The 44,405-nt window shown below is 65.4% G+C and carries 35 protein-coding genes; 13 read left to right on the forward strand and 22 right to left on the reverse strand.

The window, feature by feature from the left end; all coding sequences use genetic code 11:
* Positions 1-1,214 (forward strand): tannase/feruloyl esterase family alpha/beta hydrolase (locus H926_RS0104135; RefSeq protein WP_022675188.1); only part of this gene is annotated, 1,214 nt, incomplete at its 5' end.
* On the opposite strand, the gene H926_RS25525 is transcribed toward H926_RS0104135, so the two are convergent.
* The 5 genes from H926_RS25525 to H926_RS25535 all read right to left on the reverse strand — a co-directional run bounded on the left by H926_RS25525 (position 1,172) and on the right by H926_RS25535 (position 11,192).
* Complete coding sequence (locus H926_RS25525; RefSeq protein ID WP_022675189.1) at positions 1,172-2,656, reverse strand: efflux transporter outer membrane subunit; 1,485 nt, start codon at positions 2,654-2,656, stop codon at positions 1,172-1,174. The two genes, H926_RS0104135 and H926_RS25525, sit on opposite strands and share 43 nt — an antisense overlap.
* Complete coding sequence (locus H926_RS0104145; RefSeq protein WP_022675190.1) at positions 2,656-5,847, reverse strand: efflux RND transporter permease subunit; 3,192 nt, start codon at positions 5,845-5,847, stop codon at positions 2,656-2,658. The genes H926_RS25525 and H926_RS0104145 overlap by 1 nt, the downstream gene beginning before the upstream one ends.
* Positions 5,844-9,008: an efflux RND transporter permease subunit gene (locus tag H926_RS0104150; protein WP_022675191.1), complete on the reverse strand. Its 3,165-nt coding sequence runs from the start codon at positions 9,006-9,008 to the stop codon at positions 5,844-5,846. The genes H926_RS0104145 and H926_RS0104150 overlap by 4 nt, the downstream gene beginning before the upstream one ends.
* Positions 9,005-10,282: an efflux RND transporter periplasmic adaptor subunit gene (locus tag H926_RS25530; protein WP_022675192.1), complete on the reverse strand. Its 1,278-nt coding sequence runs from the start codon at positions 10,280-10,282 to the stop codon at positions 9,005-9,007. Before H926_RS25530 ends, H926_RS0104150 begins: the two co-directional genes overlap by 4 nt.
* 106 nt (positions 10,283-10,388) lie before the next feature.
* Positions 10,389-11,192 carry a Crp/Fnr family transcriptional regulator gene (locus H926_RS25535; RefSeq protein ID WP_022675193.1) on the reverse strand — a complete coding sequence of 268 codons (804 nt, stop codon included), beginning with the start codon at positions 11,190-11,192 and terminating at the stop codon, positions 10,389-10,391.
* Positions 11,193-11,350: 158 nt separating this feature from the next.
* On the opposite strand from H926_RS25535, the gene H926_RS0104165 reads away from it, so the two are divergent.
* A complete protein-coding gene (locus H926_RS0104165; protein WP_022675194.1) occupies positions 11,351-11,617 on the forward strand; it encodes a hypothetical protein in 267 nt (88 codons plus the stop codon).
* An 88-nt stretch (positions 11,618-11,705) separates the two neighbouring features.
* Here H926_RS0104165 and H926_RS25540 read toward each other — a convergent pair whose 3' ends face one another.
* From H926_RS25540 to H926_RS31505, 4 genes are all read right to left on the reverse strand, one after another.
* Complete coding sequence (locus tag H926_RS25540) at positions 11,706-12,290, reverse strand: DUF4142 domain-containing protein (RefSeq protein WP_082208999.1); 585 nt, start codon at positions 12,288-12,290, stop codon at positions 11,706-11,708.
* A 39-nt stretch (positions 12,291-12,329) separates the two neighbouring features.
* A complete protein-coding gene (locus H926_RS32235) occupies positions 12,330-12,524 on the reverse strand; it encodes a hypothetical protein (RefSeq protein WP_148291631.1) in 195 nt (64 codons plus the stop codon).
* Positions 12,525-12,627: 103 nt separating this feature from the next.
* Positions 12,628-13,623 (reverse strand): sensor histidine kinase, encoded by a 996-nt coding sequence (locus H926_RS0104175; protein ID WP_022675196.1) that lies wholly within the window; start codon positions 13,621-13,623, stop codon positions 12,628-12,630.
* Positions 13,624-13,714: 91 nt separating this feature from the next.
* Positions 13,715-15,193 (reverse strand): hemerythrin domain-containing protein, encoded by a 1,479-nt coding sequence (locus tag H926_RS31505; protein WP_237740973.1) that lies wholly within the window; start codon positions 15,191-15,193, stop codon positions 13,715-13,717.
* Between the two features lie 306 nt (positions 15,194-15,499).
* Between H926_RS31505 and H926_RS0104190 the strand changes: the two genes are divergently transcribed.
* Positions 15,500-16,153: a Crp/Fnr family transcriptional regulator gene (locus H926_RS0104190; protein WP_158441934.1), complete on the forward strand. Its 654-nt coding sequence runs from the start codon at positions 15,500-15,502 to the stop codon at positions 16,151-16,153.
* Between the two features lie 68 nt (positions 16,154-16,221).
* On the opposite strand, the gene H926_RS25550 is transcribed toward H926_RS0104190, so the two are convergent.
* A complete protein-coding gene (locus H926_RS25550; protein ID WP_022675199.1) occupies positions 16,222-17,142 on the reverse strand; it encodes an SDR family oxidoreductase in 921 nt (306 codons plus the stop codon).
* Positions 17,143-17,435: 293 nt separating this feature from the next.
* On the opposite strand from H926_RS25550, the gene H926_RS25555 reads away from it, so the two are divergent.
* Positions 17,436-18,188, forward strand: a complete 753-nt coding sequence (locus H926_RS25555; RefSeq protein WP_148291632.1) for a Crp/Fnr family transcriptional regulator — start codon at positions 17,436-17,438, stop codon at positions 18,186-18,188.
* A 65-nt stretch (positions 18,189-18,253) separates the two neighbouring features.
* On the opposite strand, the gene H926_RS0104205 is transcribed toward H926_RS25555, so the two are convergent.
* The 8 genes from H926_RS0104205 to H926_RS0104240 all read right to left on the reverse strand — a co-directional run bounded on the left by H926_RS0104205 (position 18,254) and on the right by H926_RS0104240 (position 25,532).
* Complete coding sequence (locus H926_RS0104205; protein ID WP_051146244.1) at positions 18,254-18,622, reverse strand: PRC-barrel domain-containing protein; 369 nt, start codon at positions 18,620-18,622, stop codon at positions 18,254-18,256.
* Positions 18,623-18,837: 215 nt separating this feature from the next.
* The gene (locus tag H926_RS0104210; RefSeq protein WP_022675202.1) at positions 18,838-19,200 is read right to left on the reverse strand and encodes a hypothetical protein; all 363 of its coding nucleotides are present in this window, start codon (positions 19,198-19,200) and stop codon (positions 18,838-18,840) included.
* A gap of 255 nt (positions 19,201-19,455) precedes the next feature.
* On the reverse strand, positions 19,456-20,439 hold the full coding sequence (locus H926_RS0104215; RefSeq protein WP_028657566.1) for a fumarylacetoacetate hydrolase family protein: 984 nt from the start codon (positions 20,437-20,439) through the stop codon (positions 19,456-19,458).
* Between the two features lie 5 nt (positions 20,440-20,444).
* The gene (locus tag H926_RS0104220) at positions 20,445-21,224 is read right to left on the reverse strand and encodes a cyclase family protein (RefSeq protein ID WP_022675205.1); all 780 of its coding nucleotides are present in this window, start codon (positions 21,222-21,224) and stop codon (positions 20,445-20,447) included.
* An 83-nt stretch (positions 21,225-21,307) separates the two neighbouring features.
* Positions 21,308-22,465, reverse strand: a complete 1,158-nt coding sequence (locus H926_RS0104225; protein WP_022675206.1) for a S9 family peptidase — start codon at positions 22,463-22,465, stop codon at positions 21,308-21,310.
* Positions 22,466-22,470: 5 nt separating this feature from the next.
* Entirely contained in the window at positions 22,471-23,373 is a 903-nt protein-coding gene (locus tag H926_RS0104230) for a VOC family protein (protein ID WP_022675207.1), read from the reverse strand.
* Between the two features lie 34 nt (positions 23,374-23,407).
* Positions 23,408-24,523: an FAD-dependent oxidoreductase gene (locus H926_RS0104235; RefSeq protein WP_028657567.1), complete on the reverse strand. Its 1,116-nt coding sequence runs from the start codon at positions 24,521-24,523 to the stop codon at positions 23,408-23,410.
* Between the two features lie 100 nt (positions 24,524-24,623).
* Positions 24,624-25,532, reverse strand: a complete 909-nt coding sequence (locus H926_RS0104240) for a LysR family transcriptional regulator (protein ID WP_022675209.1) — start codon at positions 25,530-25,532, stop codon at positions 24,624-24,626.
* A 197-nt stretch (positions 25,533-25,729) separates the two neighbouring features.
* Here H926_RS0104240 and H926_RS30695 point away from each other — a divergent pair, with 197 nt between their 5' ends.
* The 4 genes from H926_RS30695 to H926_RS25565 are packed head-to-tail and all read left to right on the forward strand — an operon-like array spanning position 25,730 to position 29,386.
* Complete coding sequence (locus tag H926_RS30695) at positions 25,730-26,092, forward strand: cytochrome c (RefSeq protein WP_237740974.1); 363 nt, start codon at positions 25,730-25,732, stop codon at positions 26,090-26,092.
* Positions 26,089-27,714 (forward strand): FAD-binding oxidoreductase, encoded by a 1,626-nt coding sequence (locus H926_RS0104250; RefSeq protein ID WP_022675211.1) that lies wholly within the window; start codon positions 26,089-26,091, stop codon positions 27,712-27,714. The genes H926_RS30695 and H926_RS0104250 overlap by 4 nt, the downstream gene beginning before the upstream one ends.
* Entirely contained in the window at positions 27,714-28,463 is a 750-nt protein-coding gene (locus H926_RS0104255; protein WP_022675212.1) for an SDR family NAD(P)-dependent oxidoreductase, read from the forward strand. The genes H926_RS0104250 and H926_RS0104255 overlap by 1 nt, the downstream gene beginning before the upstream one ends.
* A 32-nt stretch (positions 28,464-28,495) precedes the next feature.
* Positions 28,496-29,386 carry an MBL fold metallo-hydrolase gene (locus tag H926_RS25565; protein ID WP_022675213.1) on the forward strand — a complete coding sequence of 297 codons (891 nt, stop codon included), beginning with the start codon at positions 28,496-28,498 and terminating at the stop codon, positions 29,384-29,386.
* A gap of 116 nt (positions 29,387-29,502) precedes the next feature.
* On the opposite strand, the gene H926_RS0104265 is transcribed toward H926_RS25565, so the two are convergent.
* The 4 genes from H926_RS0104265 to H926_RS25570 form a co-directional block, all read right to left on the reverse strand.
* A complete protein-coding gene (locus tag H926_RS0104265) occupies positions 29,503-31,353 on the reverse strand; it encodes a DUF885 family protein (RefSeq protein WP_022675214.1) in 1,851 nt (616 codons plus the stop codon).
* Positions 31,354-31,570: 217 nt separating this feature from the next.
* Positions 31,571-32,938 carry an amino acid permease gene (locus H926_RS0104270; RefSeq protein WP_043607777.1) on the reverse strand — a complete coding sequence of 456 codons (1,368 nt, stop codon included), beginning with the start codon at positions 32,936-32,938 and terminating at the stop codon, positions 31,571-31,573.
* Between the two features lie 2 nt (positions 32,939-32,940).
* Positions 32,941-35,145, reverse strand: coding sequence for a PQQ-dependent dehydrogenase, methanol/ethanol family (locus tag H926_RS0104275; protein WP_022675216.1), 2,205 nt, complete (start codon positions 35,143-35,145; stop codon positions 32,941-32,943).
* Between the two features lie 165 nt (positions 35,146-35,310).
* Positions 35,311-37,824 (reverse strand): TonB-dependent receptor, encoded by a 2,514-nt coding sequence (locus tag H926_RS25570; RefSeq protein WP_082209000.1) that lies wholly within the window; start codon positions 37,822-37,824, stop codon positions 35,311-35,313.
* Positions 37,825-38,275: 451 nt separating this feature from the next.
* On the opposite strand from H926_RS25570, the gene H926_RS0104285 reads away from it, so the two are divergent.
* From H926_RS0104285 to H926_RS0104305, 5 genes are all read left to right on the forward strand, one after another.
* On the forward strand, positions 38,276-40,783 hold the full coding sequence (locus H926_RS0104285; protein ID WP_022675218.1) for an FAD-dependent oxidoreductase: 2,508 nt from the start codon (positions 38,276-38,278) through the stop codon (positions 40,781-40,783).
* A gap of 5 nt (positions 40,784-40,788) precedes the next feature.
* Positions 40,789-42,024 carry an SRPBCC family protein gene (locus H926_RS0104290; protein ID WP_022675219.1) on the forward strand — a complete coding sequence of 412 codons (1,236 nt, stop codon included), beginning with the start codon at positions 40,789-40,791 and terminating at the stop codon, positions 42,022-42,024.
* A gap of 1 nt (position 42,025) precedes the next feature.
* The gene (locus tag H926_RS0104295; protein ID WP_022675220.1) at positions 42,026-43,279 is read left to right on the forward strand and encodes a sarcosine oxidase subunit beta family protein; all 1,254 of its coding nucleotides are present in this window, start codon (positions 42,026-42,028) and stop codon (positions 43,277-43,279) included.
* A 22-nt stretch (positions 43,280-43,301) separates the two neighbouring features.
* On the forward strand, positions 43,302-43,574 hold the full coding sequence (locus tag H926_RS0104300) for a sarcosine oxidase subunit delta (protein WP_022675221.1): 273 nt from the start codon (positions 43,302-43,304) through the stop codon (positions 43,572-43,574).
* On the forward strand, positions 43,571-44,405 hold an 835-nt coding region (locus H926_RS0104305), incomplete at its 3' end, for a 2Fe-2S iron-sulfur cluster-binding protein (RefSeq protein WP_028657571.1). The genes H926_RS0104300 and H926_RS0104305, both read left to right, overlap by 4 nt.

The following is a 44,405-nucleotide window of genomic DNA, read 5'->3' on the forward strand; positions in this document are numbered from 1 at the left end:
GCGGCGCTGCGGCAGGCGCGGGTCCGGCCCTGGCGCGGGGCTTTGCCGTTGCCAGCCACGATAGCGGGCACCAGGGCGCGGTGTTCGACGCCTCGTTTCGCACCGACCAGCGCGCGACGCTCGATTTTGCCCAGGCGGCGGTTCCGGCGGTTGCGCAATTGGGCAAGGCGATCGCCACGCGGTTCTATGGCCGGGCGCCGGCGCACAGCTATATGGCGGGCTGCTCCACCGGCGGGCGCGAGACGATGCTGGCGATGGAGCGCTATCCCGCGCTGTTCGACGGGCTGGTGATCGGCGCGCCGGCAATGCGCACCGGCTTTTCCAACCTGGGCACCACCTACGCCAAGGTCATGTTCAACCAGGCCGCGCCGCGCGATGGCCAAGGGCTGCCGCTGCCGGACAAGGCCTTTTCCGCCGCCGACCGCCAGACCATCCGCGCCGGTCTGCTGGCGCAGTGCGATGGCCTGGATGGCCGGGCGGATGGCATGATCATGGCCGTGGCGCAGTGCCATTTTCGCCCTGCCGCTTTGCAGTGCCACGCCGGCAAGCAGGATGGCTGCCTCAGCGCGCCGCAGGTGGAGGCGCTGGACCGCGCCTTTGCCGGCCCGCGCGATGCGGCCAGGCGCGCGCTCTATGCGCCGGTGCCCTACGATACCGGCGTGGTCGATACGTCAGGGCCAGTATCGGGCTATATCGCCGATGGTCGCACGGATATCCTCGGCCCGCCCAACCGCGATTTGTCCGTAGACCTGGATGCCCGTGCCGCCGCGATCCGCGCCGATTGGATGCAAGCGCTGACCGACACCGACGGCTGGACCGATCTCAGCTCGTTCCTTGGCCACCAGGGCAAAGTGCTGTTCTATCATGGGGTCAGCGATCCGTGGTTTTCTGCGCTCGACACGCTGGATTACTGGAAGCGCGCGGGCAAGACCAATGGCGGGGCCTGGGCGCAGTCCAGCCGGTTCTACATGGTGCCGGGCATGGCCCATTGCCAAGGCGGCGACGCGTTTGACCGCTTCGATCTGCTTGGCGCGGTGGTCGATTGGGTAGAGCGGGGCGAAGCGCCCGCAGCGGTGGTCGCCACGCGCAGCCGGGGCACCGCGGCCCGGCCGCTATGCCCTTGGCCGGGCTATGCCCGCTATAACGGCGGTGATCCCGATCGCGCCGAAAGCTATTCCTGCGCCGAAGCACCCGTGGCGGCAGCGGGGGGCTGATCGCTCCACCGCCCGCCCACGGCCTGGGCCAAGGCAATGGCGGCGGTCTGGCGATCGATCACCGACTGGATTTCGGTCTGTCGCGCCGACAGCGCTGCGGTTTGCGCGGTGATGACCGAGGTGTAATCGACGATGCCGTTGCGATACTGGTTGTTGGCAATGGTTTCGGCCTGGCTCGCCGAAACGGTCGCTTCTGCCCGCCGCTGCGCCACTTGCGCCAGCACGCGTGTTCCCGCCAGGTTGTCTTCCACTTGCTGGAACGCGGCCAGCACCGTCTGGCGATAGGTTGCCACCGTCTGATCATACTGCGCGCGCGCCTGGACCACGGCGCCATGCCGCGCCCCGAAATCCAGCAGTGTCATTGCCCCGCTCAAGCCCAGCGACCACAGGCTGGTGGCGGCCTGGAACAACTGGCCGATCACGCTGCTGTTGGTGCCCACGCTGCTCGACAGCGTGACTTGCGGGAAATAGGCCGCCTTCTGGATGCCGACATTGGCATTGGCCGCGGCCACGCGGCGTTCGGCGGCGGCGATATCGGGGCGGCGCTGCAGCAGGGCGGCGGGCACCTGGGCTGGGATTTCCGGCACGACCGGCTGCCAATCGACTGCCGGAAGGGCAAAGGTTGACGGGTTTTCGCCCACCAGCACGGCAATCGCGTGTTCCAGCACAGCGCGCTGACGATCGAGATCGGCGCGGGTGGCCTGCGCGTTGCTCAGCGTGGTCTGCGCCTCGAACACGTCGGCGTGGGAAACGGTACCGGCCTTGTACTTGTTGGTGGTGATGGCCAGGGCGCGGGTATAATCGGCCACGGTGCGATCAAGCAGCACGCGCTGCGCATCGATGCCACGCAACTGGACATAGTTGGTGGCGAGTTCCCCTTGCGCAGACAGCGTGGCATTGGCCAGATCGCCTTCGCTTGCCTGGGCGCTGGCCTTGGCCTGGTTCACCGTATTGCCCAGCCGGCCCCACAGATCAGGCTCCCAACTCGCACCGATCGAGAGGGAATAGCGCGAGACGGTAGCCCCGGTGGTGGTGGTCGAAACCCCCGTGCCACCGGTCACGTTCTGGCCGGCGAAATCCTGCGAGCGGGTGCCGCTGGCAGACGCGGTGAGCGAGGGGAACAGCGCCGAACGCTGCACCTGCACCAGCGCCCGTGCTGCCTGGTAGGCAGCGCGATAGCTGGCCACGTTCTGGTTGGTGACCGCTACTTTTTGTTCCAGGCTATCGAGCACGGGATCGCGGAACAGATCCCACCACGCCCCGCGCGCCACCGCATCCGAGGGCGTAGCCACGGCCCAGCCGGGCTCTTCCTTGAACTGTGGTGGGATCGCCACCGTGGCGGGCGGGCGATAGGCTGGCGCCATCGAGCAGCCGGCCAGGACCAGCGGCAGCGCCATGCCGGGAATGACGAGCGCGGAAAAGCGGGAGAGGGGCGCGCGCATCAGGCGGGTACTCCTTGGATCGGGGCCGGCGGGGGCGCGCGGCGGGGGCGGGGGGGGGGGAAGCGGTCGAGCGCGAGATAGACCACCGGCGTGGTCATCAAGGTCAGCACCTGGCTGGCGACCAGGCCGCCGAAAATGGCGATGCCGAGCGGGCGGCGCAGTTCGGCGCCATCACCAAAGCCGATGGCCAGCGGCAACGCGCCCAGCGCGGCGGCCATCGTGGTCATCAGGATCGGGCGGAAGCGCTTGAGGCAGGCCTCGCGCACGGCCTCTACCGGGGAAAGACCTTCGTTCCGCTCTGCCTCCAGCGCGAAATCGATGATCATGATCGCGTTCTTCTTCACGATACCGATCAGCAGGATGATGCCGATCAGGGCAATGATGTCGAACTGCCCGCCGCTGGCGATCAGGGCGATCATCGCGCCAACCCCGGCCGAGGGGATGGTGGACAGCGCGGTAAGGGGGTGGATCGCGCTTTCATAGAGGATGCCAAGCACGATATAGATCGCCACCAGCGCCGCCAGGATCAGCAGTGGCATGCTGGCGGTGGACTGGGCAAAGACCTTGGCCGTGCCACCGAATTCGCCGTGGACGGTGGCGGGCAGGGCCAGGCTCGCCTGAACCTGCGCGATGAGTTGCGAGGCCTGGCCCAGCGACACGCCCTGCGGCAGGTTGAACGAGATCGTAGCCGATGGCTCGCCATCAGAGTGGCTGACCTGCGCATCGGTCGATCCTGTGCTCCACCGCGCGATCGCCGAAAGCGGCGTCATCGTGCGGGCCGTGGTGCTGACCGCGCTGCCGCTGGCAACCAATGCGCCACCGGCGGCCGCGCCGCCCGATCCGGTGAGATTGGCCGCGGAACTGGCCGAACTGATCGCGCCGGCTACCGGCAGATAGATGTTGTTGAGCGCCTCGGGCGAGCCGTTGAACTGGCGATCGGCCTCCATCACCACGTGATACTGGTTGAGGCCGGAATAGATGTTGGCAACCTGGCGCTGGCCAAAGGCATCGTAGAGCGTGGCATCGACCGTCTGCATCGGGATGCCCAGCCGCGCGGCGGCATCGCGGTCCACCTCGACAAAGGCGTCGGCACCGGCATCCTGCTGGTCGATATCGACGTCGGTGATGAGGTCGGGATGCGTCTTGAGCGCATCGACCAGCTTTTGTCCGGCGGCCTGCAGCACGGCGGCGTGATCGGCCTTGAGCACGTATTGATAGGTGCTGTTGGTCTGCCGCCCGCCGGCCTGGAGATCCTGCACCGGGTTGAGGAACAGGCTGACCCCGCGCACGCGCGCCAGCTTGGGTCGGAGGCGCCCGATCACCTCGTTGACCGGCGGGCGTTGCGAGCGGTCTTTGAGCGTGGCGAACAGGAAGCCACCACCCGCGCGCGAACCGCCGGCAAACGAGACCACGGTATCGACCGCGGGATCGGATTTGACGATCCGGGTAATGCGCGTGAGCTTGTCCTGCAGGTCTGAGAACGAGATCGACTGGTCGGCGCGCACGCCGCCCATCAGGCCGCCGGTATCCTGCTGCGGGAAGAAGCCCTTGGGCGCGATGGCGATCAGCCAGACATTCAGCGCCACGGTCAGCACCAGGACCAGCATGACCAGCCCGCGATGCGCCAGCGCCCAATCGAGGTTGCGGGCATAGCGCGCTTCTGACCATTCGACCCAGCGCTTGGCCGTGCGCATCACCCGGCTGTCGCTTTCGCGGCCATCGAGCAGGCGCGCGGCCAGCATCGGCGTGGTGGTGAGCGACACGACCAGGCTGATCGCCACGGCAACCGACATGGTCAGCGCAAATTCGCGGAACAGGCGGCCGACCAGGCCACCCATGAAAATCAGCGGCACGAACACCGCCACCAGGCTGACCGAGATGGACAGCACGGTAAAGCCCACCTCGCGCGCGCCCTTGAGCGCGGCGGACAGCGGCGACATGCCGTGTTCCACATGGCGGCTGATGTTCTCCACCACCACGATGGCATCGTCGACCACGAAGCCTGTCGCCACGGTCAAGGCCATGAGCGAGAGATTGTCGAGCGAGAAGCCCGCCAGGTACATGACGCCCAGCGTGCCGAGCAGCGAGGCAATCACCGCCGCGGCCGGGATCAGCGTGGCGCGCCACGATTGCAGGAACAGGCCGACCACCAGCACCACCAGCAGCGTGGCGATCAGCAGCGTCACTTCCACCTCGTGCAGCGAGGCGCGGATCGTGCGGGTGCGATCCGATCCGATCGACAGGTGGATATCGGGCGGCAGTGCGGCCTGCAGCGCCGGCAGTTGAGCCTTGAGCGCATCGACCGTTTCCACGATGTTGGCGCCGGGCTGGCGGCTGATCAGGATCGGCACGGCGCGCTTGCCGTTGAACAGGCCGATGGTGCGAATGTCTTCCGGCCCATCGGTGACAGTGGCGATGTCCGACAGGCGCACGGCGGCGCCATTGCGCCAGGCGATCACGGTATCGCGGTAATCGGCGGCGTGGCGGCCGGCCTGGTTGGAATAGACCTGGAAACTGCCGTTGCCGGTATCGAGCACGCCGCGCGGACGGTTGGCGCTTTCCGATTGCAGCGCGGTGCGCACGTCTTCGAGCGCGATACCGGCGCGCGACAGGGCCAGCGGGTTTACCTCGATCCGCACCGAGGGCAGCGCCGCGCCGCCCAGTTCGACATTGCCGACGCCCTGCACCTGGAGCAGCTTTTGCTGCACCACGTTGGATACCGCATCATAGATTTCAGACGGGCTGCGGGTATCGGAAGTGAGCGCGAGGATCAGCACGGGCGCTTCGGCCGGGTTGGCCTTGCGATAGCTGGGATTGCTTTTGAGCGTGGCCGGCAGATCGGCGCGCGAGGCGTTGATCGCGGCCTGCACATCGCGCGCGGCGCCGTCGATATTGCGCGACAGATCAAACTGCAGGGTGATCTGGGTTGACCCCACGCCCGATCGCGAGGTCATTTCGCTGACCCCGGCAATGGTCCCCAGATGCCGCTCCAACGGGGCGGCGACGCTTGCCGCCATCGTCGAAGGGCTGGCGCCAGGCAGGTTGGCCTGGACCATGATCGTGGGGAAATCGACCGCCGGCAGCGGCGCCACCGGCAGGTTGAAGAACGCCGCCACGCCCGCCAGCATCAACCCGATGGTGAGCAGGAGGGTGCCGACCGGGCGCCGGATGAAAGGCGCGGAAACGTTCATGCGCGGCCCGGTTCCTGGGTGCTCGGTTCCTGGGACGGCGTTGCGGCCCCGCGCGCGGTTTCGCGCCGCTCGCGCCAGCGTTCAAGGCCCAGGAAAATCACCGGCGTGGTGAACAGCGTCAGCACCTGGCTGAAGATCAGGCCGCCGGCGATGGCGATGCCCAGCGGCTGGCGCAATTCGTGCCCCATGCCGCCGCCAAAGATCAGCGGCAATGCGGCAAACAGCGCGGCGAACGTGGTCATCATGATCGGGCGGAAGCGCAGCAGCGCGGCCTGGCGGATGGCGTGCGACGGATCGGCGCCTTCCTCGCGCATCGCCTCGAGCGCGAAGTCGATCATCATGATCGCGTTCTTCTTGACGATGCCGATCAGCAGCACGATGCCGATGATGCCGATCACGCCCAGCCCCGATCCAGTCAGCCACAGGCCGAGCAGCGCGCCGATCCCGGCCGATGGCAGCGTCGAAAGGATCGTGATCGGGTGGACGAAGCTTTCATAGAGCACGCCCAGCACGATGTAGACCACCACGATCGCGGCCAGGATCAGCCACAACTCGTTCGAGAGCGACGATTTGAAGGCCGAGGCAGCGCCGGCAAAATTGGTCGATACCGCGGCGGGCATGCCAATGGTCTGCTCGGCATGTTCGATCACCGAGACCGCCTTGCCCAGCGACACGCCCGGCGCCAGATCGAACCCGATCGTGGCCGAGGGGAACTGCGCCTCGCGCGAGACGACGAGCGCGGTGGGCCCGGTCGTGATCGTGGCGATGGTCGAAAGCGGCACGGTGGTGCCGCCCGGCAGCGGAATGCGCAGGTCACCCAGCGCCTGCGGGCTGGTGACCGAGCCAGGCTGCGCTTCCAGGATCACGCGGTTCTGGCTCGACTGGGTGTAGATGGTCGAAACGATGCGCTGGCCAAAGGCATCGTAGAGCGCGTTGTCGATCGTCAGCACCGAGAGGCCCAGACGCCCGGCGATATCGCGGTTGATATTCACCGTCACTGCCTGGCCGCCGCCCATCACGTTGGACGTGACGTTTTGCAGATGCGCGTCGTCCCTGAGCGCCGCCGCCAGCTTTTCGCCCCACTGGTTGACCACTGCTTCGTCCGCGCCTTGCAGCGAGAAGCGATAGGCATTGACCCCGGTGGAGGTGTCGATGGTGAGATCCTGCACCGGGCGGAAGTAGGTCTTGATCCCCACGATCCCACTGGTCGCCTGGGTCAGGCTGTCGATCACATGGGCAAGATTGCCGCGATCGCCCTCGCTCTTGAGGTTGACGACCATGCGCCCCTGCGAAAGCGTGGGGTTCTGCCCATCGACCCCGACCGAGGAACTGAGGCTGTCGACCGCCGGATCGGCCAGCAGCGCCTGCGCCACCTGGCTTTGCAACTGGGTCATGCGGGTATAGCCGATGTCCTGCCCGGCCACGGTCGTCACTGCGATCTGGCCGGTATCCTGTTCGGGAAAGAGGTCCTTGGGGATGATCCAGAACAGCAGCGCCGTCACCGCAAGCGTGCCGGCAAACACCGCCATGGTCAGCCCGCTGCGCGCCATGACCCAATCGAGCGCGGTCATGTAGCGGGCGGCGAGGCGGTCGAACCAGTTGCGGGTGGCCTGCGTCACGCGATACTGGCGCTCTTCATGCTCGGGCTTGAGCCAGCGCGCCGACAGCATCGGCACGAGCGTGAGCGCCACGAGTGCCGAGATCAGGATCGTCACCGCCAGCGTCACGGCAAATTCGCGGAACAGGCGACCAACCACGTCGCCCATGAACAGCAGCGGGATCAACACGGCGATCAGCGAGACGGTCAGCGAGATGATCGTAAAGCCGATCTCGCTGGCGCCTTTGAGCGCGGCCTCGAATGGGCGCATCCCATCTTCGATATGGCGTGCGATATTTTCCAGCACGACGATGGCATCGTCGACCACGAACCCCGAGGCGATGGTCAGCGACATCAGCGTGAGGTTGTTGATCGAGAAATCGAGGAAATACATCGCCGCAAACGAGCCGACCAGCGAAAGCGGCACGGCAATGCTGGCCACCACCGTGGCGCGCAGCGACCCCAGAAACAGGAAGATCACCAGCGTGACGAGCACCACGGCCAGGACAAGTTCCGTGCGCACATCGGACACCGAGGCGCGGATGCCAGCGGTGCGGTCGGTCAGCACGGTCACGTGCACGTCGGCCGGCAACTGGGCCTCAAGCTCGGGCAGGGATGCCTTGATCGCGTCGACCGTGCCGATCACGTTGGCGCCGGGCTGGCGCTGCACATCGAGCACGACCGCCGGCTGGCCATTCATCCACGAAGCGATGCGCGTGTTTTCCGTGGCCTGGACCACTTGCGCCACATCCGACAGCCGCACCGGCGCGCCATTGGCAAAGGCGACGACCAGGTTGCGATAGCTGGCGGCATCGCCCAACTGGTCGTTGGCGTCGATCGTCCAGCTTTTGGTCGGGCCGTCAAAGCTGCCCTTGGCGGCGTTGGCATTGGCATTGGCAATCGCGCTGCGGATCGATTCCAGCGACAGGCCGCGCGCGGCGAGCGCGGGCACATTGGCCTGGATGCGCACGGCGGGGCGCTGCCCGCCCGACATGGAGACCAGGCCCACACCCGAAACCTGAGCGATCTTGTTGCTGAACTGGCGCTCGACAATGCCTTGCACTTCGCCCAGCGGCCGGCTTTTCGAGGTGATGCCCAGCGTCAGGATCGGCGCATCGGCCGGGTTGACCTTGGCATAGATCGGCGGCGCGGGAAGATCGGTGGGCAGCAGCGTATTGGCGGCGTTGATCGCCGCCTGAACTTCCTGCTCGGCGATATCGAGCGACAGATCGAGGCGGAACTGCATGGTGATCACCGATGCCCCGGCCGAGGAGGCCGAAGTCATCCGCGTCAACCCCGGCATCTGCCCGAACTGGCGCTCCAGCGGTGACGTCACGGTCAGCGCCATGACATCGGGGCTGGCGCCGGGATAGAGCGTGGTGACCTGGATCGTCGGGTAGTCTACCTCGGGCAGGGCCGAGAGCGGCAGCATGCGATAGGCCACCAGGCCCGCCAGCAGGATTGCTACCATCAACAGCGTGGTCGCCACCGGGCGCAGGATGAACAGCCGGGATGGCCCGCCGGGTTGGGCAGGGGCCTGCTCAGGCAGATCGGACGTGCTCATCCCGCGTTTCCGGCATTGGCGCCGCGGCGGTGATGGCCATTGCCACCTTGGCCGCCTGCGCCGCCATTACCTTGGCCACCGCCGCGTTTGCCACCCTTGTTGATGCTGGCGCCGTCTTCCAGGCCATCGGCGCCCTCGATCACCACCTGGGTGCCGGCCGTCAGGCCCGAAAGGATCGCCAGCTTGTCACCCGAAGAGGGGCCGGTCTTGACCACGGTCAGCTTCACCGTGTTGTCGGGCTTTACCACGAAGACGAAATCGCCCTGGCTGCCGTGGCGCACCGCGCTGACCGGCACGGTCACCACGTCATGCAGCGTCTGTACCAGCATCGACACGTTGACGAACGCGCCGGGGAACAAAACATTGCCGGCATTGGCAAAGCGCGCCTTGGCCTTGACCGTGCCGGTGGTGGCATCGACCTGGTTGTCGAACGTCAGGAAGCGGCCGGTCGCCAGGCGATTGCCGTTGTTCTGGTCGTTGGCGTCAACGGGCAGGCCGCTGCCTGCGCCGGCGGTCTGCCCGATGGCGGAAAGCTGCGCCTGGGGCAGGGCAAAGCTCACGTCGATCGGATCAACCTGGGTGATGATCACCACACCGTTGGTGTCCGACGGCGTCAGGTAGTTGCCGATATCGACCTGGCGAATGCCGACGCGGCCCGAAATCGGCGCCTTGATCGCGGTATAGTCCAGGTTGAGCGCGGCCGTGCCGATGGCGGCGCGATCGGCTGCCACGGTGCCGACCAGCTGCCCCACCGTGGCGCGCTGGGTATCGACCTGCTGGCTGGCGATCGAATCCTGCTTGAGCAGGGTTTGATAGCGATTGAGATCGAGCCGTGCCGAGGTCAGCTGTGCCTCGTCACGCGCCAGATTGGCGCGGGCCTGTTCCAGCGCCAGGCGATAGGGGCGGGGATCAATCTGGGCGAGCACCTGGCCCTGGCGGACCATCTGCCCTTCCTGGAACATGATCTTGAACAGCACGCCTGACAGCTGCGTGCGCACCGTGGCGGTAACCAGCGGCTGCACCGTTCCCAGCGCGGCCACCGTCACCGGCATGTCGGCCTTGGTCGCCGGCGCGATGTTCACCGCTGCCGGCGGACGCCCGCCGCGCTTGTCTCCGCCGCTCTTGGCCACCCATCGAGCACCCAGGGCAACCACCACGAACACGGCAATGATCGCCAGGGCGATCAGAAGCGTGCGCTTGCGGCTGCTGCGGGGGGGATGTTCGGACGTTACGTGATCCGGAGAAACAGGTGTACTCGCTTCGTCAGCGTTCATCTAGCAAACCCTTGCATGCCCTGCGACTCGATAGTCCCGGATCGAGTTCTCGCGTTCTTCCGCCATGGCCCCGCGCGGTGCAAGCTGTCTTGTTTCCCAAGTTGTATCAGATTGCCCCGGCGATCTTACTTTCGGTTCTGGGCGGAACGCGCGGCGATTTCGCAGCCAAGTCGGGATCGCCCGCAAAGGTTCCCGGCGCAAAGCGATTCATGTGCAAATAACGCGGAGAAAAGCCGGAGAGCTGGGCCAGCCGATCCGGATCGGGCAGGGTGATATGGCGCCCGTGCCAATGCAGCAGGCCGCGCCCGCGCAGATCCTGCACCACGCGGTTGACGTGAACCGATGTCATGCCGGTGGCTTCGGCCAGGGTCACCTGGGTGAGCGGGGTGGCAAAGCGCCCGTCTGCTGCCAGGCCCAGGGCTGCCAGCCGATAGTGCAACTCGCATAGCAAGGCGCCGATCCGTGCCAGGGCCGGGCGCGCGGCAAGGTTGAGTGTCCATTCGCGCTGCATGCCCAGCATGGCGCAGGCATCAAACGCCATGGCCTGGCGCAGGCAGTGCGAGCGCAGGCAAGCGCGATCGAACACTTCGGGCGCAATCAGCGCGCAGTGCATGTCATTGAGCGCGCCGATCGAATGGTCCATCGCCTCGGCCGCCAAGGCATCGGGATTGCACAAGTCTCCCGGCAGCAGGAACGCCACGACCTGGCGCCGGCCATCCTCCAGCAGTTTGTAGCGACAGCCCCAGCCATCGATGACCAGCTTGACGAAATGGATCGGCTCGCCTTCGCGGATCAGGTCGGCTCCAGCCGGAACCAGCCGCCCTTCGCTGCGCAACAGGCCGTCGATCTGCGTCCGGGCCTGAAGGTCCAGTTCGACGTAGCGCGCAAATTTGGCCTGAAGGGGATTCATGCTGGCCTGTTCTGCAATCGGCCGGGGAACACCTTCCCCGATGCCTATCGCAACACCCCATCGCCCCAGTGGTTCCCCATCTCATCACAGGTTGTGATGCGTGCCCTATGGGCGTGCTGCGGGGTTTTAATGGCCTGCCCGCAAAAGGATATCTACCCATGGCCGATCGTTCTGCACCCCAGCCCGCCATCCCCCCGCGCACGGTGCGCGGCGCGCCCATTGCCCATTCCGATCAGCGTTCCGGCCAACAATCCTCGCATGAGGAAGAACGCGACAACCCCGGCCAGCTTACCGGCGGCACCGGCGGGGGGGGGGCGCCGCCGCCGACCGAGGTGCCGATCGATGAACCGGTGCCCGATCCCATCCCGCTGCCGCCGGGCAGCCATGGCAAGGAGGGAATCGACGGGCCGGAAAGCGCGGCATAGGCGTCTCTGCATCCGAAGCCGACGCGGCGGAAACGGCCCGGGGATAGGCTTCCCCAGGCCGCGTTCAACCGACGCTGATCGTTCGCGCTCAGCGCCCGCGTGAGGTGTCTGGCGCCTGGGCTTCCTGCCCGCCGATCTGGGCCAGCATGTCGGCATGGCGGGCTACCACCGGCGCGATGGCGTTGGCGGCCGCCCGCAAGGCCGGTTTGTTGCCCTTGTCGACATAGGCGCGATGCAGCGCCAGTGCCGCCGTGTGGGCATCGCGCTGCGCAGCCAGGTAAACGTTCTGCGCTGTCTCCCCCTGCGCCTGGCGCAACCCGTCGAGCGCGGCCGCCTGCGTAGAATCGAGCGCCGGTGCCGGCATGGCCAAGCCATCCTGGCGCGCCGCCTGGGTGAGCCGCGCAGTGGAGTGCGTATGGTCGGCAATCATCATCCGGGCAAAGCGTGCCACCTTGGCGCTGGGGGACTTGGCCAGGATCAGGCGGGAGGATTCGATCTCAAACCGGTCGCCCGCGGCGGCCTTGGCCAGGTAGGTCGGCGCGTCAAGCGGCGCCATGGTGTCGGCAGGCGATGGGGGTGCCGTCGGCTGGGTTGGGGCCAGGCCCTGCGCCGTAGCAAGCGAGGGCAGCAGCATGGCACAGGCAGCCACCGGCGCGAATGGAAATCTGGGCATAATACTCTCTCCTTTTGGGCAGTCTCGCTGATCCGGCCGTCAATGCCGGCTGGGCGAGGGCGGCACGCGAATGGCTTGCGGGCGGACGCTGCCGGGCAAAAGGCACGGCCGCAGATCCGGGTCGGGCAGCCGTTCATGCCAGGGATGCAGCGGCACGGGCGTGGTCGGGTGGTGCGTAGTCGGGCGGGGCAGGGCGGGCATGGCAACCGCGCAGGCGGGCTGGGGCTGGGTCATCTTGGAACTCCTGGCAGGATGTACCAACAAGCCCTGACCGTAATGGTATGTTGCTCGCCCCCAACATGGGTAAGTGCAATTGCTCCGCCGCCGGCGTCGCCGATTAGCGCCGCACTGTGGCGGGGGCGCGCAGCGCGATGCGGCACGTCAGGCCGCTGGGCGCGAAATCGCGTTCCAGTGTCCAGTGCTGCTGGCGCGCGAACATCCGCGTGCCCAGGCCCTGGCGACTGGGCGGCAGCACCGGTGGCCCGCCATTCTCGCGCCACAGCAGCACGCCATCGGCGCTCCAGCCGATGGTTACCCGCCCACGCGGATCAGACAGCGCGCCGTGCTTGAGCGCATTGGTGCACAATTCATGCAGTACCAGCAGCAGATGATACGCGGGCTCGCGCTCGATCAGGAAGGGCGGGCCTGCGATGTGGAACGCATCGTCCTTGTGAAACGGGGCGATCGCGGTGCGCACCAGTTGCGCCAGGTTCAGGCCCGCGCCATCGGCAGGTTGCCGCGCCTCGGTCACGCTGCGACGCTGGGCGCCGTTGGTGTTTCCCGGTGGACTGTCGAGCAGGCGGTTGGCATTGGCCAGCGCCTGCACCCGGGCCAAAAGATCCTGGCGGAACCGTTCGGTATCATCGCCGGCGTGCGATACGCGGATCAGCGCCTGGACCACGCCAAGCGCGTTCTGCACGCGATGATACATCTCGCGTGCGACGATATCCTGTTCGCGCGCCAGGGCATCGAGCTGGCGCACCGTGCGGCGGAGCGTGTCGCCCACGGCAATCAGCGCCAGGTTGGCCAGCGCGATCAGCAGCGCCAGCGTCAGGCGGTGGGGATCGAGCAGGGATGGGCTGCCGCCACGGAACACCCATTCCACCAGCAGCGTGGTGGTGATCGCCACGACCAGCGCGGCGCGCCAGCCCATGAACACCGCCGCCAGCAGCACGAACGGAAAGAACGGCGCAAACGGCACTGCCTCGCCTGCCTGCCCCAATGCCCAGCGCAAGGTAGCAGGCACGGCGATCGCCACGGCAATGCCTGACAGCCTTTGCCATGGGGTGAGATCGAGCAAAATGGTGCGGCGAACCGCTTCGATCCGCGTCACCGGCGCGCCTTGTCAGGAAAGCGGCCTCGCGCGATCGACAGGCACAAGACCGGCCCCGTGAAGGGGCCGGTCCGTCTGGAAGCAAGTGGCATCAGTGGCGGCCTTCCCACCCCCTGCGCGATGCTTCCGAATGGCCGCGCGAATCGCCGAACCAGCCGCCGTGGCCGCGATCGCGGTCATCATCATCATGGCTCATGCGGCGCGAGCGGCCCCGATCGTCGTCATGGTCGTCGCGGCCCCGGCTGCTGCGGCGCCCGTCGTCATCGTCGTGGCGGCCGCCGCGCGACGCGCTGCCGCGATCGTCCCAGCCCTTGCGCGACGCTTCGGAATGACCACGCGGATCGCCATACCAGCCGCTGCCTTCGTGGTCGGAATTTTCCCAGCCCCGGCGCGAGGCTTCGGAATGGCCACGGGAATCGCCATACCAGCCGCTGCCGTCATGTTCAGACCGTTCCCAGCCCCGGCGCGAAGCCTCCGAATGGCCCTGGGAGTCGCCGAACCAGCCGCCGTGTCCGCGCCCGCCGCGATCATTGGCCCGGTCATCGTCGCGGTCATCGCGGCCCCGGCTGCTGGCGCCCCGGCTGCGATAGTCGCGATCGTCATCGTCATGGCCCCGGCTCGAGCGGCCGCGATCATCGCTCATAAAGCGGCCTTCGTCGTCACGTGGGCGATCCTGGCTGCCGCGTCCGCCGCGACGGTCATCTTCTTCGCTGCGGCGGCCGCCCTGACCTGCGAACCGGCCACGCTCGTCTCGGCCACTCCGACCATAATCGCCGTTGTCGCGTCCTTGATAACTTGCCATGGTTCTCTCCTGGGTATTGTGGGCATTTGCCCTGGGAAAGGCGCCGAATGAAACCGGTGCCTGGGGCGGAAGCCGATCCTCGGCCTCCAGTTCGCTGCGCAGTTCTTTCAGCTGCGCTGCAAGTTCGGGAGTATCGACGCCGGATTCGCGCGCCTGGGCGAAAATGCCGTCGTCGCCTTCCTCTTCCTTGACATGATGCCGGATCTGCTCAGCCAGCACCGTGAACTTGGCGTCGCGGAACGGATCGCCGCGGGCGCTGCGTGCCAGGTCGGCGATCAGCACCTTGGCGCTGTCGTGTTCCACCTGTGCTTCGTCGAGATCGTCGTCTTCATCGGCTGCGGCGCGGCAGGCGGGATAGAAGACTTCCTCTTCCAGCATGGTGTGCAGGGTAAGCGCCTGGCACACCTCGGTAACGATCGCGTCCTTGCGGCTGCCGCTGGCGCTCTCGAACTCCTTGAACAGCTTTTCGACCTGGCGATGGTCTTTCTGGAGCATGCGGATCGCCTCGCCATCGGCCCTGCTCGAATTGGAGCCCTTGTCGGCGCTCTTGTCGGCATGGGCGGTCTTGCTGGTGGTCGCGGCGCTGCCCTGCGATGCGGCGCGCTGTCCGCGTCGTCCGCTTACCGCCTTGCCCCCTGCCTTTGCCGTATCGGTCTTGGCGGCGTGGGTCTTGTCTGCTTCGGACGATGATGCGGCAGCCTGGCCAGAGGTGGCCTGCCCGGTCTGCGCCGGCTGCGTTGCAGGGGAAGGGGTGCTGTTGCTGGCCATCGGGCCGATCTCCTTCGCGTGGGGTTGGGGCACTGCCGAAGGGCAAGCCCGGCAGGGCGGCTGGCGCCCGTTGCGGAAGGAGAAGCGTGCGAGCGGGGCACAATGTCCGCGCGGCTATCCCATGTGTGCAATTTGCAATCTGTCTCTTGGGCAAGATGCGGTTGGTCTGCCCGGTGCCACGGCTGGTCGATGGGAACGGCCAAAGCAAACTTATGTGAATTGTCCGGAATGGATGGAACCTAGATTTTCCGCTGATTCGCCAAAGGCATCACGCCGCAAATCAGGGGAAAGGATATGACGCAGGATATGACCCGCGCGCCAAGCCAGGTGTGCACATACCGTCGCCACGAATTTCTGGCCCGCGCGGACGAACGCAAGGATTACGTGCTGCGCATCGAGGAAGGCTGGGCGGCGCAATACCGCCTGTTGCCCGATGGCCGGCGCCAGATCATCACGCTGTTTCTTCCCGGCGACTATTGCGAGCCGCAATGGCTGTTGCAAGGCCGCGCCACCTTGCCGATCGTGGCGTTGACGCGGGTGCGTGCGCGCATGCTACCGCACAGCCGCATCCAGGCCCGCGCGCCGCACGAGGAAGACAGCATGATCCGCGTGCTCGACGCCATGCTGGCCTTGCTGCGCAACCGCGAAAAGTGGATTTTCAACCTGGGCCGGATGACCGCGACCGAGCGGCTGTGCAACCTGCTGTGCGAGCTGCACAGCCGGCTGGCCGCACGCAACCGCGTGGTGCAGGATCGCTGCGCCATGCCGCTGACCCAGTATGACTTTGCCGATATCGTCGGTATTTCCCCGGTCCACGTTAACCGCGTGTTGCAGACCCTGCGCGGCGAGGGGTTGGTCGATCTCAAGGGGCGGTGGATGCAGGTGCGCGATCTGGTTGCGCTCAAGCGACTGGGTGAAGTGCCGCTCGACCCTGAACCGCGCGTGCCCCGCGCGGCCTGAGGCCGGACGGCCTGGCTGGAACGGGGGCGCCGTTCCAGCCAGGCCACGCACATTGCCACGCTGGCTGGTCAGCCGTTGACCACGGTGCCGCCATTGGGGTGAAGCACCTGCCCGCTCATATAGCTGCCATCGGCACACGCGAGGAACAGGAACGCCGGCGCCACTTCGTTGGGTTCGCCCGGCCGGCCCATCGGCGTATCCTCGCCAAAGTGGCGCACCTTGTCCGGATCAGCGCCGCCCTGGGGGTTGAGCGGGGTCCAGATCGGGCCGGGTGCCACGGCATTCACGCGAATGCCCTTGTCCACCAGGTTCTGGCTGAGCGAGCGGGTAAACGCCGTGATCGCACCCTTGGTCGCGCTATAGTCCAGCAGTTGCGGCGCGCCCTTGTACATCGTCACGCTGGTGCAATTGATGATCGCACTGCCGGCGCCAAGGTGGCCCACTGCGGCCTGGACCATGTGGAACATGCCAAAGATATTGGTGCGGAACGTGGCATCGAGCTGTTCCGGGGTAATATCGCGAATGTCCGTTGCCGGGTGCTGCTCACCGGCATTGTTGACCAGCACGTCCAGCCGGCCAAAGCGATCGATGACCGCGTCCACCGCCTGCTGGCAGAATGCGGGATCGCCCACGTCTCCTTGCAGGGTGATCGCCCTTGCGCCTTCCTGGGCGACGATGGCGGCGGTGTCCTGCGCGTCCTTGCTGTCCTGGCGATAGACGATCGCCACGTTGGCCCCCTCGCGGGCAAACAGCGCGGCCACCGCGCGGCCAATGCCGCTGTCGCCACCGGTAACGATCGCCACCTTGCCAGCCAGGCGTCCCGAGCCGGGATAGACCGGCTGCCATTTCGGTTCGCGGTTCAGCGCCTGCTCCTGCCCCTGGCGATCGGGCGCGGCGGCGGTGCCGGCCTGGGCATCGGCGGCCTTGGCTTCGTGTTCGGGCGGGGTCTCGCCCAGCTTGCCCAGGCTGGCGGGGTGCGACGTGGTCATGAAAGATGGTCCTTGCAGGGGGATAAAGCGCACGCGAGGCGCACGCGGGATGCCTTAAAAACCCCGAAAACAAGAAAAGGTGGCAAGGCTTTACATATGTGAAGAAGGGCATGTGACAGTCATTTCATAAGGCTGCCGACGGCGCGGAAGGCGCGCCCCAGGTTTGAGGATGCGATGTTGCCGCGCCACTGCGATGCCCGTTCTGGCGTGTACCCCTGCTTCGCTTGCGCCATGTCTCTCGTGACTGCCGCCGTGACTGCTGCCGGAACGCGCATCACCGCCTTTGATCTGCCTTGAGCCTGCCTTCGATGCTGTTCAATGCCCTGGCCCGGCGCCTGTCATGCTGCTTCCCGCTGGACGAGAACGACGTGCGCGCGGTGGAACGGCTCTGCGCCGTCCCGCGTCGGCGCGTGGCAGCGCGGCGCGAGTTCCTGCGCGAGGGCGACCGGCCCGGCCACGTGCACGTGCTGCTGGAAGGGTGGGCGTGCCACCAGGTGATGCTGCCCGATGGCCGCCGCCAGATCACCGCATTCCATCTGCCCGGCGATATCCTGTGGCAACCGCTGGGTGAGGCGCGCATGGACTTTTCGATCCTGGCACTGACCCCGGCGATCATCGCACCAATCCCGACCAGCGCGTTGGAGGCGGTGGCCAAGGCCCACCCCGCCATTGCCACGGCGCTGGCCTTGCAAAACCGCGTGGCAGAGGCGGTTTTGCGGCGGGGGCTGGTCAACGTGGGGCAGCGCGCCGCGTTCGAGCGGATCGGCCACCTGTTCTGCGAATTGCATCACCGCCTGCATGCCATCGGTTTGGCCCAGGGCAACGGTTTTGCCTTTCCGGTCACGCAAGTGGAACTGGCCGAGGCGACCGGGTTGACCCCGGTGCACGTCAATCGCGTGTTGCGCGACATGCGGCGGCAAGGCCTGATCGATCTGGAAAACCGCGTGCTGCGCATCCTGCAATTGCGGGCCTTGGCACAGCATGCGCTGTTCGACCCTGCCTATCTTGAGCCGCACGGCCACCACAGCGCCGCGCCGAGCCCATGAAAAAGGCCGGCCTTGCCAAAGGGCAGGGCCGGCCTTCCCGCGCGAACCTGGGCGGTAGGACGCGATCAGTAGGGGTAGGACACGCCGTAGTGCGAATGGACCCGGCGGCCATAGTCCATGTCATGGACCGGTTCTTCGGTGGCGTGGTAATGCGGGGCGGATTCCAGGATTTCGCGGCTCAGGTTGACGACATAGCCGCCCTGGCCGCTGTCATAGTTCAGCGTGTTCCAGGGCAGCGGGTAATAATCGCTGCCAAAGCCCAGAATACCGCCGAATTGTAGCACGGCATACTCGACGGTGCCGGTGCGCTTGTTGACCATGAAGTTGTGGATCGAGCCGAGACGCTCGCCATCGGGGTTATAGACGGCCGTGCCGTCCACCTTGTTTGAGGCGATCAGGCGGGTGGTTTCATCGGTGGCAATGCTGCCAGACATGGCGCTCTCCTGCATAGAGGTTTACGCCATCAACTGCCCGGCCGATACGATGGGGCCGGTGCCAGGGGCAGGCCGTGCCCCCCTTGCGCCGGGCAGAGCGGCATACTGATCCATGCAAGGATGCAGCGTCAGGCGGCGCGGCAGGCGCGCAAAAAGAAGGGGCGGCCATCACCAAGGATGCCCGCCCATTATGGTTGAAAAGGGGGAAAGCGTGCTCAGACCGCGATGGCGGCCAGCAGCTTTTCGCCGTAGCGTTCGTCGGCCGGATCGAACCCGGCAAAGACCTTGGCCGGCTCGGACGTCAGGATCACATCGCGCAGGCCCGAGAGGCGGAACGTGCCGAGCTTTTCCTCGGCCGGGGCTACGCCATCGCGGTCATGCACGACGGCATCGATGTGCGGCGCGCCGTGGCGCTCGAACAGGGCATGCGGTGCCAGTGTCACGTTGCCGCGATTATAGACCGCGCGCACGCACAGCTTGTTGGCGATGGCAAAGCCCAGCATGTGCACCGACTGCTCGATATCGGGCGCGCTATCCGCCGTTTCGGGGGTTCCCGAGGAATTCTGATTCTGCTGCATCGCAACACACTAGGATAATCGCGGGTTCAGGGCAATCGTGTGAACGGTTGCGCACGGCGCGCCACAAATTCCAAATCGAAACAGGCGCAGGGCAACGCGCATATTTTGCTCTTGCAATTGATATCCATTATCAATAAACCGATCGGGCAACGGGCATGACCCTCTGCCCGCTTGCGGATGGCTGGCTGCCGTCCTGATCTCCCTGAACTTTTGGCGGGGCGCCGCACTTCGCCCCGCCAACTTTTCAGATATCGCTCAGCTTGCGGCGGGGAGGGAGGCTTGCACCACCTGCTGGTCAATCGCGCCAAAAGGCGTGCTGCCATCGGCGGCGCGCGCCTCCATCCGCACATGATCCCCAATCGCCATGAAGGCGGTGGCCGGCTTGCCATCGGCGATGATCTCGATCGCGCGGCGTTCGGAAATGCAGCTTGATCCCACCGTGGCATATTCGGGATTGGACACCGTGCCCGATCCGATCACGGTGCCGGCGACCAGATCGCGCGTCCGGGCGGCATGAGCCACCAGTTCGGCAAAACTGAAATCCATGGCGCGGCCATTGGCGTGACCGAACGGCGCGCCGTTCCAATCCACCACAAGGTCCAGCGCGACGCGATTGTCATGCCAGCCATCACCAAGCGCGGCCGGCGGCACGGCAAAGGGCGCCATGCTGCACGCCGGCTTGGCCTGGACCCAGCCGAACCCGGTCTTCATCTCGATCGGGGCCAGCGTGCGCAACGACCAGTCGTTGATCTGCACGACCAGCTTGATGTGTGCGGCGGCATCGCGCGCGCTGGTGCCCATCGGCACGGCGTCCACGATCACGCCAAATTCGCCTTCGAAATCGATGCCATGGGCAGGATCGGCAAAGGGCACCGGATCAGTCGGGCCATAGAAACGGTCCGACATGCCCTGGTACATCAGGGGCAGATCGGTTTCGATCGGCGGCATGTTGAAGGCCACCTGCATCAGGTCACCATGCGTGCCAAAGGCCGAACCATCGAGCCATTGCCAGGTGCGTGGCAGCGGCGCGGCGAGTTGCGCGGGATCGAGCGGCAGGCCGGCGCCATCGGCCAGCTCGCTGGCGAGCGCGGCCAGCGTGGTTTCCGCGCTGCTCCAGTTTTCGATTGCGGTCAGCAGGTTGGGCAGGGCAGGGCCGGCAGGCAGGTAGCGCGCCCCGGCGGCGCAGACCACCACCAGCTGGCCATCGGGGGTGCCATTGCGCAAGGTTGCCAGGCGCATCGCGGTCACTCCTCGATGATCGCGACGGCGCGGGTCCATCCGGCCGATGCGCCCTGGATCTTGTGCGGGAAACAGCTGACGATGAACCCGTGCGGCGGCAGGCTTTCCAGGTTGTGCAGCTTTTCCAGGTGGCAATAGCCGATGTCGCGGCCCGCCTTGTGGCCTTCCCAGATCAGCGAGGTATCGCCGGTTTCCTTGACCTTTTCCGCAGTATAGCTGAACGGCGCGTCCCAGCTCCAGGCGTCGGTGCCGGTCACCTTCACGCCGCGCGTGGTCAGGTACATCGTGGCTTCATAGCCCATGCCGCAGCCCACGTTGACGAAATCCGGGCGCCCCAAGGCGCCACCGGCGGCCGTGTTGACCAGCACGATGTCGAGCGGCCGCAGATCGTGGCCGATGCGGGCGAGTTCGTCTTCCACGTCTTGCGCGGTGACCACATAGCCATCGGGAAAGTGCCGGAAATCCAGCTTGACCCCGGGTTGGAAGCACCATTCGAGCGGCACTTCATCGATGGTGATGGCGCGCTTGCCGCCGTCCATGGTGGGGTGGAAATGCCACGGCGCATCAAGATGCGTGCCGTTGTGCGTGGTGAGCTTGACCCATTCCGCCGCGGCAAAGCCGGCGCCATCGATGGTGTCTTCCTGCGTCACGCCGGGAAAGAAATGGCCCAGCTCGCCCACGGTATCGGGGTGGGTCTGATAGGTGATCTCGGGGCGCATGAACGGCGGGTCGCTGACCACGTCGTTGCACAGGGTGATCGACAGGTCGATGAAACGGCGGGCCATCGGGGGGATCCTCTCTTGGTGATGCCGGCGGCAAGCACGAAGGTGCGCGCCGCCGGCATTCTGGTCTTGTCAGGCGTAGCGTATCAGGCGGTATGGCCGCCCAGGGTTTCGGCAAACCAATCGGCCAGCAGATCGCGGCCATACGACATGTTGTCGGCCCCGACATGCTCCACGCCACCTTCGCGCGGGGTGAAGATCACCTTTTCGCGGCGCGGCGAATTGACCAGCTGGTCATAGAGATCATCGGCATAGGCCACGCTGATCTGGCGATCGTTGGCCCCGTGGGTGACCAGGAACGGCACCTTGATGCGATCCATGTGGCCATTGAGGTTCATCGCTTCGGACTTGGCGAGGAAATCGTCCTGGTCCTTGGCGCCGAATGCCCAGTGCACGTGTGCCCAATAGTGTGGCACGGGGTTTTCGCCCTCGCGCGCCATGCGCTTGTCCTGCACTTCGCGCCAGTTGTGGTTGGCACCCCACACCGCGCCCGAGGCGAAGCGCGGTTCATAGGCGACGGCGCGGGGGGCAAAGTGCCCGCCCAGCGAAATGCCGGTCATGCCGATCGCCTTGGGATCGACTTCGGGCTGCTGCTCCAGCCAGTCCACCGCTCGCGAAGCCCAGCTTTCCGAATGCGGATCGACCGGCAGGTCTTGCAGGCGCAGCGTTTCGCCCGAGCCGGGCTGGTCGACGCACAGCGTGGAAATGCCGCGGCGTGCCAGTTCGGTCGGCAGGTTGGTCCAGTAGAGCAGTTCCTTGCAGCTATCGAGGCCGTTGCAGAACACCACCACCGGCTTTGCCCCTTCGCCCGGCGCGCGGGTAAACAGGGCCGGCATCGTGCCGTTTTCCAGCGGGATTTCCACGCGCTCGCGGTTGATCTTGCCCAACTGGGTCGACTTGTCGAACGCCGCGCGCGCCTTGGCGTAGGTTTCCTTGCGCCCCGGCGCGCCATGGCCCTGCATGCGCTCTGCGGTGAACAGATAGAGCGAAGCGCGCTCCAGCTTGTTCGATGCCGAGAGCATGCGACCCTTGGCTTCGTCCTCGCCAGCCAGTTCCAGCAGCTTGTCGCCCATGGCGACCCAGGCCTTCATGAACTGCGGCGTGCCGGCGTCGGCACCGTTGGCCGCCGCGTCCTTGATCGGCTGGCACATGTCGACGATTTCGCCGATGCGGCCACCCGATTCCATCGCGATGGCAACCGACAGGTTCCAGATGTAGTTCGGAAAGTATTCAAACAGCGCCATGACGATCAAACCCCGGCCGGCTGGAACAGGCGCGCATCGGGCGCCGGATGCGGCATGGTCTGCGGGCCGCCCACGCCAATGCCCCACTGGTCCATGATCGAGGGCGCCGGCACATGGACCTGGGCCTCGTGCGTTTCGAAATCGACCTGGTCCAGGTCTGCGGTGTATTCCACGGCAAAGCCGGCGGGCGTGGTGAAATAGCTGAAGGTGTTGTTGCCGGCGGTGTGGCGGCCCGGGCCCCAGCGCAGATCGGTGCCGCGCTTCTTGAGGCGGCTGGCGCCGCGCATCATGTCGTCCACCGAGAGCATGTCATAGGCGACGTGGTTAAGGCAGGGCGGCCCAGGCAGGATGGCAACGCGGTGGTGGGCTTCGTTGCAGCGCAGGAAGCACATGAAATCGCCCAGCCAGTCAGAGACCTTGAAGCCCAGCACATCGGTAAAGAACTTGACCATTGCCTGGTGATCGGGCGAGTGCATGACGATATGGCTGATCTTGACCGGCACGCCTTCCCAATGCGCGAGCGTGCGCTTGTCGCCACGGGCGACATCGGCCGAAATCTCGAACGGCAGGCCATCGGGCGAGAAGAAGCGGAAGCCATAGCCGCCACCCGGCGCATCCATCGTGGCAGGGGCATGGATCACCTTGCAGCCGGCAGCGATGATCTTGTCGTGCAGCGCGTCCACATCGGCCGGGGTGTCGGCGGCAAAGGCGATCACTTCGACGTGGTTCACCTCGGCCTTGTGCAGGCGCACGACGTGGTGTTCGTCATGGCCCTGGGCCTTGAACCACACCATGTCATCGGTGGCGGCCACTTCGTCCAGGCCCCAGTCATCGGCGTAAAAGGCGCGTTCGGCGTCATAGTTTTCGACGCCATATCCGACATAGCGGATTTCGGTCACTCGGCTCATCGCTTGGCAATCCTTGGCAAGAAGGCAAAAAATATCAGATCGGTTGGGCGACCATGGCAAACATCTCGGCCGTGGCCTTGTGGTTGTCGATCGGCGGGCCCTTGCCCAACTGGCCCATGCAGATGGCGAGCGAGCTTTCGACGATATAGCGGCAGCGTTCATAGCGCCGGGCGCGATAGGCGCTGAACGCCTCTTCCACGCTGTCGGCCGCGGTCAGTTCCTCGGCCAGCACCAGGGCATCCTCGATCGCCATGCCGGCACCCTGGCCCAGGTGCGGGGTCGTGGCGTGGACGGCATCGCCCAGCAGAACCACGTGGCCCTTGTGCCAGGGGCCATGGATCATCATGCCTTCCAGCGGGCGATAGACCACGCCGTCATCATCGGTGATCTGGCTGGCCAGGGCCTGGATCTGCGGCGCGGCGCCAACCAGCTTGCCGCGCATCGCAGCGGCCAGCCCCTCGCGCGGATAGCGCGGGTTGTCCGGCTCGGGCGTGGTGACGTACATGTAGATCGTGTCGGGCGATACCGGCACCAGGCCAATGCCGATGCGGCCGTTGTAGACGTGCAGCGCATCGAGATCAGCCGGGCGGGGGAAGTTGTAGCGCCACACCGCCTGGCCCGTGAACTGCGGCTTTTCCGCATCGGGCAGGATCATCTGGCGGGTCTGCGAATAGACGCCATCGGCGCCGATCACCACGGCATAGCGCGCGGTGCTGCCGTCGGACAGCGTCACGTCCACGCCATCATCGGCTTCGTCCAGCGCGGTGACCGTCAGGCCCAGGCGGATGTCGGCGCCCAGTTCGCGGGCGCTGTCGCCCAGCACCTTCTGCAGCGCGCGGCGGCCAATGCCCACGTTCGACGGGCGTCCTTCGACCAGCGACGGGGTGGGCACGCGCGCCACGCGGGTGCCATCGGGCACATAGATTTCCACCGCGTCAAATCCGCAGGCGGCATCGAGGAAGGCATCGAGCACGCCCAGCTGTTCCATCGCGCGCACCACGTTGGACTGCTGGATGATGCCCACGCCATAGACCGACCAGGTCGGGTCTTTTTCAATCACGGTGACACGGTGGCCGGCGCGGCGCAGCGCGATGGCGGCGGAAAGGCCGCCGATTCCGGCGCCCACCACAAGCACGGGCAAGTCTTGCACGTCAGGTCTCTCCCCAAGGGCTGGTTATGACCTGCATCCTAGGGGTGAATACGAATTTGGATACTAGATTGTTTTGATCATCATCCATCCATGGAATGGATCAACTGCGATAGGCCACTTCGCGCAGGCGGGCCATCAGCCAGCGCAGCCCCTCGTCGCTGCTGCGCGTGCGGTGATATTGCACCATTTCGCGCATCGGCTGAAACGCGAACGGCAGCGGCGCCATCGCCAGCGGAAAGGCCGCGACCAGGCGGCGGGCCAGCCGCTCCTGAATAACCGCCAGGCGCTGCGTGTCCATCAACACCCACGGGATCGTGCTGAACGAAGGCACCTCGATCTCGATCCTGCGTTCCAGTCCCATCTGGTTGAGCTGGCGATCGGCAAAGGCATGATCGCGCAAGGCGCCGATCCGCACCGAGACATGGCCGGCGGTCAGAAATGCCTCCAGGCTGGGGCCGCCATCGGCAAAGGCGGCGTTGTGGCTGGAGCCGATCACCACGTGGCGTTCCTCGCACAGCAATTCGCTGGGATGGTCCGACAGGATGAATTGCTCCGGTGCGATCAGCAGGTCGGCGCGTCCTTCGCGCAGTTCGGTATGGGCAGCGTCGCTGGGCAGCACCAGTTCGATGCGCAGGCCGGGCGCCAGGCGCGGCAAGGCCTGCAGCAGGGGGGCAAGCACGGCGGTCACGACATAGTCCGACGCCACAAGGCGGAACGTGCGCTGCGTGGTTGCCGGATCAAACCGGTTGGAGGCCGCCAGCATCGCCTCGACCGAGCGCAGGGTATCGCGCACCTGTGGCACCAGCGCCTCGGCAAAGGCGGTTGGGTACATGCGCTTGCCCTGAACCACCAGCAGCTCGTCGGCAAAGTATTCACGCAGGCGGGTCAGCGCCGCGCTCATCGCCGGCTGGCTCAGGTTCATCTGCCGTGCGGCGGCCGAAACGCTGCGGCTTTCCAGCAGCACGTCGAAGGCGGCCAGAAGGTTGAGATCGAGACCTTTGAAACGCATCTGCCATTCGTCGATAGTTTGAAGGAAGATCGATCCATAGCGTGGATCGATCGCCCTGTCTGCGTTGTGCGCGCTGTTTTCACCGCGTGAAACGCTGGCTGCCGCTGGCCGTGGCGCGCGGGCGGGTCGGGGGATACACCCTAAAGGGCAGGGCACGCGCAGGCACAAACGCGCGGCCCGGCAGACAAGAGGGGATGATGACAAGGTCCATGCTGATCATGCTGGCGGCTGCCCTGCCGCTGCCGGCGACGCCCGCGCTTGCCCAGCAGGGAGGCGCTCCGGCTGTGGCTCTACCCGTGCGCCAGGCACTGGGTAAAGTCTTGCCCCAGCGTAGCCCGGAACAGGTCTATGCCAAGGTTTGCGGCTATTGCCATGGCCGCAACGTGGGCCCGATCATCCTGGGGCGTGGCCTGCCGGCCGAGGCTGTCCGCTATATCGTGCGCCATGGGCAAAACGCGATGCCGGCGTTCCGCCCCACCGAAATTCCCCCCGCCGAACTCGATGCCCTGTCGCAATGGGTTTCGCAAAGCCCGGCCCGCAAGGAGGAGCACGGACAATGAGCCTCGATCTCGATCGTCGTGGCCTGCTGGGCGCCGGCCTGGTCGGTGCTGCCAGCATCGGCCTGGGCACCGGGGCCAGCGCCGCCAGCCCGGCACCGCTCGCCCCGGGACGCAGCATGGCGGACTTTACCGGCGCGATGAAGGCCTTTCGCGGTGTCGTCGGGGCGGAATGGGTATTCGGCGATGAAGACGCCGTGGCCCCCTATGAAAAGGCCTATATCCCCGATCCGGCGCACCGTTACAAACCGGTGGGTGCGGTCTGCCCGCAATCGCTGGAAGAAGTGCAGGCGATCGTGCGCATCGCCAACCAGTATCGCCAGCCGCTGTGGACCGTCTCGACCGGCAAGAACATGGGCTATGGCATGACGTCTCCGGCCACGCCGGGGCAGGTCGTGCTCGATCTCAAGCGGATGAACCGCATTCTGGAGGTCGATGCCGAGCTTGGCACCTGCCTGCTGGAGCCCGGCGTCACCTATCAGCAGCTCAAGGACTATCTCGACGAGAACAAGATCCCGCTGTGGATCGATGTGCCCACGGTCGGCCCGATCGCCTCGCCGGTGGGCAATACGCTCGATCGCGGGGTGGGATACACGCCCTATGGCGAACACTTCATGTTCCAGTGCGGGATGGAAGTGGTGCTGCCCAGTGGCGAGGTGATGCGCACCGGCATGGGCAGCATCAAGGGCAGCACGGCCTGGCAGGCGTTCAAGTGGGGCTATGGCCCCTATCTCGACGGGCTGTTCACCCAATCCAACTTTGGCATCGTTACCAAGATGGGCATGTGGCTGATGCCCAGGCCGCCGGTCTACAAGCCGTTCATGGTGCGCCATGGCGACATGGCCGACGTGCCCCGCATCATCGAGGCGATGCGCCCGCTGCGCGTGTCGAACCTGGTGGCCAACTGCAACCTGATGATGAGCGCAAGCTACCAGCTCGCCATGTTCAAGCGGCGCAACGAGATCGTGCCCGATGGCGCCCCGCTCGACGATGACAGCGTCAAGAAAGCGGCCAAGGCCAATGGCCTGGGCATGTGGAACACCTATTTCGCGCTCTATGGCACCGACCAGACGATCGCGGGGGTAGAGCCGATCATCCGCGCCAGCCTCACCGCCAGCGGCGGCGAAGTGCTGACTGCGGCCGAAATGGGCGACAACCCGTGGTTCCACCACCACCAGACCCTGATGCAAGGTGGCCTCAACCTCGACGAGATCGGCCTGTTGCGCTGGCGCGGATCGGGTGGGGGTCTGGCCTGGTTTGCGCCAGTGGCCGCAGCGCGCGGGGTGGAGGCACAGCGGCAGACGGCGCTGGCGCGCGAAATCGTATCGCGCCACGGCTTCGACTATACCGCCGCCTACGCGATCGGCTGGCGCGACCTGCACCACATCATCGCCCTGCTGTTCGACAAGGCCGATGCGGCCGAGCACCAGCGCGCCGATGACTGCTACAAGGAACTGGTGGTGCGCTTTGGCGCACAGGGCTGGGCCAGTTATCGCACCGGGGTCAATTCGATGGACCTGGTGGCGCAGCAATATGGCGAGGTGAACCGCCGCTTCAACGCAACGCTCAAGCACGCGATCGATCCCAACGGGATTCTCGCGCCTGGCAAATCGGGGATCATCTGATGCGTTTTACCGGAAAGACCGTGGTGATCACCGGCGGCGCCACTGGCATCGGCGCGGCCACCGCCGCCGCCTTTGCCCGCGAAGGGGCCGCCGTGGTGATCGGCGACTGGAACGAGGATGCGGCCCGGATCGCGCAAGCCATCGTCGATGCCGGTGGCCGCGCCACCTTCCGCAAGGCTGACGTGCGCAATGCGCGTGTCCATGCCGATCTCGTGGCCTTGGCGCTCGATACCTATGGTTCGCTCGACATGGCGTTCAACAACGCCGGCGTGCTGCCGCCGCCGCTGCCCTTCCATGAAGTGCCGCCCGAAAACCTCGACCTGATCTTTGATGTCGATATCAAGGGCGTATTCTATGCCATGCAGGCGCAGATCCGCCATTTCCTCAGCATCGGCGGCGGGGCGATCGTCAATACCGCCTCGGTCGCCGGGCTCGTCGCCGATCCCAACATGGCGCACTATGTTGCCGCCAAGCATGCCGTCGTGGGCCTGACCAAGGCGGCAGCCGTGGAATATTCGGCGCGCAATATCCACATCAACGCCATCGCGCCGGGCTTCATCGCCACGCCGATGACGCAGGCCTGGCTCGATAGCGACGATTTCAGGCAGGCGTTCTTTGCCCACAACGTATCGGGCCGGGCCGGCGCGCCCGAGGAAGTGGCCGGCACCGTGCTGCACCTGTGTTCCGATGCCGCCAGCTTCTGCAACGGCGCGCTGTTCGTGATCGATGGCGGGCAGACGGCGCATTGAAAAACGTCCGCGCGTGGAAGGAGACCTCTATCATGAAGATGCCTATGTTCATGTTGGCCGCAGCGCTGCTGGGCGCGACACCGGCCCTGGCCCAATCAGCGGAAAAACCGCTGCAATACGAGGTCATTCCCACCGGCCCGATCAGCATGTTTGCCAATGTCACCCTGATCAAGGGAGACAAGAACGCGGTGTTGGTCGACGTGCCGTTTGCCCGATCCGATGCCTATCGCGTCGCTGCTGCCGTGCTTGATAGCGGCAAGCATCTGCAGACCATCGTGATCACGCACGATCATCCCGATCACTTCTTCGGGCTGGATGTGCTGGCCGATGCCTTTCCCGATGCGCAGATCGTGGCCAATCCGGTGGCGGCGCGCGATATGGCCCGGTCCATCCCGATCAAGTTCAAGCGCTGGAGCGGGCAATTGGGCACCAACGCGCCCCGCCGCCCGGTGCAACCGGTGGCGATGACCGGCGACAGCATCGACCTGGACGGGCATCGCCTGCAGGTACTGGGGCCGATGCAGGGCGATCATGTCGATTCGACCGTGGTGTGGGATGCCCAGGCGCGCACCCTGGTGGCGGGTGACGTGCTCTACAATGGCGTGCACGTGTGGCTGGGTGAACATACGCCGGCGCGCTATGCGGCCTGGCTCGCCACGCTCGACCGCCTCGATGCGCTGCATCCGGTGACGGTGATCGCTGGGCATCGCCACCCCGGCGCGGCCAACGACAATGGCGCGATCGGCTGGACGCGGGACTATATCAAGACGTTCGTGGCCGCGCGTGCCGCCAGCCATTCGTCGGCAGAGATCGCTGCGGCAATGAACAAGGCCTATCCCGACGCGACCGAGGTCTATGGCGGGTTCCTGCTCGGCACGTCGAGCAAGGTGGGCGCAGGGGAAATTCCGCCGTGGGATGAGTAATTCGTAGGGGCGTGTGGGGCCCCGGATCAAGTCCGGGGCGACGTCCTCACTTCAATCATTTCTCGTCACCCCGGACTTGATCCGGGGTCCCACGCCACCCTGTCGGTTTAGCCTGATCAGGCCAGCGCCGCGGCGATATAGCCGTCGATGCACTGGTCCAGCACTGGCAGCGGCATTGCGCCGGGCAGCAGGCCGGCATCGTGGAACGTGCGGATATCGAACTTGCTGCCCAGCGCCGCGCGCGCCTTGGCACGCAGGCGCAGCCAGTCGAGCTTGCCCAGCATGTAGCTGCACGCCTGGCCCGGCCACACGCAATAGCGCTCCACTTCGGTGATCGCCATGGTTTCGGGATCGCCGATGGTGTCGGTATAGAACTTCACCGCCTGTTCGCGGCTCCAGCCCTTGGCGTGCATGCCGCTGTCCACCACCAGGCGCACGGCACGGAAGATGCTGTCGTGCAACTGCCCGACATGGCCGAGCGGGTCGTTTTCATAGACGCCCATTTCCACCGCGAGCTGTTCGGCATAGAGCGCCCAGCCTTCGCCATAGCCGGAAAAGAACTGGATCTTGCGCAGCGTCGGCAGTCCGGCTTCCTGCGCCAGCGAGAGCTGCAGATGGTGGCCCGGCACGCCTTCGTGATAGGTCAGCGTGGGCAGCGTCCAGCTCGGCACTTCGGCAGTATCGCGCAGGTTGATGTAATAGGCGCCCGGGCGCGTGCCGTCGAGCGAGCCATTCTGGTAATAGCCGCCCGGCGCGCCAGCCTCGGTGGCCTTGGGCACGCGGCGGATGTCCAGCTTGGTCTTGGGCAGAGTGCCGAAATACTGCGGCAGGCGCGCTTCCATCGCCTCGACCTGGCGGTTGAGGTCGGCCAGCAGCTTGTCCTTGCCTTCGTCGGTATTGGGATAGCGGAACTTGGGATCGTCATAGAGCGCGCGCAGGCGTTGGCCCACGGTGCCCTGGGTATAGCCCTGGCTCTTGAAGATGGCGTCGGCCTGCGCGCTTTGCTGCGCGATCAGCTCCAGGCCGGTGCGGTGGATTTCCTCCGGCGCCATGTCGCTGGTGGTATAGCTCTGCAGCGACAGGCGATAGAGTTCCTCGCCCTTGGGCAGGCGGGCAACGCCGGCGGTGTGCACCGCCTTGGGCTGCAGGCTTTCCATCAGCGCGATCTGGCGATCGAGGGCGGGCTGCACGCGCTTGGCCACGATGGCTTCGGCGCGGGCCTGCCACTGGCCGGGGATGTGCTGCTCCGCCGTGCGGTGGACGATCGACGACACCATGTTGGACTGCGCCGCCGGCACGTCGCGCAGCGCCTTGAGCTGGGTGAGGGCCTTGGCCAGGATGAAATCGGGCGGCACCACGCCTGCGGCCACGTCGTGGCGCACGGCTGCGCTGTCCTGGTCGATCGCGGTGGCAAAGGCATCCAGTCGCGAAAGATAGGCATCGGCATCGGCCGCATTGGCGATCGTGTGCTGGCTATCGAGGAAATCGGGAATCTGCTGATAGCAGCCGGTCAGCTGCGTGACGACATAGGGCGAACCGACCGTGGCAAAGGTGCGGTTCATCGTATCGTTGAGCTGGGTGGAATAGAGGATGCTGGCATAGTTCCAGCGGTTGTTGCCGGTCAGCTTGGCGGCGTCGATCTTGCGCAGGGCGGCCAGGTCGCGCGCGGTGCGGGCCTTGGCATCTTCCCACGCGTGGAGCGAGCGATCATCGAGACGCGCCTTGGCGCCGGCATGCGCCCCGCTGTCCACGCCCAGCCCGGTGGCCATTTCGGGCGAATGCGCCAGCTGATCGGCCAGCATGCTGTCGAACAGGGCATTGAGCCGCCGGTCTTCGCCGGAACTGGAAGCCGCATCGTTGGCAGGCATGGTGGAAGCGGTGGTTGCGGCGCGGGCAGTGCCCAGGCTCGACAGGGCGGCCAGCCCGGCGCTGGCGGCGCCGGCCTTGAGGATGTGGCGGCGGTTCATCGGCAAGTCCGTTACAAAGTGGCTGCCGCGCCCGTATTGAGGGGGGCGCCGGGCGCGGCAGCGGGGGGGAAGGGCTGCCACAGCAATGGCAACCACCTTCGCGCGATAGCGGATGGTTGCGGTTGAAAGCAAAGACGCTGGTCGATCCCAGCATGTCGTTGGCCGATCGCAAACGGGATATCGCCCCGGTTGCGATCGGCCACGATGGGTCTCGCGATCAGGCGACCTGGGCGTTGCGGGCGCGCTGCCGGCGCAGGAAATGGGCGCTGACGCAGGCGGCAAAGACCGCCAGGCTCAGCGCCACCTGCAGGCGTTGATCGGGCATCATCGCCATCATCACCAGCACGGCGATAATCCCGCCCACTGCCGTCCACGAAATCACGGGGAACGCCCAGACCTTGACCGTCAACTGCTCACCCGCAGCATCAAGCCGGCGGCGCAGGGCGATCTGGCTCAGGGAAATCAGCAGATAGACGCACAGGATCGTCGCGCCCGACGATTGCAGCAGGAACGTGAAGAGCGCATCGGGCGAAAATACCGAAGACAGCACCACGGCAAAGCCGGCCACGCCCGAAACGATGATGCCCAGCGCCGGCACACGCCGTGCCGAAACCCGCCCGAACGCTGCCGGGGCATCGCCACGCTGCGCCATTTCAAACAGCATGCGCGAGGTGACATAGATCGCCGAATTGAGGCACGAGACGATCGCGGTAAAGATCACCGCACCGATCACCGCTTCCGCGCCGGGCACTTTGATGATCGACAGCGCCGCCACGAACGGCGACTTGCCCGAAACCACATTGGCCCAGGGCAGGATCGCCAGGATCACCGCGATCGAGCCGATGTAGAAGAACATGATGCGCAAGGTGACGGTGCGCGCCGCGCGCACGATGTTGCGCGCCGGGTCTTCGGTTTCCACGGCAGCGATGGTCGCCACTTCCGAACCCATCATCGAAAAGATCACCACCGGAATGGCGGTGAACGCCGCGCCTAGCCCCATGGGAAACGCGCCGCCATGGCTGGCAAAGCCGGCGGTCAGCCGCGCCAGTCCTGGCCCGAAGCCGAAGATATAGGCCAGGCCAAGGGCCATGAACCCGATGATCGTGATCACCTTGAGCGAGGCGAACCAGAACTCGAACTCGCCATAGGTCTTGACCGAGAACAGGTTCACCAGCGTCATCGCGGCGATCAGCAGCGCGGCCAGCGCCCACATCGGCAGGGGAATGAACGGCATCAGCATGTTGGCGCCGGCGATCGCCTCCACCGCGATGGTGATGACCCAGAAATAGTAATAGAGCCAGGCCGTGGTGAACCCGGCCCAGGGGCCAAGCCCCAGCGCGGCATAGCCGGTGAACGAGCCGACGCCCGGGCGTGCCATGGCCATTTCGCCCAGCATGCGCATGATCACGAAGACCAGCATGCCACATAGCGCATAGGTCAGCAGCACGGCCGGCCCGGCAATGTGGATCGCGGCGCTCGATCCCACGAAGATCCCGGCGCCGATGATGCCCCCGATCGAAATCATGGCGACATGGCGCGGCTTCAAGGAATGGGCCAGCGCTTCGCCGGGGGGAGATGCAGACATGATCAGTGGCTCGCTTTCTTGGCAGACTGTTGCGCCTGGTAACCCTGGCGCTGCTGGTCGATCAGATAGGCATGGATGGCCTCGACATCGGCCTTTGTCACCACATCATCGAACCGGGCCATGCCCATCGGTGCCAGCGCGCCTTTCAGCACGATATCGTTGAAGCTGGCATGCACTTCGGGCGGCAGGCGCGATAGATCGGGCGTGACACCGGGCGTGCCCAGCACGTGGCAGCGCGAACAGTTCTCGGTGAACTTGTCCTCGCCCCGGGCGATCAGCGCCGGGCTGGCCTTGCCCGGCGGCGGCGGCAGGTAGGGCGGAACCTCGCGCTTGTCGGGCATCGGCACCGCGCCACCGCCCAGCTTGAACACCAGGATGCGGTTGGCGTTGCGGTTGGCATAGGCCGCGCTCGATGGCGGGATCGGGAACGTGATGCCCGATCCGCCATAGCCGGCCTGGACCGCCACATATTGCACGCCGCCGATCTTGTAGGTCATCGGCGCGGCCATGATGTGGCTGCCGGTCTGGATGGTCTTGATCGGCGCGCCGGTGCGGGCGTTGTAGATCCACAAGCTGCCATCGCCGCGCCCCTGGAACACCAGGTTGCCCGCCGTGCTCAGCGCCCCGCCGTCATAGCCGCGCACCCCTTGCGAGGTAACGCGTTCCCACACCACCTTCCTGGCCACCGGATCCCACGCGCGCAGCACCTCGCGCACCAGCTTCACGCCAGGGCGCTCTTTCTGCAGATCGTCCTTGGCCGGCAGCGGCCCGAACACGCGCTTGAGCGCGGCGGGGTCATAGAGATCGTCGGGGAAAATCCCGTCCGACGAGAAGAAACCTTCGAGATGGGTGAGCGAGCCGCCGTTGGCCTTCATATTGAGCAGCACGTTGCCGGCATCGATCGCGGGAATATAGACGAGCCCGGTCTGCGGGCTGAACGACATCGGGTTCCAGGTGTGCCCGCCGGCCCACGAAGGATAGACGTTCTTCGGGCTTTTCGAATAGTCGGCATGCTCGGTAACCAGCGGCCGGCCGGTGGCAAGGTCCACGCCCTTGGCCCAGTTCACATAGGTGAACGGATCAGCCGACAGAAGTTTGCCCGTTTTCAGGTCCAGCGTATAGAAAAAGCCGTTCTTGCAGGCCTGCATCACCACGCGGCGGGGTTGGCCGGCGATGGTCAGGTTGGCAAAGACGAACTTCTGGACCGCGTCATAGTCCCATTCGTCACCCGGCGTCGTCTGGTAGTACCAGTTCATCCGCCCGCTCTGGGCATTGACCGCGATGATCGAGGCGTTGAACAGGTCATTATGCCGCACCCCGTCGGCCGAACGCAGATAGGGCGAGGCGTTGCCGGTGCCGAACACGATCTGGTCGGTTTCGGGATCGTAGGACAACCCATCCCACACCGTGCCGCCGTTCTGGGTGCGGCCATCGCGGTTGGGCCCCCATGATTTGGCCGCCATGGCCAGCTCGGGATGCTCGAACGGCTGTCCGGGCGCGGGCGGCACCGTGAAGAAGCGCCATTTGAACGCGCCGGTCTTGATATCCCAGGCCGAGATATAGCCACGCAGATCGCCATCGCCGATATCGGCGCCGGCATTGCCGATCACCACGGCATCCTTGGTCAGGATCACCGCGCCGGTAGAGGCATAGGGCTGCTTGTGGTTGATGATGGTATCGGCAATCCAGCGGGCCTTGCCAGTCTTGGCATCGATCGCGTGCAGCCGCCCGTCTTCCGACGCAACGAACACCGTGCCGTCGCGATAGGCGACCCCGCGGTTGACCACGTCGCAGCAGGCATTGCGGCCCCACTGCCCATCCACTTCGGGATCATATTGCCAGAGCAGCGCGCCGGTGGCGGCATCGAGGGCGTAGACATTGCCCCACACCCCAGAGGTATACATCACCCCGCCGACCACCAGGGGCGTGGCTTCCTGGCCGCGTTCGGTGCCCATGTCGTAAGACCAGGCATAGCCCAGCGTGGCGGCGTTGGTTTCGTTGATATCGGCCAGCGCGGAATACCAGGTGCCCGCCGTATCACCCCCGGTCAGCGGCCATTCGGCGCCGGCCATGGGCGCCGCCGCGCGATCAGCCCCCGTATTTGGCGTATCAGCCCGCGCGCTGGTGCAGGCGTTGAGCATCAGGGCGCCGCCGCCCATGGCGGCAGAGGCAAGCAGGATCAGGACAGCCTGGCGCAGGGTCTTCATGGGCCTCACTTTCCGGTGGGGCAGGGAACTTGGCAAGATAGATCACAGTCTATCCACAGCTGCAATCGCCTCGCCGCCCCACGTGGCCCGGATGCGCCATGGCCGTCATCATGTCTTGTCGGAAAACCTGGGCCGAACCCGTCACAGGTTCGGCCCGGGCATGGGTCAGTTGCCGAAGTTGATGCGGGCGGTCAGGCCCCAGGTGCGCGGCTTGCCATAGACGCTCAGCGCATCGCCCCAATAGAGCGAGCCGTCGAAGGCGTAGGAGCGATAGACCCGGTTGAACAGGTTGTTGACGAAGAACGCCAGTTCCAGCTTGCCGCCCGCCGGGATCACGCCGATGCGGGCATTTTCCACGTGATAGGCGCCTTCGCGCTCGTCTGGCGCGCAGAGCACCGAGAAGCAGAACTTGCCGGTGTAGAGCGCGTCACCCTGCAGCGAGACGCGCGCGCCGCCCATGCCGAATTCATAGCGGATCAGGGCGTTGCCGGAAAAGCCCGGCGCTTGGGGCAGATCGTGGTTCACGACTGTCACGCCATCAGGCAGCAGCACGTTCTTGACCTTGCTGTCTTGCACCGCGGCCGAAGCCTGGAGCGTGAACCCTTCGATCGGGTGGGCGGTCAGTTCGGCTTCCACGCCCTTGATGGTGGCAGGCAGGTTGCGCACCAGTTGCGTATAACCGACCTGAACATAGGCCTGGTAGTTCTTGTAATCATAGTAGAATGCCGCAAGGTTGAACTGGATATTGCGGCCGATCTTGGTCTTGAGGCCCACTTCATAGTCGTTGAGCGTCTCGGGCCGGTAGGGAATGTTGTTGAGCGTATCGATCAGGGCCTGACCGGGGAACGGCGTGCCGGTGGAGAACGTGAACCCGCCCGACTTGGAGCCGCGGTTGTAGCTGGCATAGAGCAGGGTATCGGGGCCGGGCTTGTAATCCAGCTCGGCGCGGGCAGTGACGCCGTCATAGGTGGGTGAGGCGGCCGCTGGCGTGACCGTGATGCCGCTGGCTTGGGCTGCGCCGGTGGGATCGAAGAAGTTGATACCGCTGGGGCCCCAGTTGACGGTGAGGCCCGAAATTGCCTCTGCCGCGCGGTACCAGGCCAGCTTGCTGTCGCGCCAGTAGCGGGCGCCCAGGATCAGCTTCCAGTGATCGTCGAACTTGTATTCGTCCTGCGCAAAGACCGCGAAGGACTTGGTGCGCTGGTAGAACTGCACGGTGGGATCGTACTGGTCGAACGGCGTGGCATACTTGGCGCCATAGTTGCCGGTCAGCAGCATGCCGAACGCGCCCATGGTCAGGTAGTTGTTGCCGAAATGGGTGGCGGCGCGCAGTTCCTGCGTGATCTGCTGGGTGCGGGCGCGCTGATAGAAGATCGTGCCCGAGGCATAGCAGGTGACGCTGGGCGCGCTGGCGCAGGGGCCAGTGGTGAAGGGCGGCAGTGCGGCCCCTTCCACATAGGGCAGGCCGGGCACGCCATCATCGCTTTCGATATAGAACTTGGCGAGGTTCTGGTAATCGGTGATCGACGTGACGTCGAACGCGCCAAGCTTGGCTTCCAGGCGCAGCGTGGCGGCAAACTGCTTGCGGTTCACATAGTTTTCGCCCGCGCTATAGGTCTGCCACGGGTTGCCGCCCTGGGTGGCGGTGATCGCCGGGTTGGCATAGCCATTGGCGACCGAGCCGGGCACGCCGCCGTTGTACGACGTGCCGCCATAGTTGTTCCAATAGTCGCAAACCTGGTTGGCCGCCAGGAATTCGCCCTGGAACTGGGCATTGGGGCAAGCCGGGGTCAGGGTATAGACGCCAGCCTGGCGCTCGTGATCTGCCTGGGTATAGCGCACCGTCAGGCGGGCGCGGAAATCGCTGGTGGGATCCCACTGCAGGATGCCGCGCGTGGCCCAATGGTTGTTGGCGCCCAGATTGGCCCCGCCGGGCAGCAGGTTCTTGATATAGCCGGAATCGCGATCATACACGCCCGAAACACGGGCCGAGAGCGTCTGGGTCAGCCCGCCGGTGACCGCGCCTTCGAAGATCGACTGGTTGAAGCTGCCGGTGGTGGCAGAGAGATAGCCGCCGAACTCGTGGCTGGGCTGGTTGGAAATGAACTGCACCGCGCCGCCGGTGGCATTGCGGCCAAACAGGGTGCCCTGCGGCCCGCGCAGCGCCTCGGTGCGGGCCAGGTCAAAGATCGGGAAGCCGGCCGTGGTGATCGAGGCCGCGTAGCTGTCGTCCTGATAGACGGCAACCGGCGGTTCCTGCTGGTCGCCATAGTCGTTCTGCGACACGCCGCGAATGTTGAACACCACCTGGCTCGAGCCATAGGCGTTGTATTTCAGGTTGGGGATCGCGCGCACGATATCGGTGGCGTTGTTAATGTTGAGCGCGCGCAAGTCCTTGGCGGAAATGACCGAGACGGCGATGCCCACGTCGTTGAGCTTCTGCTCGCGGCGCTGTGCCGTCACCACGATGTCGCCCGTGCCGTTGTCGGTCTGTGGGGCGGCGGCGGTTTCGGCCGGGGCCGGGGCGGGCGCCTGGGCCTGGGCCAGGCCGGGGATCAGCGCCGTGGCGGCCAGCGCCATGATGCGGATGCCCGATCGGCCATGGCGCGCACGCGCACCAAAGTGTTGGAGAACAGATTTTTGATTCAGGACAGTGCCCGAGAATACCAGGTGACGCATGACAGCTTCCCTCCAAGCCGGCCCCTCGTTCGGGGGCACAATACCTGCACCGGGATCGTGCATCAGGAACGCAGGCGCAGCAAGCCTTCAGCAACAGTGGAAAAGCTTTCTTCCGGCCTTGTGGGATTACGGTATCATAAAGATCAAGTATATGATTTTAGGATATAAAATTAACTGCACCAGTTTTGCTTGGTAATAACACCTACTTACTACTCTCATTAACTTGCCTAATGCCCTACCGTGCCGGGCGCCGTGGCGGCAGGGCCGGGGGCGCGGGTTCGAAATGGCGCGGTGGCGGGACTCGAAACGCCGCGCACCCCGACCTTGGGACAAGCATTATTTCTAATCCCTCGCATTAGTTTCCAAAATGGTGTGGCACCGTGATTGCGCCGGTTCCCGCGCTGGAATAGCCCTTCTGCAAATAGGCAGCCAAGCAAAGCCGAGGCATGACATGAAGACTAGTGCGCGCGTTGTGGTGATTGGTGGCGGCGTCGTCGGCGTCAGCACGTTGTATCACCTGGCCAAGATGGGCTGGTCCGATGTCGTGCTGATCGAGCGCAAGGAACTGACCTCGGGCTCTACCTGGCATGCCGCCGGCCTGCTGCCGCTGTTCAACCTGTCCTACTCGGTCGGCAAGCTGCACCAGTATTCGGTTGATCTCTATCCCAGCCTGGAAGCGGAAACCGACCTCAACGTCGGCTTCTCGCGCGTGTCGAACATTCGCCTCGCCAACAGCCCCGATCGCATGGACGAATACCGCTATTATGCGGGCGTGGCCAAGACCATCGGGGTGGACGTAAACTTTCTCACCCCTGAGCAAGTGCATGAAATCTGGCCACTGGCACAGATGGACGGGGTGCTCGGCGCGATCCAGCATCCCGCCGATGGCTATATCCAGCCGGCCGACTTGACCCAGGCCCTGGCCAAGGGGGCGCGCCAGCGGGGCGCCACGATCATGCGCAATACCACGGTCACGGGCATCACCCAGAAGGCCAACGGCGAATGGGTGGTGGCCACCGACCAGGGCGAGATCACCTGCGAGCATGTGGTTTCGGCCACCGGCAGCTTTGCCCGCCAGACGGGCGCGATGGTCGGCCTGGATGTGCCGGTGATCCCGGTCGAGCATCAGTACATCGTCACCGAACAGCACCCCGCGATCATGGAGCGCCGCGCCAAGGGCCTGCCCGAAATGGGCGTGCTGCGCGAAAGCGACTCGAGCTGGTACATGCGCGAGGAAGCCGGCGGCCTGCTGCTTGGCCCGTATGAAGTCGGCGCACCGGCCTGCTATGTGAAGGGGCCGGCCGCCAACAGCGAATATGAACTGTTTCCCGATGCTCTCGAACGCCTGGAGCCCTATATCCTCTCGGCGATCGAGCGCGTGCCCGCCTTTGGTGAGCTGGGGATCAAGAAGGTTTACAACGGCGCCATTGCCTACACGCCCGACGGGTCGCCCATCGTCGGTCCTGCGCCGGGGCTGAAGAACTTCTGGCTCAATGAAGGTCACAGCTTCGGCATCACGGCAGCCGGCGGCGCGGGTTGGCAGCTGGCCCACTGGATTGTGGACGGCGAACCCACCATCGACATGATGGGGGTCGATCCGCGCCGCTTCGGCACCTATGCCGACGAAGGCTATCTCATCGAAAAGAATGAGGAAGCCTATGCCAAGGTGTTCACCGTTCACTATCCCGATGAAGAGCGCGAGGCTGCCCGCCCGCTGCGCCAGACGCCGTGCTATGACCGCATGAAGAAGCTGGGCGCGGTGTTCGGCAGCGTATTCGGCTGGGAGCGCCCCAACTGGTTCGCGCCCGAAGGCTATGAACTGAGCGACGCCGATCTCGATCGGCCCGAAACCCTCCTCAACCACAACCATCCCGATGTGCCGGGCGCGCCGATCCGCGAAAAGTGGTCGTTCCGCCGCTCTAACTACTTCGAGCATGTTGGCAATGAATGCCGCCATGTGACGGAAAAGGTTGGCATTCAGGACATGAGCGCGTTTGCCAAGTGCCTGATTTCCGGCCCTGGTGCGGAAGAATGGCTGGGCAAGCTGTTGTCCAACGCGGTGCCCAAGAAGATCGGCCGCGTATCGCTGTCGTATCTGCTGACACCGGCTGGCGGCGTGCGCAGCGAGTTCACCGTCTATAAGCGCGGGCCGCAAAGCTATTACCTGGTCTCGGCCGGCGCGCTGGAGCAGCACGATCATGACTATCTGATCAAGGCGCTGCCCGCCGACGGTTCGGTCAAGTTCGAGCGACTGACCACGGCAATGGGCGTGCTGGTTCTGGCCGGGCCGCGTGCCCGCGACGTGCTGGCCAAGGTGACCCGCACCGATCTGTCGAACGAGGCGTTCCCGTGGCTGACGGGCAAGCGCATCTCGATCGGCGCGGCGCCGTGCGATGCGCTGCGCGTGAATTTCATCGGCGAGCTGGGTTGGGAGTTCCACCACCCGATCGAGATGCAGAACTACATCTTCGACAAGCTGATGGAAGCCGGCGCCGAATTCGACATCAAGCCCTTTGGCATCCGGGCGATGACGTCGATGGCGCTGGAAAAGAGCTACAAGCTGATCCCGCGCGAACTTTCCGTGGAATACAACGCGCTGGAAAGTGGGCTTGAACGCTTCATATCCATGAAGAAGCCGGACTTCGTTGGCCGTGACGGGCTGCTGGCGAAGAAGGAAGCCGGTCTTTCTTCTACTCTGGTTACCCTGGAGGTGCTGGGCGTCACCGATGCCGATGCCCGCGGCTCCGAAGCGATCTATCGCGATGGACAACTGGTTGGCCGCGCCACGTCGGGCGGCTATGGTTGGCGCACGGCCAAGTCGCTGGCGCTTGCGATGATCGCACCCGAACACGCAAACCTTGGCACCGAACTCGAGATTTCCATTCTCGGAACGATGCACAAGGCCGTGGTGATCCCAGACTCGCCCTTCGACCCCGAAAACCTTGCATTGCGGAGCTAGTTCCCATGCGCAATTTCGCTTCGATTGCCGAACTGCTGAACCAGGATCGCCCCGGCTACACCTTGCCGCAGGCGCTTTACACCAGCGAGGAAGCCTTTCGCTTCGATACCGAGGTGATGCTCAAGTCGGTGTGGCTCTATGCCTGTACCGTGGCCCACGTGAAGAACCCTGGCGATTTCTACGTCTTTGAAATGGCCAACAACTCGGTGTTCATCGTGCGCGGCCGCGATGGCGAGGTGCGCGCGTTCTATAACACCTGCACCCATCGCGGATCGCGCATTTGCCAGGTTCAGGCCGGTACGATGCCGCGCATCATGTGCCCTTATCACTTCTGGACATTCGGCCTGGATGGCAAGCTGATCGCCGCGCGCGGCATGCCCGACGATTTTGACAAGGGCGCACACAACCTGCGCCAGGTGGCGCTGGAAAACTGCGGCGGCCTGCTGTTCATCTGCCTGGCGGACAATCCGCCGCCGATCGAACCGGCCAAGCAGGACATCGCGGCCGCCATCGGCATCTACAACATGGACAAGCTCAAGGTGGCCGCGGTCGAAGACCTGCATGACACGGCCAACTGGAAGCTAGTCATGGAAAACAACCGCGAGTGCTATCACTGCGAGGCCAACCACCCCGAACTGCTCAATTCGCTGAGTGGATCGGGCTTTGGCCGGGGCAACCCGGAAGACGGCGACGCGGCTGATGAAGACGATATCACTGCCCAGGTGGAGCGCTGGAAAGCCATGGGCGTGTGGCGCGACCTGGTCGAATTTCCCGATGGCGGCTGGCATCGCGTGGGTCGCCTCAGCCTGGCGCACGGGGCGCTGTCGCAGACCATGGACGGGCAGCCGGCTTCCAGGAAGCTGATCTGGCCGGTTGAGCACGCCGAACCGACCAGCGTTTCGGTATGGACCCAGCCCAATTCCTGGCACCACTTCTGCTGCGATCACGTGGTGACGTTCAGCGTGATGCCGCAGGGGCCGGATCGTTCGATCCTGCGCACCTCGTGGCTGGTGCACGAAGATGCGGTGGAAGGCGAAGACTACACCGTGGAGAACCTGACCCACGTGTGGAAGGCGACCAACCGCCAGGACCGCCACCTGGCGGAAATGAACCACGCCGGCATCGTCACCGATGGCTATCGCCCCGGGCCCTACGCGCTCGAGGAAAACCTCGTCGATGCCTTCAAGACCTTCTACGTCGAGCGCGCCAAGGCCGCGCTGGAAGCGGCAGGACAGCCATAAGATGATGCGCTTTTCCGGGCTCAATCTCATCGCGCAGGCTTTTTCGGGGCACCAGTCGTGGCCGGAACAATGGCCCGACAAGGCACCCAAGGCGGCCTATGACGTGATCATCGTGGGCGCGGGCGGGCATGGCCTGGGCGCGGCCTATTACCTGGCGGCCAAGTATGGGATCACCAATGTTGCGGTGATCGAAAAAGGCTGGCTGGGCGGTGGCAACACCGGGCGCAACACCACGATCATCCGCTCGAACTACCTCTACGATGAAAGCGCCCACCTCTATGACCATGCGGTCAAGCTGTGGGACGGGTTGAGCCAGGAGCTCAACTACAACGTGATGTATTCGAAGCGCGGCGTGCTGATGCTCGCGCACAACGTGCACGACATCCAGAGCTTCAAGCGCCACATCCATGCCAACCGCCTGAACGGCGTGGACAACGAATGGTTGAGCCCGGAAGAATGCCAGGCCTATTGCCCGCCGCTCGATATCTCGCCCAATGCGCGCCACCCGGTGCTGGGCGGGGCGTTGCAGCGGCGCGGCGGCACCGCGCGGCACGATAGCGTTGCCTGGGGCTATGCCCGCAAAGCGACGGCGCTCGGCGTCGATATCATCCAGAACTGCGCCGTCACCGGCATCCGGCGCGGGCCCGATGGCGCGGTGCTGGGGGTGGAGACCGAGCGCGGCTTCATCGGCGCGAAGAAGATCGGCGTATCGGCGGCCGGCAATACCTCGGTCGTCATGAACATGGCCGGCCTGCAATTCCCGCTGGAAAGCTATCCGCTGCAGGCCCTGGTGTCAGAGCCGGTCAAGCCGATCTTCCCCTGCGTGGTCATGTCCAACACGGTGCATGCCTATATCAGCCAGTCCGACAAGGGCGAACTGGTGATCGGCGCGGGGACCGACCAATATACCTCGTATTCGCAGCGCGGCGCGTTCCACATTATCGAGCATACTCTGGCGGCGATCTGCGAAATCTTCCCGATCTTTACCCGCATGCGCATGCTGCGCACCTGGGGCGGGATCGTCGACGTGACGCCCGATCGCTCGCCGATCCTGGGCAAGACTCCGGTTCAGGGCCTCTATGTCAACTGTGGCTGGGGCACCGGCGGGTTCAAGGCGACGCCGGGCGCGGCGGATCTGTTGGCGCACACCATCGCCCACGATGCCCCGCACGCGATCAACGCGCCGTTCACGCTCGATCGGTTCCGCAACGGGCGGATGATCGACGAGGCGGCCGCAGCCGCCGTGGCCCACTGAGCAAGGCGCAGGGAACCAAGCCATGCTGTTGATTCATTGCCCCTATTGCGAAGAAGACCGCCCCGAGGTGGAATTCGTCTATGGTGGCGAGGCGCATATCGCACGCCCGCTCGATCCCGCAACGCTGAGCGACGAGGAATGGGAGCACTATCTCTACATCCGCCGCAACCCGCGCGGGTGGCACCATGAACGCTGGCGGCATACCCACGGTTGCGGGCGTTTCTTCAATGCCGTGCGCGATACCGTGAGCGATCGTTTCGAACAGACCTACAAGGCCGGGGAACCGCGTAAATGAGCGGCTATCGTCTTCCTGCCGGCGGCCGCGTCAACCGCGCCGCGCCGCTGGATTTCACCTTTGACGGGCGCGCCCATCGCGGCTTTGCCGGCGACAGCCTGGCTTCGGCGCTGGTGGCATCGGGGCAGATGCTGTTCGGCCGCTCGTTCAAGTATCACCGCCCGCGCGGCATTCTGGGCATGGGGACGGAAGAGCCCAATGCCTTGGTGACAGTGGACCGCGGTGGGGCCGGGCCGGGTTGGGGCCGGCGCACGCCCAATCTGCGCGCGCCATCGGTGCCGCTGTATCAGGGCCTTACCGCGCAAAGCCAGAACCGCTATCCCTCGCTCAAGTTCGACCTGGGCGCGGTCAACGATCGCCTTGGTGCGTTCTTTCCGGCCGGTTTCTACAACAAGACATTCATGTGGCCGCGTTCGGCCTGGGAAAAGCTCTATGAGCCGGCGATCCGGCGCATGGCCGGGCTGGGCGCCAGCCCGACGGAGCGCGATCCCGATCATTACGACGCCACTTATGCCCATTGCGAAGTGTTGGTGGTGGGCGGCGGCCTGGCCGGGATCGATGCCGCGCTGGCGGCGGCGGCCGACGGCGGCCGGGTGATCCTGATCGACGAGCAGGACGAACTGGGCGGCGGTGCCCTGTCGGACCAGGCGCTGTGGGGCGAAGTGGCCGACAAGGCCATGGCGCTGCGCCGGCTCGGCAACGTGACGGTGCTGACCCGCACCACCGCGTTCGGCTATTACCACCAGAACTTCGTGGGCGCGGTCGAGCAGCTGACCGATCATCTGGCCCCGGCGCAGGCGAGCGGCGCGCGCGAGCGGCTGTGGCGCATCC

This window comes from Novosphingobium sp. B-7, assembly GCF_000410615.1.
Classification (GTDB): Bacteria; Pseudomonadota; Alphaproteobacteria; order Sphingomonadales; family Sphingomonadaceae; genus Novosphingobium; species Novosphingobium capsulatum.

Coding starts and splice junctions, on each gene's coding strand:
- H926_RS0104240 (WP_022675209.1), bottom strand. CDS start 25,532: ATGCGTTTCAAAGGTCTCGATCTCAACCTTCTGGCCGCCTTCGACGTG.
- H926_RS25535 (WP_022675193.1), bottom strand. CDS start 11,192: ATGAATCCCCTTCAGGCCAAATTTGCGCGCTACGTCGAACTGGACCTT.
- H926_RS0104270 (WP_043607777.1), bottom strand. CDS start 32,938: ATGTCTGCATCTCCCCCCGGCGAAGCGCTGGCCCATTCCTTGAAGCCG.
- H926_RS0104255 (WP_022675212.1), top strand. CDS start 27,714: ATGCGTTTTACCGGAAAGACCGTGGTGATCACCGGCGGCGCCACTGGC.
- H926_RS0104230 (WP_022675207.1), bottom strand. CDS start 23,373: ATGAGCCGAGTGACCGAAATCCGCTATGTCGGATATGGCGTCGAAAAC.
- H926_RS25550 (WP_022675199.1), bottom strand. CDS start 17,142: ATGACCACGTCGCACCCCGCCAGCCTGGGCAAGCTGGGCGAGACCCCG.
- H926_RS25570 (WP_082209000.1), bottom strand. CDS start 37,824: ATGCGTCACCTGGTATTCTCGGGCACTGTCCTGAATCAAAAATCTGTT.
- H926_RS25540 (WP_082208999.1), bottom strand. CDS start 12,290: ATGCCCAGATTTCCATTCGCGCCGGTGGCTGCCTGTGCCATGCTGCTG.
- H926_RS0104290 (WP_022675219.1), top strand. CDS start 40,789: ATGCGCAATTTCGCTTCGATTGCCGAACTGCTGAACCAGGATCGCCCC.
- H926_RS30695 (WP_237740974.1), top strand. CDS start 25,730: ATGACAAGGTCCATGCTGATCATGCTGGCGGCTGCCCTGCCGCTGCCG.
- H926_RS0104220 (WP_022675205.1), bottom strand. CDS start 21,224: ATGGCCCGCCGTTTCATCGACCTGTCGATCACCCTGTGCAACGACGTG.
- H926_RS0104275 (WP_022675216.1), bottom strand. CDS start 35,145: ATGAAGACCCTGCGCCAGGCTGTCCTGATCCTGCTTGCCTCTGCCGCC.
- H926_RS0104210 (WP_022675202.1), bottom strand. CDS start 19,200: ATGCAGCAGAATCAGAATTCCTCGGGAACCCCCGAAACGGCGGATAGC.
- H926_RS0104150 (WP_022675191.1), bottom strand. CDS start 9,008: ATGAGCACGTCCGATCTGCCTGAGCAGGCCCCTGCCCAACCCGGCGGG.
- H926_RS0104265 (WP_022675214.1), bottom strand. CDS start 31,353: ATGAACCGCCGCCACATCCTCAAGGCCGGCGCCGCCAGCGCCGGGCTG.
- H926_RS0104165 (WP_022675194.1), top strand. CDS start 11,351: ATGGCCGATCGTTCTGCACCCCAGCCCGCCATCCCCCCGCGCACGGTG.
- H926_RS0104295 (WP_022675220.1), top strand. CDS start 42,026: ATGATGCGCTTTTCCGGGCTCAATCTCATCGCGCAGGCTTTTTCGGGG.
- H926_RS25530 (WP_022675192.1), bottom strand. CDS start 10,282: ATGAACGCTGACGAAGCGAGTACACCTGTTTCTCCGGATCACGTAACG.
- H926_RS0104215 (WP_028657566.1), bottom strand. CDS start 20,439: ATGCGCCTGGCAACCTTGCGCAATGGCACCCCCGATGGCCAGCTGGTG.
- H926_RS31505 (WP_237740973.1), bottom strand. CDS start 15,193: ATGGCCAGCAACAGCACCCCTTCCCCTGCAACGCAGCCGGCGCAGACC.
- H926_RS25525 (WP_022675189.1), bottom strand. CDS start 2,656: ATGCGCGCGCCCCTCTCCCGCTTTTCCGCGCTCGTCATTCCCGGCATG.
- H926_RS0104145 (WP_022675190.1), bottom strand. CDS start 5,847: ATGAACGTTTCCGCGCCTTTCATCCGGCGCCCGGTCGGCACCCTCCTG.
- H926_RS0104285 (WP_022675218.1), top strand. CDS start 38,276: ATGAAGACTAGTGCGCGCGTTGTGGTGATTGGTGGCGGCGTCGTCGGC.
- H926_RS0104225 (WP_022675206.1), bottom strand. CDS start 22,465: ATGGCGCTGTTTGAATACTTTCCGAACTACATCTGGAACCTGTCGGTT.
- H926_RS0104190 (WP_158441934.1), top strand. CDS start 15,500: ATGACCCGCGCGCCAAGCCAGGTGTGCACATACCGTCGCCACGAATTT.
- H926_RS25565 (WP_022675213.1), top strand. CDS start 28,496: ATGAAGATGCCTATGTTCATGTTGGCCGCAGCGCTGCTGGGCGCGACA.
- H926_RS32235 (WP_148291631.1), bottom strand. CDS start 12,524: ATGACCCAGCCCCAGCCCGCCTGCGCGGTTGCCATGCCCGCCCTGCCC.
- H926_RS0104250 (WP_022675211.1), top strand. CDS start 26,089: ATGAGCCTCGATCTCGATCGTCGTGGCCTGCTGGGCGCCGGCCTGGTC.
- H926_RS0104300 (WP_022675221.1), top strand. CDS start 43,302: ATGCTGTTGATTCATTGCCCCTATTGCGAAGAAGACCGCCCCGAGGTG.
- H926_RS0104205 (WP_051146244.1), bottom strand. CDS start 18,622: ATGTCTGGCAGCATTGCCACCGATGAAACCACCCGCCTGATCGCCTCA.